Here is a 51,281-nt window from a genome sequence, read left to right on the forward strand (position 1 = left end):
TGCGATGTTCTCCGAGTACGACTCCATGGCGGTCGGTCCTCGGCTGCGCATCGTGGAGCAGAGCCTGCTCGAGATCGCCCGCATGTACGCCCAAGACGAATCGGGCGCGTTGTTCCTGGTGGCGCTTCCCTCGTTTGCGGAGGGCATCGACCGGCGGGTGGTGGACGATTTCAGCCCGTTGGTGGAGTGCGAGCTCATGGTGGCGTGCGCTGCCTCCCACCCCCTCGCCAGCCGGGGGTGCGCGACGCCCGAAGACCTGGGCTCCATGCCGATTGCCTGCTATTGCGAGGAGTTCCTCATGCGCATCCTCACCCACATCATGGCGGGAGGCCACCCCAACATCCAGCTGCTGACGTCTAACCTCGCCATGATCGGGCGAGCCGTTGCTTCCGGCGAGATGATAACGTTCACCGACTCGCTCTCGACGTTCCTCGACCGTCCGGATCCCAACACCGTGGTGCGGCCCATTCGCCCGGAGGTCCTGTTCCGGGTGGGGATGCTGGGAGTTGCCGACGAAAGCGGGCCGGCGGCGCGCTTCGCTCGGTTCATGCGGCAGTATCTGAGCCTGTCCTGCTCAACCTACCTCGAGCGTCACGGGACGGCGTCGGCGCTCGCGGCGGACGCGTCAGGTGGGGAGGAGAATTCGTGAAGGCGTTTCGCTACGTAATCGACCAGGGGATATGCCGCGCGTGCGGGTCGTGCGCGAAGGCGTGCCCCGCCGGCGCGGTCCTTCGGAACGCGGATCGGAGCTTCGAGATAGACCAGGCGCTCTGCGATCGCTGCGGCGCGTGCGTCCAGGCGTGCAAGCTGCGGGCGATCGTGAAGAGGCGCGGCCTCTTCCGCTAGGAATTCCTCTAAGGGCGGCTTTGCCTGGCGCGCAGCGCGCGGTCTCAGGCTCGCCTGCGTCTGCCGAGGCCATCCCATACAACATTTCCTTGTGGGGCCAACCGCTGCTCGTTGTTTGTCGCCGATTCTCGTCCCCTCGATAATGCTCGTCAAGGGCATTTCGACGAGAGGAGGACGGATGGGCTCGGTAATCCCATTGCCCGACGGGGGCAAACTGGTGAAGACCAACTGCTTCGAATGCCATGCCAAATGCGGGGTCCTGTGCGAGGTGAACAAGGACGGGGAGCTTGTGAGCGTGAAGGGCAACCCCGAAGACCCGCGAAGCGAGGGGAGGCTGTGCAGCAAAGGCCTGTCGGCGAAGAAGATTCTCTACGATCCGGAGCGCTTGCGCTGGCCGCTGAGGCGCAAGGGCGAGCGCGGCGCAGGAGACTGGGAGCGGATCACCTGGGACGAGGCGCTTGACTGGCTGGAGGGGCGCATCCGCGCCATCACCGACGAGCACGGCGCCGAGGCGATAGCCTTCGGCCAGGGCACCGGCCGCGGCACGAACCAGTGGACGGCCCGCATGGGCAATGCGGGCGGGCGCGTGCACCACAGCCTGGCCCCGGGCAACATCTGCCTGGTGCCCATGATGGTGCAGTCCATCGTGCAGCTGGGGTGCTTCCCCATCTTCGACGGCTGCGACTTCGACCACGCCGACTGCATCGTGTTCTGGGGAGCCAACTCGGTGTGGACCGAGGCCACCTACAGCTCGGGGCAGATCGGCCGCTCGCGCGACCGCGGCGCCAAGCTCATCGTCATCGACCCGTTCTTCGAGCACCCGCTGGCTGCGAAAGCCGACCACTTCCTTGGCGTGCGCCCGGGGGCGGACACCTATGTCGCCATGGCGTGGCTCAACGTGATCATCAGCGAGGACCTGTACGACCACGAGTTCACCCGGAAGCACACCAACGCCCCCATGCTGCTCATCGACGGGCCGGACGTGCCCCTCAACGGCCAGCTCATCGACCCTGAGGGCAATCCCCAGAGCATGCTCGTGTTCGACAGGGCCAGCGGGCAGCTGGTGGACACCCATGTCAAGGGCGTTGACGAGGACATGGAGTACCGCGGCATGGTGACGCTTGCCGACGGAAGCGAAGTGCCGGTGAAGACCGTCTGGGCGGCTCTCAAGGACCTGGTCGCCGAGTGGACGCCCGAGCGGGCGAGCGAGATGAGCTGGGTGCCGGCTGACGTCATTCGCGAGTCCGCGCGCACCTACGCCAACGCGCCTGCTGCCACCATCAACGTGTTCCAGGGCGTGGAGGAGCAGACCAACTGCCGCGACACCATCCAGCTGATCCTCATGATCATAGCCATCTGCGGCAACTTGGAGAAGAAGGGCGGAAACCTGAGCATGCCCTTCTGGAACCAGATGTTCGCGCTGTCCGGCCCCAGCCCCGAGACGGCGGTCGAGCTCCGCATGGTTGACGAGCGGGCGCCGGGGTACCTGAACGGCTCGGGCAACACCAACATGATCTTCAACGCCATGCTGACCGACGAGCCGTATCCCGTGCGCGGGTACATCATGGTCCAAGGCAACCCGCTCTCCTGGTCGGAGGACACGAAGTTCGTTCGCCGCGCCCTCATGAGCCTGGATCTGCTCGTGTGCATGGACTACTACATGTCGCCTACCTGCGAGCTGGCTGACCTGGTCCTGCCCTCCACGCACTGGACCGAGCGCGACTACCTGGCCGACGAGGTGTGCAGCGAGTGGGTGTTCGCCCAGCAGAAGGCCGTGGAGCCGCTTTACGAGCGCAAAAGCGACGTGTGGTTCTTCCGCACGCTGGGGCATCGGCTGAATCCCGAGTGGTGGCCGTGGGAGACTGACGAGGAGCTGTTCGACTGGCAGCTTGAGCAGACGCACGCGGGCATCACCTGGGATGCGCTCAAGGAGCAGTGGATCCATCATCTGCCCATGATGCCGTCGCGCCATTTCGAGGAGAACGGCTTCGCCACGCCGTCGGGCCGTGCTGAGCTGTACTGCGTGGCTGAGCTGGCCGTGGGGGCGGGCCCCTTCCCGAAGGCAAGCGAGCCGAAGGAGAGCCCGTATGCCACGCCTGAGGTCGCCAAGGAGTACCCGCTGATCGGCGTGACCGGCCGACGCTATCCGGTGTACTACCACTCCGCCTACCGCGGCATTCCGCACCTGCGGGAGATCGTGCCCGAGCCCCAGGTCATGTTCCATACCTCCGTCGCCCGCGAGCTGGGTGTCGAGTACGGCGAATGGGTGTGGATCGAGTCGCCGACCGGCCGCATCACCATGAAGGCGCGGCCGACCGACGGCGTGGACCCGCGCGTGTGCGTGATCCCCCATGGCTGGTGGCAGGGCTGCGCGGCGATCGGGGCGGAGGCGTATCCCGACGACATGTGCAACGTGAACGTCATCACCGGAGCGCGCACCTACAACGACGAGTTCATGACGCCTGGCCTGCGCAGTACGCTGTGCCGTATCGTGAAGAAGGAGGGCGGTGAGTAGCTATGTCCGATAAACGCTATGGAATGGTCATTGACCTTGACAAATGCACGGGATGCCAGGCATGCGCGGTGGCCTGCAAGATGGAGAACGACGTAGACCTGGGCGTGTTCTGGGAGCGCGTCTACCGCATGGGGCCCATCGGCGAGTTCCCTGACAAGCTGGAGATGTTCTACTTCCCGAACCAGTGCATGCACTGCGAGAACCCCAGCTGCATCGACGTGTGTCCCACGAAGGCGACCTATCAGACCGACGAGGGCGTCGTGCTGGTGGATGCGAGCTTGTGCTTCGGCTGCCAGTACTGCATCTGGGCCTGCCCCTACGAGGCTCGCACGCTGAATCCCCATACCAAGATCGTGGAGAAGTGCATCCTGTGCGTCCACCGCTTGGAGAAGGGCGAGCAGCCCCTGTGCGCCTACACCTGCACGACGGGATGCCGCGTGGCGGGGGACTTGGGCGATCCGGAAAGCCAGGTGTCCCAGGTCCTCGCGCAGAACGAGGATCGAGCCTATCGGGTGCACCCTGAGTTCGGCAACAAGCCCTCGGTCGTGTACCTCCTGCCTCGGAAGGGAGCTGAGACGCTATGCAAATCCATTGGCCGCTAATCGTGTCAACTACGTGCCAGCGCGTGGGCTTGGGCCTGTTCATCTGCGCGTTCCTTGGCTTCGTCTGCGTGGGGTCCCCCGTTGGCCTCTCCGTGGTAGCGTGGATCACGCTGGTCTTGCTGGCGGTGGGGGGCGTCGCCTCCGTCTTCCACCTGCAGCGCCCGAAGCGCTTCTTCAACGCCTTCAAGAACCCGAAGTCGCACCTCACCCAGGAGGCGATCGTCACGCCGTTTCTGGGGGCTGCCCTCTTGGCCTGCGGGCTTGACGGCGTGCTGTATGACCTGGGCGAAGCGAGCCTTCTCGCAGGCGCCGTCGCCGCCGCCCTGGCCGCGGCGTTCCTCGTCTGCACCGGCTTGGCCTACCAGATGGGCTCGCGTCCGGCTTGGAACACGCCCTTCGTGCTGGTGCTGTTCCTGCTCACGGCGCTCTCGGCGGGCACCATCGGCGTGGTGGTGCTGTGGCTCGTCTCGGTGGGATTGGTCCCCGTCGTCTTCGTGTGGGCGGCCGTCGCGTCGACCGCCGTCTGCGTTGCGTGCCAGATCGCTTACGTGGCGCGCATGCGCTCGGTCGGCTACGGGGTGAACGTCGAGGCCACGAAGGAGCCCTATCGGCCTTACTTCATCGCATGGGTCGTTATGGGGGCCGCCGTCCCGCTGACCATGCTGCTCTCGCTCTTCATCATCCCCTTGGCCCCCGTGATCTCGTGCGTCATCGCATGGTTGAGCTGCGCGTGCGGCATTGCCGCCTGGACCATGCTGTTCTTCAGGGGCGCTCACAAGGTGAAGATGTTCCCCATGTATCCAGTTGACCTGAATCTCGACATGTAGGAATCGCCGCAACTGCGGGCTCTGCGAGGGGACGGCGCGGCCTTTTCGCCCTTCCCCTCGCCCTTGAAGACAACTCTCCTCGAAAGAAGGAATCTTATGGCAGAGAAGAAGTTCTATGGTTGGAAGGTCGTGGTGGTAACCGCAGTGCTGTACGCCCTGCTGGGAAACTTCGGCCTGGCCGCAGCGCAGATCACCATTCCCGTCATGGCGCTGGACCCCACGGTGGGAATGGATCGCACCATGATAGGCATCGGGTTCACGGTGTTCATCCTCATGCAGGGTCTGCCCGGGCCGCTCATCGGCAAGTTCGTCGAGAAGTACGGGGCTAAGAACGCGTTTCTCGCCAGCTCGGTCCTCATCATAGCCACGGGCATCCTGCTCGGGCTCTTCGCCGGAGCCTCCACCGCCGCGTACATCGTGCTGTTCGGCGTGCTGCTCAGCTTCTCGAGCACGCTTGGCGGCCAGGTGGCGACGCAGACCACCATCGGCAGCTGGTTCGTCATGAAGCGCGGCCTGGCCATGGCGGTGACCATGGGCCTGGGAGGCGTGGTCGCGTTCTCGTTCCCGCTCATCACCAACGCCGCCATAGGCGAGGCGGGGAACTGGCCCATGGGCTTCTTCCTCATCTCCGTCATGGGCGCCGTGTCGCTCGTCGTGGCGTTCTTGCTCATGCGCAACAAGCCTGCTGACATGGGCCAGAACCCCGACGGGATGACCGACGCGCAGCTGCAGGAGGCAACGGCCGCCGCGGGAGACGCCCCGGCTGATGCGGGCGCAGCTGCGAAGAAGGGCGGCGTGTTCAAGAACGCGCAGTCCATGACGCAGGGCCAGGCGTTTCGCACCCCGGCGTTCTGGCTCATCCTGACTGCGGCGCTCTCCATCTTCGTGGCGCTGAACATGGCCGTGTCTTCCGGAGTGCTGCATTTCAGCGGGCTGGGCATCGACGCCACGGTCATCGCCGGCGCCGTGGCCGTGCAGGGGATCGCGGCCGTCGCGGTGAACCTGGTCATCGCGCCTCTGGCCGACCGTATCGAGCCCGCCCGCATCCTGGGCGTCTGCGCCGGCCTCACCGCCGCCGGCGCCCTGTGCGCGGCGTTCGCGCAGCCGGGCGACGTGGTCATGCTGTACCTGTACTACATCCTGTTGGGCCTCGGGTTCGGGGGGAACACCAGCGTCATGCCCACGGCGTTTGCCAACTACTTCGGCATCGCCAACTTCCCGAAGATCATCGGCACGGTGCTGCTTCTGCTCTCGCTGCTCTCGGGGCTCGTGCCCACCATCGCCGGCATCGCGTTTGACGCGACGGGCACGTATGTGACCATGTTCGCGGTCATCGCCGCCATCTGCGCCGTCGGCGCGCTGGCAGGCTTCCTCGTTCGCTTTCCCAAGCGCGTCTAGCCAAGACGCCTGAGGGCACATGAAGGGGAGGGGCGGGCGCCTTGCCGGGCGCCCGCCCTGTCGTCTGCCTTCCGAGCATTGCTTCTCGCGAAAGGCGTCGTATTCGCGCCAAGATGACCTCGGAGGAACGGCGGGCGGCTTTTGGCCGGGCGGGGGCTGCGGAAAACCCTGGACGGCGGGAGCTGCATCGTTGATCTTGGGTGGGCGAGCTGGCGTGCCGTCGAACCGGCGTGCCGTCGGGGTATAATCACCTCACGTTCTGGGGAGGCTGACATGCTCAGAGTTCAAGGGAAATATCTGCTGACCATCGCTTCCGCGGTGTGGTTTCTCGCTGGGCTGAACATCCTTCGCCTGGGAGTCTCGGCTTGCCTGGAGGGGAGCACCCCGACCTGGGTCATGGCGGCGGGCATCCCGCTCATCTTCCTGGTATTTCACCTGATGTTCTCGAAGCTCGTCGGCAAGCACTCCGACCGCATCCGCGGCTACGGTGAGGAGAGGACGCACGTCCTGAGGTTCTTCGACGTGAAGGGATACGTCATCATGGCCGTCATGATGGGCGGCGGAATCTCGATGCGCGCCTTCGGGCTGGTTCCGACGTGGTTCGTCGCCTTCTTCTACACGGGGCTGGGAATCGCCCTCGCGCTTGCCGGCATCGGGTTCATGATTCACTTCGCGAAGCGCGGCGGCTACGTCGTGTGTCCCGTCACGAAGAAGACGCGGCTGGCGTAGGCTGCGAGGCGGGGCGGGGCCTGCTGGATTTCGCCCTGGCTTTCGATTCTGGATTTGAGGAGGATGCGCGATGGTTTTGACGACGGAGCGCCTGGTCCTTCGCCCTTGGGAGGAAGGCGACGCCGAGGATCTCTATCGCTTCGCGAAGGATCCGGCGGTGGGGCCCATTGCCGGATGGCCACCGCATACGAGCGTCGAGAACAGCCGCGAGGTCATTCGCGACGTCCTCTCCGTCGAGGAGACTTACGCCGTGGTGCTGAAGGAGACGGCCAGGCCCGTCGGCAGCATAGGCCTGCTGTTCGGGGAGAGCGGGACCGTTCCGCTGTCGGAAGGGGAGGCCGAGCTCGGCTACTGGATCGGGGTGCCCTATTGGGGGCGCGGCCTCATTCCCGAGGCGGCTCGCGAGCTCCTTCGCCATGCGTTCGAGGACCTGGGGCTTGACGACGTCTGGTGCGGCAGCTACGAGGGGAACGCGAACTCCCAGCGGGTGCAGGAGAAGCTGGGCTTCGTCTTCGACCGCAACGTGCAGGGCGTTCTCTGCAAGCCCATGGGCGAAACCCGCAACGCGCGCATAACCTACCTGAGCAGGGAGCGGTGGGCTGACGGGCAGTCGGCGTGAGGCCTTGAGCTGCATAATCATCGAGTTAGGGGCATTTGCGATCTGGTCACCGACAACGGGCGTTTTCCATCCACCTCCCAGGTGATTCTGGATGAAACGAGGTCGTTATCGGCGATTCTCTGAGAAAAGTGGATGCAAAAGCGCCGTTGTCGGTGACTTTCGGGGTTCTAATCGCCGATAACGGGCATTTTCCAGCCAGGTTTTCAAGGTCGTGGATGAAAAGAGGCCGTTATCGGTGGTTTGAACTTCAGGGGTCTCAAGGACCCCAAAGCAGACGGGGCGGCATTCTCGCTTTTCGGGAAACCTGAAAAGCTCCGGGCTCGCGCCTCCGAATTCATTGTAGAGCTCGACGGTCTCCTTGCACGGTAGATTCTCCACGGCTTCTTCGCTGGCGGTGTGCTGACAGCGGAGGCTTCGGGGTGCTACAATGCGGGTAGCCGGCAAGGCCCGTGTTGGTTAAGCTGCTACGGGCGGCGCGGGTAGTGGATTTGAGGGCGGTAGCGCGAACTACCGCCCCCTTTTCTTACCCTTGTCATTCGATCGTGAACTCCATTCTTTCCACGCATCGAGGATGAACTCCCCGATGGCCGCGATAGCGGCCATTATGAAAAGAGCTTTCTCGATCATAGGCGATCACCTCCTTTCAGAAGCGCCGCCCACGTCGAACCTTGCCGGCTAGCTGATTGTACGATGGTGCGTGCCGGGCAGTCCGCAGAAATCCCTGCCATAAAAACTATCGATGATGAGCCCCCGCTCGGCAGTCCTGTCCAGCAGACTTGTGTCATCTCGTGCTGCCTCGTGTCGCCCAGATGTGCTCGAAGGGCTTCGAGTGTGATCGTTCTATCCGGGTTGGCCTGTCCGCATCTCCCCGGCGCGAGAGGCGCGAATGGGCGGTTGAAAGGCGTGAGGGGGGGGGACGCGGTTTTCACGGCGTGCCAGTCGGCGTTTCCGGGACCCCTTCCGCGTTGCCTTCGGGTTCTCTCGCGCTCCAGTTGGTCTATCATGTGACCCACAAGAACAAGAGCAAAAGGTTTCCGCATGAAAATCTACTGCGAAAAAAACATAGACGCGGCTCACTCAAAACGACGTTGCTAAGCGCAGCTCGAAAGAGGCTTGGGAGTTGCTGCCTATCCAATGAGCAGGCCGAGCGAGCGAGGGAGAGCATTCCTCGTCGCGCTGTCTGCTCATGGTGGGGGCATAAGGGTGCTGAGGTGATGCTGTCATGCTGGATTTCTACACCGTGATCGTTCTGGAGGTCGTGCTCCTCATGGCGCTCCTCGCGTTCATGGCGAACGCGAACGACATGTTCCCCAAAGGCAAGAAGGGGCAGTTTCTGCTGCTCTTCTCCAGCGTCGCCCTCGGCATCGTCGCAGAGTGGTCGGGGAGCGTGGCCGCTCTGTTCGGAGGGGAGTACCGAGAGGTCGTCGTGTGGACGAAGATGGTAGAGCTCTCGATGGCGCCCGTCGTTCCGTTCCTGTGCGCGGAGGTCCTGCGGCAGACCGCGGACGTGCCCCTGAAGGACAGGTGGCCCCTCGGCATCCTGGTCGTCCACGCCGGCTTGGAGATCCTGTCGGCCTTCGGAGGGTTCATCTACTACGTGGACGCTGACGGCGTGTTCCTCCACGGCCCGTTCTACTGGATCTACGTCGTGGTCTACCTGGGCGGCGCCGTCCACGTGCTGCGGGCGGGGTATCGCGTCAGCCGCCAGCGCCAGGGCAAGAACAGGGCGATGCTCCTTTTGATACTGGGCTTCCTGCTGCTCGGCGTGGTTGCGAACCAGCTGGACAGGGACGTCAAGACCGCCTGGCTCACGGTTGCGATCGTCATCACGCTCGTCTACATCTTCTACAACGACATGCTCCAGCGCCTAGACGGCAAGACGATGCTGCTCAACCACGCCAGCTGCGAGAACCTGCTGGCGCGGCTGCGGAAGCCCGCGATCATCCAGCTGCTCAACGTGGACTTCTTCAGGACCGTCAACGACGAGTTCGGGCGCGACTACGGGGATGAGTGCCTTCGGACGATCGGGAGCACCATCCGCAAGGTCTACGGACGGCATGGCAAGTGCTGCCGGATAGAAGGTGACGAGTTCTGCGTGATCCTCGACGTAGACGAGGGCTCCATGGAGGCGCTCAACGAGCAGTTCCACGCCGCCATGGAGGAGCGCCGCGCGGCGGACCCGCGCTTCCCGCGCGTCTCCCTGGGGTACGTCTGCTTTGACCCCTCTCGGGAAAGCGTTCGCGTTGCCGAGCAGGCAGCGACTTCCGCCATGTACCAAAACAAGGAGCGGAGCAAGATCAAGCACGGCCCCATCCCGCGCTCTGCGCTCAAGGAGCATCGGCCGTCTCCCGAGCAAATGCTGGCCAAGGAGCAGAAGCCGGCTTCGGAGGAGCTTGACACAACCGGGTTGGCGAACCGAACGTTCGCGGCCTTCTCCAGCACCTCGGAGCGCAGCTACATCTACCTCTGCAACATGAGCACCGGGGTGTCCCGCTGGTCTTTGGGCGCGGTGCAGTATTTCAACCTGCCGGGCGAGTACATGTTCGACGCGGGGACGATCTGGGAGTCCCTCATCCATCCGCAGGACCGGCAGATGTACCACGACGACATCACGTCGGTCTTCAGCGGGCACAGCCAGGTCCACAACCTGGAGTACCGGGTGAAGAACCGCTTGGGGGAGTACGTCGTCTGCACCTGCAGGGGCATGGTGCTGAAGGGGGAGGGCGCTGAGCCTGACCTGTTCGCGGGCACGATCATCAACCACGGCATCGTCGACGACGTGGACCCCATCACCGGCCTGCACGCCAACGCGGAGTTCGCCAAGAGCATCCACCGCCTGATCGAAGAGCGGCTCTGCGCCTGCGTGGTCAAGGTGGGAGTCGACAACTTCCGCCATGCCAACGCCATGTACGGCCATGAGGGCGGAAACCAGATCCTGCGTCTCTTCGGCATCGAGCTCCAGGGGCTCGTCGCGGGCAGGGGACAGGTGTTCCGCCTGGAGGGGGCGAGGTTCGCCTTCTACCTGAACGACGCCGACCAAGACGAGGCGCGGAAGTTCTTCCAGCAGCTTCGCCACGTGGCGGAAAACGAGATCCAGATCGACAACCTGCGGGTTCCCCTGCGGATATACGGCGGCGCGGTGCAGATCGACCCCCGTCACCCCCTCAACGAGCAGCTCGTGCGCAGCAGCCTGATCTACGCTGCGGAGCAGTCCCTGGAGAACCACAGCACCGAGCTGGTCTTCAGCGAGGACGTCCGCCAGATGCTCAACGTCGAGAACATCCAGCTGCACGCGGAGATCCACCGCAGCGCCATGGAGGGCTGCCGGAACTTCTTCCTGTGCTACCAGCCCATCGTGTCCTTCTCCACGGGGAAGGTGATCGGCGCGGAGGCGCTGCTGCGCTGGAGGCAGGAGCCCTACGGCGTGGTCTCCCCGGACAGCTTCATTCCCTGGCTGGAGAACGACCCCGCCTTCATCCCGGTGGGGAACTGGATCATCCGCCAGGCGATACGGGAGACCGCGCCTTTGCGCCAGGCAGACCCGAGCTTCATCCTGAACGTCAACGTCGCGGACACGCAGCTGAAGCACGGCGGCTTCCGCGAGGACGTCCTGAGCATCCTCGCGGAAGAGGGCTGCCCGTCCGAGAACCTCTGCCTGGAGCTCACGGAGCGGTGCCGCCGCATGGACCCGGAGTTCCTCGAGGACGAGCTGCGGTTCTTCCGCTCACGCGGCATCACCATCGCCCTCGACGACTTCGGGACGGGCATGTCCTCCTTGGCGCTGCTGCTTCAGCTCCCCGTTGACGAGCTGAAGGTGGACCGCGTGTTCCTCCTGGGCGCCCTCGAGAGCAAGCAGGGCCTGACGCTGATGGAGACCATCGTGCAAAGCGCCCGGAAGGCGGGCCTGCGCACCTGCGTGGAGGGCATCGAGACGCAGGAGCAGTGCGAGCTGATCACCTCGCTGGGGGGCGACTGCTACCAGGGCTACTACGCCAGCAAGCCCACCCCGATCGAGGGCCTTGCGGAGATCTGCCGCGCAGGCCGAGGGGATTAGGCGCCCACGCTCGCGCCGATGTCTGCTAGGATGCTTCGGGATGGAATCGCGGCCGTGCTTGCGCGCGGGGCGCGCGGCTGCGCCGAGACGTCGGCGCGCTCGCGTCCGAGGCGCGTGCTCGCTTGTGCGTGACGAACGCGGCTGCGCCCGGGGCGCGGCGAACGCGGCTGCGCCCGGGGCGCGGCCGCACTTGCGTGAAGAGGCTTTCGAAGGAGCTGCCATGAACGTTGTCGTATACTGCGGGTCGAACGGCGGGGCTAACGCCCGCTTTGCCGAATGTGCGCGTGAGCTGGGCGCATGGATTGCACGGCACGGCCATGCGCTGGTGTACGGCGGCAGCTCGGTGGGGCTCATGGGCATCGTGTCGCGCGCCGTGCTGGACGGCGGCGGCGAGGTGTACGGGGTCGAGCCGCGCTTCTTCATCGAGGCGGGCGTCGCGCAGCACGACCTGACGGAGCTCTTCGAAGTGGAGACGATGGGCGAGCGCAAGGCGAAGATGATCGAGCTGGGCGAGGCGTTCGTCGCCATCCCTGGCGGCGTGGGCACGCTCGAGGAGATATCCGAGATCATGTCGCGCATCCGACTGGGGCTCGGGCCTGCCGAGTGCTACCTCCTCAACCTCGACGGCTTCTACGACCCGCTGCGGGCGCTGCTTGAGAACATGCTCGCGCAGGGCTTCATCGAGCAGTCCGACATGGAGCGCTTCCACTTCCCCGCAAGCATGGACGACCTGACGGCGAGCATCGAGCACGGGCAGAGCTGCCCCGCGCAGCGCCTCGTCACGGCAAGCGAGCTCATCTCGCCGCGCTGAGGCGGTCCTCGGGCGCTTCGCAGCGTCTGGGCGGCTCCTGCCGCTTCGCAGCATCCGGCGGCTCCCGCCGCGCGGACACGCGAGCGCTTTTGCGTCCCGCCGCCTTACTCAAGGTAGGCGCCGGTCTGGCGGCTCCAGAGGTGCGCGTAGGCGCCGCCGGCCTCGATGAGGCTTCCGTGCGGGCCGTCCTCGGCCACCTTCCCGTCGGCCAGGACCACGATGCGGTCGAGGCTCGCCACCGTGGACAGGCGATGCGCCACCACGATGCACGTGCGCCCCTTCATGAGCGTGGCGAGCGCGTCCTGCACGAGCCGCTCGCTCTCGGAGTCCAGCGCGCTCGTGGCCTCGTCGAGCACGAGCACGGGGCAGTCAGCCAGCAGCGCGCGGGCGATGGCGACGCGCTGGCGCTGCCCACCCGAGAGCTTCACGCCGCGCTCGCCCGTGACGGTGTCGAAGCCCTGCGGCAGCTTCTCGATGAACTCGAGCGCGTTGGCGAGCCGCGCCGCCTCGCGGATCTCCTCGCGCGTGGCGTCGGGCCGCCCGTAGGCGATGTTCTCGGCGATGGTGCGGTGGAACAGCAGCGCCTCCTGCGGCACGTAGGCGATCTGGCGGCGCAGCGACTGCTGGGTGGTCTCGGCGACGTTCTGCCCGTCGATGAGGATGGCGCCTTCCTGGATGTCGGCCAGCCGCAGCAGGAGCTTGGTGAGCGTGGTCTTCCCCGCGCCCGACATGCCCACGAGCCCCACGCGCTGGCCGGCGGGGATGTGCAGGTTGAAGCCGTCGAACACCGTGGTCTTCGCGTTGCCGTCGGCGTAGTGGAACCCGATGCCCTCGAAGTCGATGGCGCCTTCGCGCACCTCGAGGTCGGGCGCGCCGGGGACGTCGGCCACCAGGCGCGGCTCGTCGAGCACGAGCGTCATGCCGCTCGCGTCGCCGAACGCGCGGTTGAAGCGCTGCAGGCCGTTGTTGATGAAGTTAAACTGGTTCGTGATGGTGTAGGTGTAGGTGAACATCATCACGAGCGTGCCGGGCGTGATGCCGAACCACGCGTTGCCGCCGGCGATGAATACCGCCACCACGCTCATGATGACCACGGTGATGGCGGCCGTGATGATGCCGCGCGTGAGGCTGGCGCGCATGCGCTTGGAGTCGCGCTTCACCACCTCGCGGTTGAACTGGTCGAACAGCCCGCGCTCGTAGTCTTCGCGCCCGTAGGTCTTCACGGCCAGGATGTTCGCCACCGAGTCGGACAGCTCGCCGGAGAGCTGGTTCTGGGCGCTGGCGGCCTTCTCGTTCAGCGTGAGGATGCGCTTGTACATGCGGTACGACACGACGGCGTACACCACGAGCAGCACCATGAGGATGACCACGTAGGCGGGCACGCGCGGCGCCAGGATGCCGCAGGTGAACACGATGGAGCAGAACACGGGCATGAACGGGAAGTTCAGGTTCTCGAGCACCAGGTTGTAGGCGGAGAGGAACTTGGTGGTCTGGCTCACGAGCGTGCCGCCGAAGCGGTTGGAGTGGAACGACATCGACTGGTTGCACAGCGCGTCGAAGCAGAGCGTCGAGAGGTCGTAGCTCGCGGCGATCTCGAGCTTGTAGAGCGTGTAGTCCTGCAGCTTGCTGGCTGTCTGGCCGAGCACGTTGATGGCGACGAGCGCCGCGACGTAGGGCGCGAACACGCTGACGACCTGGTCGGGCGCCACGGGGCTCGCGCTCACGCGGTCGACCACGAGGCTCATGACGAAGGGGTTGCCGTAGGACAGGAGCGCCACGTAGGCGAACGTGGAGAGCTGCAGCGCCACGAAGAGCCCCAGGTGCGAGCGCGTGATCTGCCAGAAGTAGTGCAGCGTGCGCCGCGTGGTCGAGGGCGCGGCGGGCACGCGCGCGGGGGAGGGGGATGCGGTGGTGGCGGCGTTGCTGGCGGGCGCGGCGTTCGCGGGCGCGCCAGACGCAGCGGGGGCGGTGCGTTTGCTCATGCGGAGGTCCTTTCGTGTCTCGGCATGATTATAGAGCGTTTGCCAAGCCGATGCTGCGCTCCGCACGCCGCCCGGGCCACCCCGCCGCGCCCCCGTCGCCTCGCTCCGCTCCTAGCCGAGGGGCGGCCGGCCGCCGCGCGCCCAGGCGCGGGCCATGCGGATGCCTCCCTCGGCGGGGGAGGCGCTGATGTGGCGGATGTCATCTGCGAGCAGGGACGTGCGCGCGAGGATCTCGGCGACAACCAGGCTGCGGAAGCGCTCGTTGCGAAAGAGGCCGTCCGCGAGGGCCACGATCGCCGCGGCGTCGCCGTGCTCGGAGAGGGCGCGCACGAGGGAGGCGGCGTAGCCGGCGAGGTAGCGCGCGGCCTGGCGGCGGATGTCCTCGCAGACAGGCGATGGGGCGCACTCGAGCGCGATGCGCGCGAACGCGGCGATCTCGTCGGAGCGCACGAGGCGCGCGGCCGCCTCGCCCATGCTGCAGGATGAGTCCGCGCCCTCGGGCGCAAGCGCGCGCCTCACCAGCGCGAACGCGGGGTCGTCCTCGCGGCAGCCGTCCTCGCGCAAAAGCGCCTCGCGCAGAAGCGCCGCGCCCGCCCAGCAGCCCGACCCCAGGTCGCTCACCTGGTAGCCCCAGCCGCCGACGCGCCGCGCCACCGCGCCGTCCGCGTCGACGCCGAGCGCCACCGAGCCCGTGCCCGCTACCACCACCACGCCGGCGCCGTCCGCGACCGTGCGCAGCGCGAGCAGCGCGTCGTTGCAGACGTGGTGGCGCGCAAGGTCGAGCCCGCAGGCGGCCAGCGCGCTTCGGTACGCCGCCGCGTCGGCCGCCGAGTCGCACCCCGACAGCCCCCACACGCCGCGCACGTCCCCAAGCGCCGCCCCGCGCACGTCGAGCTCGCGGCGCAGCCGCCTCACGCCCGCGCTGATCTCGGCTCGCGCGGCATCCGGCCCCACCGACTTGAAGCTCGTCGAGCCCACCTGGAAGCGCGCGAGCTCGGCTCCCCCTGCGTCGACCAGCAAGAGCTCCGTCGAGCTGCCGCCCCCGTCGACGGCCAGCAGGAGGCCGCGCGCCGCTCCCAAGCCTAGCCCCGCTCGGGGATCAGGCCGCGCCGGTACGCCTCGAGCAGGCGCTCCAAGTCGGCGATCTGGGCCTTCAGCTTCGCGCCCGTGTCGGTGTCGGCCACGCGCGTGCGCTCCTCCACGCGCTCGACCACGTGGCGCGACGAGTGGATGTCGAGCTCGTTCTCCACGGCGGCGCGCGTCGACTCGAGCGGCTCGTGCGCGGCGAGCACGAAGCCGTAGGAGTTCGAGATCAGCGTGTAGCCCGCGATGCCGGTGGTGGGCTGGTACGCCTTCGAGAACCCGCCGTCGATGGTGAGCACGCGCCCGCCGCACTTCACCGGGTCCTCGCCGTCCTTCACCTTCACCGGCACGTGCCCGCACACGATGCGCGACGTGGCGGGGTCCATCCCGAAGTCCTCGAAGATGCCCGCGATCACGTGCTCGTCGTTGAGCAGCGTGTAGAACGGGTTCTTCACCTCCTTGCGCGCGGCCTTGTCGGCGATCAGGTACAGCTCGAACGTGGCCATCTTGCTCTTCGCGAACAAAGGCGAGCCGGGCGAGAGCCACATCCACCACAGAAGGTCGCGCCCGCGCGTGCGCGCCGCCTCGTCTGAGCTGAAGAACGCCTCGCGCACGTGGTGCTCGAGCGCGTCGTAGAGCGCGCGGCCGGCGAGCTTCTCGCCGAACACGTCGACCTTCATGAGCGAGCCGTCGGGGTTGAGCGGGACGCACGCGTGGAACAGCAGGTTGGAGTTGTAGATCTTGTAGAGGCTGCCTGCCTCCAAGAGGAAGCGCATGTGGCGCTGCAGCTTCTCGCAGCCGACGAACGTCTGCTCGAGCCGCCGCATGACGTTCTCCTCCTCGGGCGTGAGGCGGTAGGGGTCGGCCGGGTCGATGGTGGGGAACACCTTGTCGGTGAGCTCGTACTCCACGCCGTCGAGGAGCACGGTGCCGCGCTCGTAGTCGATCTTGTCCAGGAGCTTGCGGTCCTCAAGCCCGAAGCTCGGGTTCTCGTCGATGAGCTGGCCCTCCACTTTGAACTGGATGACGGCCATGGCCTTCTGGATCTTCACGTTCACCACGTGCTCGCGCTCGGTGAGCTGCGGGTTGCCCTTGAGGCCGAACGCCACGCAGGGGTCGTCGGCGTAGGCGCGCTGCGCGAACCCGGCGAGCGGCAGGATGTTGATGCCGTAGGCGTCCTCGAGGATGGAGAGGTTGCCGTAGCGCGCGCAGTTGCGCACCACGTGCGCGATGCAGCCGCGCTGCCCGAGCGAGGCGCCCATCCACACGATGTCGTGGTTGCCCCACTGGATGTCCACCGAGTGGAAGCCGGCCAGCGTGTCCAGGATGGTGTGCGGGTAGGGCCCGCGGTCGTAGATGTCGCCCACGATGTGCAGATGGTCGATGGCCAGCCGCTGGATGAGCAGGCACAGCGCCTCCACGAGCGCCCGCGCGCGGCCCGTGCGCATCACCGCGTCGATGATGTCGGCGTAGTACGCCTCGCGCTTCACGGCGTAGTTGTTCTCCGTCATGAGCTCTTCGATGATGTAGGCGAACTCGGGGGGCAGCGCGCGGCGCACCTTCGAGCGCGTGTACTTGCCCGACGCCTGCTTGCACACCTCGACGAGCCGCAGGATGGTGGTGGAGAACCAGGCGCGCTCGTCCTGCACCTGCGGCAGGACGAGGTCCATCTTCTCGCGCGGGTAGTAGATGAGCGTGGCGAGCGAGCGCTTCTCGGCGAAGGAGAGCTCGTCGCCGAAGGTGTCGTCGATCTTGAGGCGGATGGAGCCCGAGCCGTTCTTCAGAAGGTGCGAGAACGCCTCGAACTCGCCATGGATGTCGGAGGCGAAGATCTCGGTGCCCTTCGGCAGGCTCAAGACCGCGCTCAAGTTGATGATCTCAGCCGATGCCTTCGCCTCGGAGGGGAACAGGCGGGAGAGCAGTTCCAGGTATCGGGTTTCGCTTGCGTCCATGATGCTCCTTCGGGTTGCGCGCGGGCCGGGCCTGCGCAAGTGCTCGCTTTCCCGCGGCGGCGCGCCCGCCGCGGGCTGGGTTGGCGCTATTGTAGCGAAGCGCGCGCCGCCGCATGGGGCCGCAGGCGGAAACCGGCGGCGCGCGGCACGAACGCGCAGGTGGGGGCGGACGGAGCGCCTAGCTCAGGCGCTTCAGGACCGCTACGAAGAACCCCTCGTAGAGCTCGGTGGGCCTCACGCACGCCGCCCCCTCGAGCGCGCAGGGCAAGAGCGGCACGCCTTCGAGCAGCCCGTCCGGCAGCGGGACCACCTCGGCGTTCACGGGCTTGGCGGGACGCTGCCTCTCGCCGCCGCGGCGCTTGCCGCGCCCGCGCCTGCCGCGCCCGCGCCTGCCGCCGCGCGGCGCGCCTGCCAGCTCGTCCTTCGAGGGGTTGAGCACGCTCTCGATGAGCAGCTCGTTCTCCTCGGGCAGTATCGAGCACGTGGCGTACACCACGATGCCGCCGGGGCGCACCGTCTCGAACGCCTTGCGCAGCAGCGCCCGCTGCGTCTTCACGCTGCGCTCGAGCAGCTCGCCCGAGAACCCGCCGCAGTAGGCGCCGCCTGCCAGCGACACCGTGCCCGAGCCCGAGCAGGGCGCGTCGAGCAGCACCTTGTCGAAGGTGAAGAACTCGTCGAGCTTGCGCGCGTCGCACTCCATCACGTTGCAGCGGGCGACGCCCTGCTTCTCGAGGTTGTGGCGCAGCTTCTGGGCGCGCACGGCGTTCTTCTCGCAGGCGGTGATCAGCGCCTTGCCGCCTGAGAGCGCGGCCGTCTGGCAGGTCTTGCCGCCGGGCGCGGCCGCCATGTCGAGGATGTTCTCGCCCGGACGCGGGTCGAGCGCGAGCGGCGGCAGCATGGCCGAGAGGCTCTGCAGGTAGACCTTCCCCTGCGCGTAGGCGTCAAGCGCGCGCAGGGCGGGCTCGCTGCCCGCGTCCGTGACGAAGGCGTCGGCGTAGAAGGCGGGCGCGCGCCAGGCGATGCCCGCCGCGTCAAGCTCCGCGGCCACCTCCGCAGGCGAGGCCTTCAGCGTGTTGGCGCGCAGCGTGCACGCGCGCGAGGCGGCGTACCCGGCGATGATGTCGTCCGTGACTTCGGGTTCGTAGTGGCTGGCAAGGCGCGCGAGCAGCTCGGGGGGAAGCCCGAGCGCCTCTGCGCGCTCCTGCGCTTCGGTCGTGCCCACGGCGCGCCCTAGCGGATCGTGACGCCCTCGGGGAGCTCGACGCTGCGCCAGTCGAACTCGTCGGCGTCCTCGTCCTCCGCGCTCGCCCGGGCGGCCTGCGCCGCCGCGGCTGCGGCCTCCTCGCGCGCGGACTTCCCGAAAGCCGCGTCGAACGCGTCGAAGGCCGCGCGCGGCACGGCGAACACCACGCGCGCGACGGCGCCGGGGTGCGCCTCGATCCATGCGCTGAACAGCGACGTCACCTGCTCGGCGGGGTAGCCGAGGCGCCCGCAGCCGAACGCGCCCACGATGAGCGTCTCGCACCCGTTCGCGGCGGCGATGCGCATGATCGTCTCGACGCGGTCGGCCAGCGCGCGGTCGCACTCGCGCTCGGAGCGGTGGTTCTCGAGGGCGCGGGCGCGCAGCGGCTCGGGGATGACGATCACGTCCGCCTTGCGGATGCTGCCGTCGCGCGAGAACGCCACGTCGGGCAGGTACGCCGCGCGGTCGGTGAACAGCCCGCCGCGGCGGTAGTCGCGGTTCTTGTCGTGGTAGAGGCCCTTGACCTCGCAGAGCACCTGGTAGAGGTTGCTCGCGGCGCACAGGATCTGCTCGGGGCCGAACGCGCCGTCCTCGTAGGCGCCGCCGGGGCGCGTGAAGGCCGCCGGGTCGACCACGGCCGTCTTGCCCGCGCCCTGGCGGTAGAGGGCCTCGGGCGCGAACGCGGTGGTGACGCGCGTCTCGGTGGCGTCGAAGGGCGCCTCGCCCAGCTCGAGCGTGCGGCCCGCGCCCTCCTCGTAGATCGTCGCCGCCGCGGCGCACGCCGCCGTCTCGCTCGCGAACGCGCCCTTCATGAGCGCGTTGTGCTTGGCCGCCTGCTCGCGACGCTCGTCCCTGTCTGCCATGATGCCTCCTTGAGAGTGGACCTCGGATGTGGACGGCCCCATCATATCCCACTTGGGCGCCCGCCGTGTTCGACGCGCGGTGCTCCCTAGCGCAAAAACAGGCGGACGAGGCTCAGCTTGGCCGCGGAGTAGGGCTGGTAGCGCAGGGGCAGGTCGCACCAGGTGCCCTTCTTGAGCACGCTCTTCAGGTGGCTGAACGTCTCGAAGCTGCGGCGGCCGTGGTAGGCGCCCATGCCGGAGGCACCCACGCCGCCGAAGCCCATGCGGCTCGTGGCCAGATGGACGATGGTGTCGTTCACGCAGCCGCCGCCGAAGGGCACGTGGCCCAGGAAGCGCCTTTCGAGCTGCTTGTCGCGCGTGAACAGGTAGAGCGCGAGGGGCTTCTCGCGGCCCTTGACGAACGCCTCGGCCTCGTCCATGGACCTCACGCTGATGATGGGCAGCACCGGTCCGAAGATCTCCTGCTGCATGGCGGGGTCGTCGCCTGAGCACCCCATCATGATGGTGGGCTCGACCTGCAGCGTCTCAGGGCTCACGCGCCCGCCGTACACCACCTTGGCGGGGTCGATGAGGCTGCTCACGCGCTTGAAGTGCTTCTCGTTCACCAGGTGCCCGTAGTCGGGGTTGCCCAAGGCGTCGGCGCCGTACATGCGCGCCGCGGCCGCGGCCAGCTTCTCGGCGAACTCCATCTCCACGGCCTCGTCGACGAGCACGTAGTCAGGCGCCACGCAGGTCTGCCCGACGTTGAGCCACTTGCCGAACGCCACGCGCGTCGCGGCCACGTCGAGGTCGGCGTCGCGCGCGATCACGCACGGGCTCTTCCCGCCGAGCTCGAGCGTCACGGGCGTGAGGTGACGCGCGGCCTTCTGCTGCACGAGCTTGCCGACCTCGACCGAGCCGGTGAAGAAGATGTAGTCGAAGCGCTGCTCCAAGAGCTCGGCGTTCTCGGCGCGTCCGCCGAGCACCACGTCGACGTGCCCCGGCTCGAACGTCTCGCGCAGGATGCGGGCGATCAGCGCGGAGGTGGCGGGCGAGTAGGCGCTCGGCTTCACCACGCAGCAGTTGCCCGCCGCGACGGCGCCGATGAGCGGCTCGAGCGCGAGCATGAACGGGTAGTTCCACGGCGACATCACGAGCGTCACGCCGTAGGGCTCGGGCACGACGCGGTAGCTCGAGGGGAAGTTCGCCAGGTCGGGCAGCACGTGGCGCGGGCGCGCCCACCGCCTCAGGTGGGAGGTCTGGTAGCCGAGCTCGGAGAGGGTGAGGCCGATCTCGCACAGGTACCCCTCGAAGGACGACTTCCCCAGATCCTGCCGCAGGGCGGACTTGATCTCGGCCTCGTGCGAGCGGATGGCCTCGTCGAGGCGCTTGAGCGCGCGCAGGCGGAAGTCGACGTCGATGGTCGCTCCGGTGGCGAAGAAGGCGCGCTGGCGCTCCATGACGCTTCCGATGTCGCCGGGCGCCTGCGCGGTGCGCTTGCGGCAGGGAGGGACGGGCGCGGCCAAGCAGGTCCTCGCCTGGCGGGTGCGGCGCAAGGCGGATGCGAGCGGGTTCATGGGCGGCCTCCCTCGTGGTGAGCGCGGAAGGCCGCCGGACGCCTTGGGAAGCGTCCGGCGGCGCTAGGGGCTGTATCGTCTGAATGACAATATCGGGCGCGCGAGGGAGCCTGTCAAGTGCTCGGCCGAGCGCCGCTGCGCGCTACCCCTGCGTCTTGGTGGAGAGGAAGATCTGCAGCGACATCTGCTCGATCTGGTCCTGCAGCTCCTCGATCTCGTCGACGTGGCGGTCCTCGTCGGAAAGGATCTCGGTGAGCATGTCGCGCGTGGCGTAGTCGAGCACCTCGCCGGCGAGCACGATGGCCTCGTTGTAGCGGCGCACCGTCTCCAGCTCGAGCTCGTGGTCGTTGTCCACCTGCTCGGGCACGGTGGCGCCGATGGTCATCTTGTTGAGCTTCGACACGACGGGCGTGCCCTCCAGGAACAGGATGCGCGCCATGAGCTTCTCGGCGTGGCGCATCTCGGTGATGGCGCGGCGCTCGTACTCCTCGTGGAGCTGGGCGTATCCCCAGTCCTCGCACATCTCGGCGTGCAGCATGTACTGGTTGATGGCGGTGAGCTCGTCGGCGAGCAGGTCGTTCAGCGTGTCGATGAGCTTCTGGTTTCCCTTCATGGCAAGGCTCCTTCAATCGGGTGCGGGTGCGGCTCGGCCGCGGGCTGCCGACAGGGGCCGGCCGTCCGCGCGCCGTGGGGCTTGCCTGCCATCTTAGGGGCGCCCGCGCAGCTCGCGCGGCCCGCGGGGGCTGCCGTTGCCGTCTTGCCACCCTCCCGACGCCATGCGGTATCATGGGACGCGTAACGTTTCCGGCCAGAAGGAGAATGCGGTGATCAAGGAGATCGTGAAGGACGAGGCGATTCTGTCGCAGGCGTGCGAGAAGGCGACGGCGGATGACGCGTCCGTAGCCCAGGACCTGGTGGAGACGCTCGTCTCGCTCGAGGACGCGGCGGGTCTGGCCGCCAACCAGATCGGCGAGACGAAGGCGGTCGTCGCGTACCTGGACGACGACGACAACCCGCACGTGATGTACAACCCCGTCCTCAAGCAGGGGCTGGCGCCGTTCAAGGCCATCGAGGCGTGCCTGTCGCGCGAGGAGGAGAAGAAGGTGACGCGCTTCGCGCGCATCCAGGTGGCTTACCAGGAGCTCGTCGACGGCGAGCTCGTTGAGCGCAAGAGGAGGTTCGAGGGCTGGACGGCGCAGGTCATCCAGCATCTGATCGACCACTGCAAGGGCAAGCTGATCTAGGGGAGCCCGAAGGGATTTCTACTTCTCGAGCAGGTCCTCGATGAACCCGGCGCGGTAGCTCTTGAACACCACCTCGCCCTGCTCCTGCGTGGCGTCGAGGTCGACGTCGGCCATGATGCCGAAGTCGCGGTCGCCCGCCTCGTCGCTGAACGTCTGGTGCACGTGCCACACGCACAGGGACTTCTCGTCTGACTCGTCGACGGCCAGAAACGCCGCCGATCGCGCGTCGGCGTCGGTGAGCACCTCGTCATGCGTTTCGTAGTAGGCGTCGAGCGCGTCTGACCAGCGGCGCTCGCCGAAACCCCACTCGGCGTCGAGGCGGCCCAGCTCGGCGGCCTTGTCGGCGGCGGCTAGGCGCACGCGCGCGAACAGGGCGTTGCGCACGAGCACCGTGAGGCCGCGCCGGTCGCGCACCACCTCGTCCGCGGGCGCGGGCGCGGCGGCGTCCACGACGCTGCCGGCGCTCTCCCACTCGTCCACCAGGCTCGAGTCGGTCGAGCGCACGATGAGCCCGAGCCACGAGACGACGTCGCGCAGCGTGTCGTCGCGCGCGGACTGCGGCAGCGTGCGGTCGAGCACGCGGTAGGCGTCGGAGAGGTAGCGCAGGAGCGTCCCCTCCGAGCGCGCGATGCCGTAGCGGTTCACGTAGGTCTTGAAGTCCGAGGCCGTCTCGATCATGTCGCGCAGCACCGACTTCGGCGCCAGCTCGAAGTCGCGCGCCCACGGCACGGCGCGGCAGTAGTGCCCGAAGGCCGCGCTCAGCACGTCCTCGAGCGGGCGCGGGTAGGTGACCTCGGCCAGGCGCTCGAGGCGCTCCTCGTACTCCACGCCGTCAGCCTTCATCTCGGCCATCGCGCGGTCGCGCTCGACGCGCTCCTGGGCGCGCAGCACCTGGCGCGGGTCCTCGAGCGTCGCCTCCACGAGCGAGATCACGTCGAGCGCGTACGTGTCGCTCTCGGGGTCGAACAGGTCGAGCGCCGCGAGCATGAAGGGCGAGAGCGGCTGGTCGAGCGCGAAGTCCTCGGGCATCTCCACCGTGGTGACGTAGCTCTCGCTGCCGTCGTCGCCCACCGTGCGCTCCACCACGCCCGCCTCGATGAGCGTGGCGAAGATCTCGTCGGCGCGCACGTGCAGCTTCGCCTTCTGCTCGTCGGTCTGGGCCGACGCGGCGATGAGCTCGCGCACGCGCGCACGGGCGTCGCCGCCGCGCGAGATCACGGCGAGCACCATGGAGTGCGTGATGCGCATGCGCGGCGTGAGCGTCTCGGGCACGGCTTCGATGAGGCGCGTGAAGGTGGCCTCGTTCCACGCCACGAACCCCTCGGGCGGCTTCTTCTTCTTGATCTTGCGCAGCTTCTTGGGGTCGTCGCCCGCCTTCGCCACCAGCTTGGCGTTCTCGATCTCGTGCTCGGGCGCCTCGGCGATCACCATGCCCTCGGTGTCGAAGCCGGCGCGCCCCGCGCGCCCGGCGATCTGGTGGAACTCGCGGGCGCGCAGCCGGCGCATCTTGTGGCCGTCGAACTTGGTGAGCTGCGTCAGGACCACCGTGTGGATGGGCACGTTGATGCCCACGCCGAGCGTGTCGGTGCCGCAGATCACGGGCAGCAGGCCCTGCTGGGCGAGCTTCTCCACGAGCAGGCGGTAGCGCGGCAGCATGCCGGCGTGGTGCACGCCCACGCCGCACTCGAGCAGGCGCTTGAGTATCTTGCCGAAGGCGGTGGTGAACGCGGTGCCCTTGACGGCGGCCTTCACGGCCTCGCGCTGCTCCTTGGTGGCCACGCCGTAGCTGGCGAGCGACTGGGCGGTGGCGATGGCGGCGTCCTGCGAGAAGTGGACGAGGTACAGCGGCGCCTCGCCCTTGCGCAGGGCGAGCTCGACGGTGCCCTCGAGCGGCGTGAGCGAGTACTCGAAGGCGAGCGGCACGGGGCGCGGCGCGTCGGACACGGTGTCGACGGGCTTGCCGGTGCGCTCCTCGAGCGCGGCCGCGATGGCGGAGGTGTCGCCGAGCGTGGCGCTCATCAGCAGGAACTGCGCGCGCGGCAGCGTGAGCAGCGGCACCTGCCACGCCCAGCCGCGGTCGACGTCGCCGTAGTAGTGGAACTCGTCCATGACCACGCAGCCCACGTCGGCGCCCTCGCCCTCGCGCAGCGCCTGGTTGGCGAGGATCTCGGCGGTGCAGCAGATCACGGGCGCCTCGGTGTTGATGGTGCTGTCGCCGGTGATCATGCCCACGTTGTCGCGGCCGAGCACGTCGACCATGTCGAAGAACTTCTCGCTCACGAGCGCCTTGATGGGCGCGGTGTAGTAGGCGCGCCGCCCGGTGGCCATCGCCATGAAGCAGAGGCCCTGCGCCACGAGCGACTTGCCCGACCCGGTCGGCGTGCCGAGGATCACGTGGTCGCCCACGGCCAGGTTCATGAGCGCGTCCTCCTGGTGCGGCCACGGCTCGATGCCGCGGGCGTCCACCCAGTCCAGGAAGCGCTCGAGGGCCTCGTCGGGAGTGAGCCACGGGTCGGTCTCGTCGAGGTCGGGCGCGGCGGACGCAGCCGCGGGCGAGCTGGCGGCGCTGTCGGCGGGGTCGCTGGCGCCTGCGGGGCCGCTGGGATCGCTGGCGCCTGCGGGGTCGCCGGAGGCGATGTCCCCTTCGGCGGCGTCCTCGGGCAGCCACCAGCTCGGCGCGAGGGCGCCGAGCGAGCCGGGGGCGAACGGGTCGGTTATCTCAGGGTAGGTCATGGCGGCATCCTCGCTTCGTCGAACGTGTTCGCCTCATTGTAACGGTTGAGCGGGCGCGGCATGCGCGGCGCGCGGGCCGCTCGGGCGCTTGCGCGCAAGGCGCTCGGGCGGTCCGTCAGAGCAGGCCGCAGAGGGCGTAGGCGGCGGCGCTCAGGACGAGGGCGCCTGCGGCGCCGGCGACCACGTCGCGGGGGTAGTGCACGCCGCCGAGCACGCGCACGCCGCCCATGAACACGCCCGCCGCCATGAGCGCGGCGCCGGCGGCGGGCAGGAACGTCATCCACGCGGCGGCGATGGCGAACATCGAGAACGTATGGCGGCTCGGGAACGACTTCCCGCGCGTGTCTTTCTTGATGAGCGGGTCGATGGGAAGCGCCTCGTAGGGCCGCGGCGCGTTCACCGCGCGGCGGAGCAGGCTGCACGCGGCGAACAGCGCCGCCGGCACCGCGACGCAGCACGCCAGCGCCCACCATGCCGCGCTCCCGCCCGCGCCCGCAGCGCCGCCGGCCGCTCCTGCCGCCAGCCCGCCCGCAGCCTCCGCACCCGCGCCGCCCGCGAGCGCGGAGGCCGCCAGCAGCGCGAGCAGCAGCGGGTAGGCCACGTACCCCACGCACGTGAGCAGCTTGTTCGCCGCCAGCAGCGCGCGGGCGGCGCGCGGGTGCGCGCGCAGGGGCGCGGTCCAGCGCGCGTACTGCTCTTCGGTCAACGTGCCGCCTCCTTCTGCGCTCTCCAATTTTGTTCAAACATTATGAGCGAAGAGCGCCCCGCCGTGCAAAGTGATTGCTACAATGTGCGGACTATTCGAACGCTCGAGAGGATTGAGATGACGGAAGAGAAGAGTGTGACGGCCGGCGCGCCCGCGGCGAGCGGCCAAGAGGGGCCCGCGAAGAAGGGCAACGTCGGCGCGCTCGCGCCCATCGGCGTGTTCCTCGTGCTTTACCTGGGGCTGGGCATCTTGTTCGAGTACGTGCTCGGCATCCCCATGGGCTTCTACAACATTCCCATCGTGGTGGTGTTCCTGGTGGCGCTGCTGGTGGCGTGCGTGCAGAACCGCAGGCTGCCCTTCGACGACAAGCTCGTCATCATGGGCCGCGGCATCGGCGACAAGACCATCGTCACCATGATCCTCATCTTCATGGCGGCGGGCGTCTTCGTGGGCACGGTGGGGCGCGACTCCGCGGAGAGCGTGGCGTACCTCATGCTGTCGGTGTTCCCCGTGCAGTTCGCCGTGGCGGTGCTGTTCGTGGTGAGCTGCTTCGTGTCCGTGTCGATGGGCACGTCGGTGGGCACCATCACGCTGATCACGCCCATCGCCGTGGCGGTGTCGGCGGCGTCGGGGTTCAGCCTGCCGCTGTGCGTGGCGAGCGTGATGGGCGGCGCGATGTTCGGCGACAACCTGTCGTTCATCTCGGACACCACCATCGCGGCATGCCAGGGGCAGGGCTGTCAGATGAAGGACAAGTTCCGCGAGAACTTCAAGATCGCCCTGCCGGCGGCCCTCGTGACGCTCGTGATCATCCTCGTCATGTCGTTCAACGCCGACCTCGCGGGAGGCGTGAGCCATGACTACGAGCTCATCCAGCTCATCCCGTACCTCATCGTGCTCGTGGGCGGCATCGTCGGCGTGAACGTGTTCGTGGTGCTGCTCCTGGGCATCGCCTCGGGCTCGCTCATCATGGTGCTCTCGGGCGTCACGGCTCCCACCGACCTGCTCGCCAACATGGGCTCGGGCGCCGCGGGCATGTTCGAGACGACCATGGTGGCCGTGCTCGTGAGCGCCATCTGCGCGCTCATCCGCGAGCACGGCGGCTTCGTGGCGCTTCTGAACGGCATCCGCAGCCTGTTCAAGAGCCGCAAGGGCGGCCAGCTCGGCATGGGCCTGCTGGTGGTCGCGATGGACGTGGCCACGGCCAACAACACGGTGGCCATCGTGATGGCGAACCCCATCGCCGCCGAGATGGCGAAGAGCTACGGCATCTCCAAGCGCAAGACGGCGTCGCTGCTCGACACGTTCTCGTGCGTCTCGCAGGGGGTCATCCCCTACGGCGCGCAGATGCTCGTGGCCATATCGGCGGCCACCGAGCTGGGCTACGCCGTGTCGGCCTTCGACATCATCCCGTTTCTGTTCTACCCGTTCCTCCTGCTGCTGAGCTCGCTCGCGTTCATCTTCCTCGTGCCTGAGAGGGCGCAGAGGCAGAAGTCGCAGAAGTAAAGGAAGGGCTGCCGCCTCGGGACGGCATGGGGCTGCGGCCTCAGGATGGCGCGGGGAGGGCGTGCTCTCGGGGCGCCGTCAGCTGGCTCGCGCCACCTCGCGTGCGGAGGAGGCGGCTGCGGCGCGGTCGATCTCCTCGAGGGAGTGCTGCGGGCGGTAGCGCGGGTCGGACGCGTCGCCTAAGATGAACGTGTCGTGCAGGTCGATGAGCGGCTTGTCGTCGTCGACCACGATGTCGGGGTTGCGGCGCAGGATCTCCAGGCGCGGCACGCGGCAGTTGTACAGGCGGCAGATCTGCGGGCGCGCCTCCCATATCCGGCAGATCCCGCCCTCCTCGGAGAAGCAGCAGCGCTCCTTGCGATAGTTGCGCGGCGCGACGTCGTGCTCGGCCATGTAGGCGCGCATGCGCGCCACCTCGTCGGGCGAGGCGCTGATCACGTTGAGGCCGCAGCAGCGTCCGCACTGCTCGCAGTCGGGGTAGCTGTTGTCGCCGTCGAAGCGAAGGGGCGCCGACGCGTCGTCTGCGCCCCCTGGTATGTCGTCTCTTGGGTCCATGGACCCAACTCTAACACGTTTCGACGCTTGTCAGGCGCTCAGCAGGCTCTTGATGCGCCGGACGGCCTCCTTCGTCGCCTCGGCGTCGCCGAAGGCGGTGAGGCGGACGTACCCCTCGCCGGCGGGGCCGAACCCGGCGCCGGGGGTGGTGATCACGTTCGCCTGCTCCAGAAGCAGGTTGAAGAAGTCCCACGACTCCATGCCCTCGGGCGTGCGGCACCACACGTACGGGCTGTTCACGGCGCCGTACACCTCGAGCCCGGCCGCGGAGAGGCCGTCTTTGATCACGCGGGCGTTCTCGCGATAGTACGCGAGCGTCTCCTCGACCTGGCGCGCGCCGGCCTCGGTGTACACGGCGGCCGCGCCGCGCTGGATCACGTACGACGCGCCGTTGAACTTGGTGGTCTGGCGGCGGTTCCACAGGGCGTTGAGGCTCTGCCCGTCGCGCACGAGTTCCTTGGGCACCACGGTGTAGCCGCAGCGCGCGCCCGTGAAGCCGGCGGTCTTCGAGAACGAGCGGAACTCGATGGCGCAGGTCCGGGCGCCCTCCACCTCGTAGATGGAGTGCGGGACGCCCTCCTCGGTGATGAAGCGCTCGTAGGCCGCGTCGAACATGATGAGGGCGTCGTGCTCGTTGGCGTAGTCGACCCAGGTCTTCAGCTGGCCGGCGTCGAGCACGGTGCCCGTGGGGTTGTTCGGCGAGCACAGGTAGATGACGTCGACGGGCTCGTCGGGGATGGCGGGGCAGAAGCCGTTCTCGGCGGTGGTGGGCATGTACACGATGCCCGTCCAGCCCTGCGCCCCCTCGTCGTAGTCGCCCGCGCGGCCGGCCATGGCGTTGGTGTCCACGTAGACGGGGTACACCGGGTCGCACACGGCGATGCGGTTGCCGACCGCCAGGATGTCGCCGATGTTGCCGCAGTCGCTCTTCGCGCCGTCGGACACGAAGATCTCGTCGTCGTCGATCCTGATGCCGCGGGCGCGGAAGTCGTGCTCGGCGATGGCCTCGCGCAGAAAGCCGTAGCCCTGCTCGGGGCCGTAGCCGTGGAAGGTCTCGGGCGCGGCCAGGTCATCGACGGCGGCGTGCATGGCCTCGATGACGGCGGGCGCGAGCGGGCGGGTGACGTCGCCGATGCCCATCTTGATGAGGTCGGCTTCGGGATGCGCCTTCTGATAGGCGGCGGTGCGGCGGGCTATCTCGGAGAAGAGGTAGCTTCCGGGAAGCTTGGCGTAGTTTTCGTTGACGTGGGCCACGTGTGCTCCTTTCGCGTGGGGCGCAGCCTTTTGGGGCCGCGGGGCCGGGCTTTCGGGCGCAGGACGCCCCCAGCTTGTGTCTCCACGTCATTCTAGGGGCGAATTGTTTCGAGAATGATTCGGGGCGTTTCCGGGTACGCGTCGCAGCATCGCGAAGCGGCGTGCGCGCGCCGCCGCCGTCCCGCCTCGCCGTCCCGCGCGCCTGGTGGCCAATTTCGCTTCGACGATTATAATAGGAGGCTGCGGCCGCACGGGCCCGAGCCAACTACGAAGGATGCTGAGACATGAGTGAAGTGCACGTTCTTTCCCACCCGCTGATCGTCGACAAGCTGACGCGCATGCGCCGCGAGGACACCTCCTCCCAGGACTTCCGCCAGCTCCTCAAGGAGATCTCGCTGCTCATGGGCTACGAGGTCACCCGCGACTTCGCCACCAAGCAGGTCACGGTGAAGACGCCCGTCTGCGAGGGGGCGTTTCCCGCGCTCGCGCATCGCTTCATCACCATCGCCCCCATCCTGCGCGCCGGCATCGGCATGGTGGACGGCCTGCTCGAGCTCATGCCGTTCGCCCACGTGGGACACATCGGCATGTACCGCGACGAGGAGACGCACCAGCCGGTGGAGTACTACTACAAGATGCCCGAGAACGTGGAGGACTCCGTCGTCATCGTGGTCGACCCCATGCTGGCCACGGGCGGCAGCGCCAACGACGCCATCGACAGCCTGAAGAGCCGCGGCTGCTCCAGCATCCGCCTGATGAACCTGGTGGCGGCGCCCGAGGGCATCCGCGCCGTGCAGCAGGCGCACCCCGACGTGGACATCTACGTGGCGGCGGTGGACGAGGGCCTGAACGAGCACGCCTACATCGTCCCCGGCCTGGGGGATGCGGGCGACCGCATCTTCGGCACGAAGTAGGCGCCATGGGAAACGCTGCTTTGGACAAGGCGCTCGCGGAATACGCCGCCGTGGGCGCGCGCTACGTGAAGGCGCTCGAGGAGAAGGGGCTCGTGTTCGCGGAGGCGGGCGCGGGCCAGGCGCGCTGCGCCGAGCTGCGCGCCGAGCTGGCCGCGCGCGGCGTGAAGGTGCGCAACGCCGGCGCCTCGCTGTCGGTGGGGCACCTGTCGCCCGCGTGCGTGGAGTGCACGGGCAACCGCGGGTCGGAGACGTTCTCCACCACGTTCAGGTGCCATCGCGACTGCTACTTCTGCTTCAACCGCAACCAGCCCGACTACGAGAGGTTCTTCCACGAGGGCTGCCCGTGGGAGGAGGGCCTGAGGCGCTCGGCCGCCGAGAACGACGCGCTCGCCTGCGTGGGCCTCACGGGCGGCGAGCCCCTGCTCGACCTGGACAACGCGCTTGCGCTCCTGCGCCGCGCCGGCGAGCTGTGGCCCGGCGCACACAAGCGCATGTACACCTCGGGCGACCTGCTGACCGAGAAGAGCGCGGCGCTCCTGCGCGACGCGGGGCTCGACGAGATCCGCTTCAGCGTGAAGGACGACGACGCGCCCGAGCAGCAGGAGCGCGTGCTGGCCGCCATGGCGCTCGCCAAGCGCCACATCCCCTCGGTCATGGTGGAGATGCCCGTGATCCCCGGCGCGAAGGCCCACATGCAGGATCTGCTGCGCCGCTTCGAGGAGGTGGGCGTCGACGGCATCAACCTGCTCGAGTTCTGCTTCCCGTTCGCCAACTGGGACGAGTTCGCACGTCGCGGGTTCACGCTGAAGAACCCGCCGTTCGACGTGATGTACGACTACGGCTACTCGGGCGGGCTCGCCGTGGCGGGCTCCGAGGAGCTCATCCTCGAGCTCATGGTGTGGGCGCTCGACGAGGGGCTTGCCCTCGGCATGCACTACTGCTCGCTCGACAACAAGCACCGCAGCGAGATGCGCCAGAAGAACGAGCGCGCCGCACGCGTCCACCCCTGCGTCGAGTTCGACGAGGGCGACTTCTTCCTCAAGACGGCGAAGGTGTTCGGGCCTGACGTGGACGTGGCGCGCCGCCTGCTCGAGGACGCGGGCTGCCGCGACTTCATGGAGGACACTGAGGAGCGCTCGCTCGCGTTCCCGCCGCGCTTCGCGGGCGTGCTCGCGGGCGCCGTGCGCGCGGACGGCGAGCCCGTGCGCGTGATGACGTGCTCGTTCGTGTACGAGTGCGAAGAGGGCGGCGGCTATCTGATCGACGTGGCGCTCAGCGACGCGCAGTAGCGCGGTTGGGGGAGCGCTCGGGAAGAGACGGGAAGCGCCGGCGTGCGGGCGGCGGGTGTGTGCCGGTGCGTGACAGCCTCGCATGCAGAGCCGTGCGCGCGGGGCCGTGCGCACGACGCTGGCGGGCGGGCCTGCTCGCTCGCGGGCCGAAGTCGACCGAACTCCCCATGCGTCGCGCGGACGAGGCGGGCGAGCAGCTAAGGTTACACGCATTTCAAGCAGTTCATGCACTTCATCCTTGCAGGAAGCGAGATGAGATCGGGGGATCCCATGAGCGTCCTTTCTATTGAACCGCGCGCGGTTGACGATGCGCGCGTCGTTGCGCAGCTCGACCGGTTCGCGCGGCGCATCGCGGCAACGCCTCCCGGCACCTGCGCCGTGGCAACGCAGGTGGCATTGCTCGAGGCCGCTGTCGCCCAGACCTGCGGCAAGTGCGTTCCCTGCTGCGACGGCCTGCCGAAGCTCGCCGACCTTCTGCGCCATGTGCGCGACGGCGAGGCTGGCCCCGCCGACCTCGACCAGGTGCGCGCCCTGGCGACGCTCGCGCGTGACGCGTCCGACTGCGCCATCGGCTACGAGGCGGGGCAGGCGGTGCTCGACGGGCTCGACGCCTTCGCGGACGAGTACGCCAGCCACGTGGGCCAGGGCCGCTGCCAGGCCGGCGTGGGCCAGACGCTTCCCTGCGAGACCGACTGCCCGGCGCACGTGAACGTCCCCGCCTACATCGCCCTGGTGGGCGAGGGGGACTACGAGGGCGCCGTGAACATGGTGCGCAAGGACAACCCGTTCCCGACGGCCTGCGCGTTCGTGTGCGAGCACCCCTGCGAGAGCCGCTGCCGCCGCGCCCTCGTCGACGCGCCGCTCAACATCCGCGGCATCAAGAAGTTCGCCTGCGACCAGGCGCCTGCCGACCGCTGCGCCACGCCGCCGGCGCTGCCGCCGACGGGGCGGCGCATCGCGGTGGTGGGCGGCGGGCCCTCCGGGCTCACGTGCGCGTACTTCGCGGCGCTCATGGGGCACGCGGTCGACGTGTTCGAGATGCACGCCCAGCTCGGCGGCATGATGCGCTACGGCATCCCCGCCTACCGCTTCCCGCGCGAGCGCCTCGACGAGGACATCCGCGCCATCCTGGGCGCGGGCGACGTAACCGTGCACGCGAATGCCCGCGTCGACGCCCGCGAGCTGCGCCGCCTGTCCGTCGAGTACGACGCGGTGTACGTTTCGGTCGGGGCGCACGCGGCCAAGCAGCTGCGCCTGGAGAACGTCGAGGCCGAGGGCGTCATGTCGGCCGTCGAGCTGCTCGGCGCCATCGGGGACGGCGAGATCCCCGACCTCGCGGGCAAGAAGGTGGTCGTCGTCGGCGGCGGGAACGTGGCCATGGACTGCGCCCGCACCGTCGTGCGCGCCGGCGCCGAGGAGGTGTCGATCGCGTACCGCCGGCGGCTGGAGGACATGACCGCCCTGCGCGCGGAGGTCGAGAGCGCCATCGCCGAGGGCGTGGAGATGATCACGCTCGAGTCGCCCGTGCGCGTCGAGGTGGACGACCGGGGCCGCGTGAGCGCGCTCGTCACGCAGCCGCAGATGATCGGGCCCGTGCGCGGCGGCCGGCCGGCGCCGCTCGACGCGCGCAAGCCCGAGCGGCGCATCGAGGCCGACGTCATCCTGCTCGCCGTGGGGCAGGACGTCGTGAGCGCGCCCTTCGAGGAGGCGGGCATGCAGGTCGCGCGCGGCCGCCTCGTCGCCGACGCCGCGCTGGCGGCGCCCGGCTTCGACAACGTGTTCGTCGGCGGCGACTGCCAGAGCGGCCCCGCCACCGTCATCCGCGCCATCGCCGCCGGCAAGGTGGCCGCGCGCAACATCGACGAGCACCTGGGGTACCACCACACGCTCGACTGCGGCGTGAGCGCGCCCGCGGCGCGTGCGAACGACCGCACGCCCACCGGCCGCGTCAACGTCGCCGAGCGCCCCGCGCGCGAGCGGAGGCGCGACTTTGAGGCCGTCGAGGTCGAGATGACGCTCGAGGAGGCCCGGCAGGAGTGCGCGCGCTGCCTGCGCTGCGACCACTTCGGCTGCGGCTCGCTGGATGAGGGGAGGACCCAATATGTCTAAGGTCGCCTTCGGCTCCACAGCCCCTGCCCCCGCCGCTCCCGTCACCGCTTCCCGAAACGAGGTCGCCATGATCACGCTCACCGTAGACGGCTCGCCTGTCAGCGTGCCGGCAGGCACCACCATCCTGGGCGCCGCGCGCAGGGCGGGCGTGCGCATCCCCACGCTGTGCTTTCTGAAGGGCGTGAGCGACATCGGCTCGTGCCGCGTGTGCTCGGTCGAGGTGGCGGGCCGCCCCGGGCTCGTCACGGCCTGCAACACGCCCGTTGAGCAGGGCATGCAGGTCAGCACCGGCACGCAGCGCGTCGTCGACGCGCGCAGGGCCGCGCTCGGGCTCACCTTGTCCGCCCACGGGCTGAACTCCACGAACTTCTGCTTCTCGTGCGCGCGCAACGGCTCGTGCGAGCTGCAGGACGTGTGCCGCGAGGTGGGCGTCACCGAGCCGCTGTTCCCCGCCGAGCCGCGGCGCAAGCCCGTGCTCGACAGCAACCCCTTCCTCGCCTACGACCCGAACCTGTGCATCCTCTGCCAGCGCTGCGTGGGCGCGTGCAACAGCTTCGCGCGCAACCACACGCTCAAGGCGGCGAAGCGGGGGCTGCGCACCACCATCGAGGCGCCGTTCGGCCCTGACTGGAAGGCGACGAGCTGCGAGAGCTGCGGGTGCTGCGCGGCGGCGTGCCCCACCGGCGCGCTCACGCTGAAGCGCCGCCGGGAGTACCGCAGCTGGGAGGTGCGAAAGACGCTCACCACCTGCCCGCACTGCGCGGTGGGCTGCCAGTTCAACCTGGTCGTGCGCGACGGGCGCATCGTCGACACCGAGCCGGCCTTCGGCCCCGCCAACCGCGGGCGCCTGTGCGTGAAGGGCCGCTCGGGCAGCTTCGACTTCGTGCAGTCGCCCGAGCGCCTGACCACGCCGCTCGTCAGGAGCAGCGCGACCGGCCAGCTCGAGCCCGCCACGTGGGACGAGGCGCTTGACCTGGTGGCGCGCCGCTTCAGCGAGATCAAGCGGGACTTCGGCCCGGACGCCCTGGCGGCCTTCGCCTGCAGCCGCTCCACCAACGAGGACGTGTACCTGCTGCAGAAGATGGCGCGCTGCGCCTTCGGCACGAACAACGTGGACAACTGCGCCCGCGTGTGCCACGGGCCTTCCGTGGCGGGCCTGGCCGCCACGCTCGGGTCGGGCGCGATGACCAATCCCATCGCCGACATCACCTCGCCCGACGTGGACGTCATCATGCTGGTGGGGTCGAACCCCGAGGAAGCGCACCCCGTGGCGGGCATGCAGATCCGCGCCGCCGTGGAGCGCGGCGCCAAGCTCATCGTGGTGGACCCGCGCGACATCGGGCTGGCGGCGCAGGCTGACCTGCACCTGAAGCTGCGCCCCGGCACCAACGTGGCGTTCTCGAACGGCATGTGCCGCGTGATGATCGAGGAGGGCCTGCTCGACCGGGAGTTCATCGACAGCCGCACCGAGGGCTTCGAGGAGTTCGCGGCCATGGTGGCCGACTACACGCCCGAGCGCGTGGCCGAGATCTGCCGCATCAGCGCCGACGACCTGCGCGCCGCCGCGCGCCTCTATGCCACCGCGCGCCAGGCGCCCATCATCTACTGCTTGGGCGTCACCGAGCACTCCACCGGCACCGAGGGTGTCATGTCCATGAGCAACATGGCTCTGACCTGCGGGAAGCTGGGTCGGCCCGGCTGCGGCGTCAACCCGCTGCGCGGCCAGAACAACGTGCAGGGCGCGTGCGACATGGGCGCCACGCCAGCTGACCTCCCGGGCTACCAGAAGGTGGCCGACCCCGAGGTGCGCGCGAAGTTCGAGGCCGCCTGGGGCGTGAAGATCAAGCCCGAGCCGGGCCTGTTCGCCACGCAGGTGTTCCACGCGGCCGTCGAGGGCACGGTGCGCGGGCTGTTCATCTTCGGCGAGGACCAGGTGCGCACCGACCCCGACATCAGCCACGTCATCCGCGGGATCGAGGCGCTCGACTTCCTGGTGGTGGACGACTTGTTCCTCACCGAGACGGCCGCCTACGCCGACGTGGTGCTGCCGGGCATCAGCTACGCGGAGAAGGAGGGCACGTTCACCAACACCGAGCGGCGCGTGCAGCGCGTGCGCCGCGCCGTGGCCTCGCCGGGGGACGCGCGGCCCGACACGTGGATCTTCGCGGAGATCATGCGGCGCATGGGATACGCGCAGCCCGACCTCACGCCAGCCGAGATCATGGACGAGATCGCCTCGCTCACCCCGAGCTTCGCCGGCATCAGCCACGCGCGCCTCGACAGCCCCGAGGTGGCGGGGCGCGGCCTGCAGTGGCCCTGCACCGGGCCCGACCACCCCGGCACGCCCATCATGCACGTGGGGAAGTTCACGCGCGGGCGGGGGGCGTTCTCCACGGCGACCTACAAGCCCGCGGCCGAGCTGCCGGACGCGGAGTACCCGCTCATGCTCACCACCGGGCGCATCCTGTACCACTACAACGCCTGCGCCATGACGAGCCGTACCGACGGGCTCAACGAGATCGTCAGCTCGTCGTTCGTCGAGGTGAACGCCGCCGACGCCGCCTCTCTGGGCATCGACGACGGCGGCCGTGTGCGCATGGAGAGCCGCCGCGGGTCGATCGTGACCACTGCCCGCGTGTCGGGCAAGACGAACCCGGGCGAGGTGTGGATGCCCTTCCACTTCCAGGACGGCAACGCCAACTGGCTCACCATCGACAGCCTCGACTCCATCTGCGCATGCCCCGAGTACAAGGTGTGCGCCGTGCGGCTCTCGAAGGCGTAGGGAAGGGGCCGAATCACCGGCCGCTTTCCGCGAGCACGATGTCGACGGGCCTGTCGTGGGCGTCGAGGGCGCCTTGCGCGCGCAGGCTGGGTAGCAGGGACGCCTCGCGGCACAGCCCGACCGACGTGCCGGGGAAGGCGGCGAGGAAGGCGTCGTAGAAGCCGCCGCCGTAGCCGATGCGGAAGCCCTGCGCGTCGAAGGCGAGCCCGGGCACGATCGCGAGGGCGCGCGGGGCGTGGGCGCCTGCGGACGTGGCGGCGGCGGTGATGGCAGTGACGCTTGCGGCATCCGCGGCGCCGTCGGCGCTGGTCGCGGGCGCGCCCGCGGGCGCCAGCGCGGATGGGTCGACGAGCGTGGCGGGGTCGTCGGGCGGCTCCTCCACGCCGAACGCGCTGCGCTCGAGCGCGTCGAGGCTGGTCACGCGATGCCAGCGCATGAGGCGCGTGCCGGGCACGCAGCGCGGCAGCGCCACCGCCTTGCCCTCCGCCCACGCGCGCTCGATGATCCCGCGCGTGTCGATCTCGGATCCGAACGACCGGTACGCAAGCACCACGTCCGCGCACCGCCATGCGCCCAGCTCGAACAGCTGCGCGGCGATGCGCGCGTCAGCCACCGCGCGCTCGTCGGGCGAAAGGGCCGCCCGCGCGCCCTTGAGCTGCGCGCGCAGCGCGCGCTTGGCCTCCTCGACGCTTCCGCGGCCGACGCTCTCGCAACCGGCGCCCTCGCAGCTTGCGCTCCCGCAGCTGGCACCCTCGCAACTGGCGCCCTCGCAGCCCGCCCTCTCGCGGCTGTCGCTCTCGCCTCGCATGGACCCCCTTCCGGACGTGCTCTTTCCGCAAACGCTGCGGCAAACGCCGCATCGTGATTGGAATGTGCGTTGAGGCAAATTATAATTTCTGAAATCGTCTCTTATCGCAAAGGAGTTTCGGCGTGGCTGAATTCGTTTACCAGATGTACAAGGCGCGCAAGGCGCATGGCGACAAGGTCATCCTCGACGACGTGTCGCTGTCGTTCTTCCCGGGCGCGAAGATCGGCGTGGTGGGCCCCAACGGCATGGGCAAGTCCACGCTGCTCAAGGTGATGGCGGGCCTCGAGGAGGTCACGGCCGGCGAGGCGCGCCTCACGCCGGGCTACACCGTGGGCATCCTGCAGCAGGAGCCGCCGCTCGAGGAGGACAAGACGGTCATCGAGAACGTGCGGATGGCGTTCGCCGACGTGCTGGCGAAGGTGGAGCGCTTCAACCAGGTGAGCGCCGAGATGGGCGACCCCGACGCCGACTTCGACGCGCTCATGGACGAGATGGGGCGCCTCCAGGACGAGATCGACGCCGCCAACGGATGGGACCTGGACAGCCAGCTCTCCCAGGCCATGGACGCGCTGCAATGCCCCGACTCCGACATGCCCGTGAGCGTGCTCTCGGGCGGCGAGCGGCGCCGCGTGGCGCTGTGCCGCCTTCTGCTCGAGGCGCCTGACCTGCTGCTCCTCGACGAGCCGACGAACCACCTCGACGCCGAGAGCGTGCTGTGGCTCGAGCAGTTCCTGAAGAGCTATCCCGGCGCGGTGCTCGCCGTCACGCACGACCGCTACTTTTTGGACAACGTGGCCGAGTGGATCTGCGAGGTGGACCGCGGCCAGCTGTTCCCGTACAAGGGCAACTACTCCACCTACCTGGAGACGAAGGCCGCGCGCATCGCCGCGCAGGGCCAGCAGCAGGCCAAGCTCGCCCGCCGCATGGAGCGCGAGCTCGAGTGGGTGCGCTCGTCCCCGAAGGCGCGGCAGGCGAAGAGCAAGGCGCGCCTGGAGCGCTACGAGCAGATGGTGGCCGAGGCCGCGGCGGCGAAGAAGCTCGACTTCACCGACATCCGCATCCCGGTGGGCCCGCGCCTGGGCTCGAAGGTGCTCGTGGCCGAGCACCTGCACAAGGAGTTCGACGGGCGCGTGCTCATCGAGGATCTGTCCTTCGAGCTGCCGCGAAACGGCATCGTGGGCGTGATCGGCCCGAACGGCGTGGGCAAGACCACGCTGTTCAAGGCCATCGTGGGGCTCGAGCCGCTTGACGGCGGCACGCTCACGCTCGGCGAGACGGTGAAGATCTCCTACGTCGACCAGGGCCGCGCGGGCATCGACCCCGACACCCGGCTCTGGGAGGTGGTGAGCGGCGGCACCGACTACATGGTGGTGGGCGACACCGAGATCCCGAGCCGCGCCTACGTGGCGGCGTTCGGCTTCAAGGGCTCCGACCAGCAGAAGCCCGCGGGCGTGCTGTCGGGCGGCGAGCGCAACCGCCTGAACCTGGCGCTCACGCTGAAGGAGGGCGGCAACCTGCTGCTGCTCGACGAGCCCACCAACGACCTCGACGTGGAGACGCTCTCCTCGCTCGAGGCGGCGCTTCTGGACTTCCCGGGCTGCTCGGTGGTGGTGAGCCACGACCGCATGTTCCTCGACCGCATCGCCACGCACATCCTGGCGTGGGAGGGCACTGACGAGAACCCCGGCAACTGGCACTGGTTCGAGGGCAACTTCGAGGCGTACCAGGCCGACCGCGAGGCGCGCCTCGGCAAGGAGGCCGCCAAGCCCCATCGCCTGCACCGCAAGCTGACGCGCGACTAGCAGAAGCGCGCGGGAAGCGCGCGACGTGCGGGGCGCTCGAGGAAACCGAAGGCGAGGTCGCGCGGAAGGCGCCCAGGGAAGCAAAGGCCGGGGGCTATGCCCCAAGCTCCTTCAGGCGGCGGTAGAACGTCGATCGACTTATGCCGAGCTGCTCTGCCGCCGCCTCGGCGGTCATGCGCCCTTCGAGATGGGCGCGGCGCACGGCGTTGAGTTCCGCAAGGCTCGTGTCTGCGCGCTTGCGGCCGCGCGTCTTGCCAGCGCACGCGGCTTTCGCCCATCCTTCCTCGCGTCGATTCGCAAGGAACGTCTTCTCCTTGCGAAGAAGCGCTGAGAGCAGCTGGTAGCAGGTCTCGCGGTTACCGTCGTCGATGGAGAACGCGCTGGTGGCAACGTCGTTTCCCTGGCATATCTCCGAAAGGAGCGCGCTCGCCGCCTGTGCGGCGCGCACGCCGCACTCCGCGAGGTCTCCCAAGTCGATGACGCGCTTCTCGTCCTCAGGACGCCAGCGATCAACGTAGAGAAGGTCCCCGCTGTAGCGCAGGTCGGTCCGAATGAGCCACTCGAGGCGATTGAGGTAGGTCATTCCACATGCCTCGAGCAGCTCCTGCACGTTCTCCCGGCGCTCGCTGGGCGTGCGCTCGTCGATGAAGGTGGGCACTCTGTTCCGACGCAGATAGCGCTTCTTGCGCATGTCGAGGTCAAGCCCTGGTATTCCCTGGAAGACGGCAGTCGAGAGCATGTCGATCACGGGATAGCGCGGCGTGAACGCGTATTCGAACGTTCCGTTTTCGCGCTCAGCGTAGTCGATGCGCGCTATGTGGCAGGCGAAGCCCAGCTCGTCGCGTACGCGAATGACGCCGCTGGTGGTGGTCTTCCTCACGAGCGTCCTCCCATCAGCTTCTCGTACGCAGATCGGAGGATGAGCTCGTAGCGTGCGTCGAGCATGTGGGTGTAGAACAGCCGGCGCGTCTCGCTGGCGTCTGCGAGGTCTGCCACGCAGGCGCGTACGGCGTCCATGTCAAGTCGCGCCACCACGTTGGCGAGGGCTTTGTTGCACTCGGGGAACGCCAAGCTGCTGATCACCTCGTAGTAGGAGCTCTTCCTTCCATCGAGCTTGACCTGGGAGGTGGGGAAGTCGAACACGCGCTTGCGCGTTTCCTCGTCCGAGGCGATGATGCGGGCCATTTGATCGTCGAGGAGGCTGGGAAACAGGCACGACCCGTTGTCGAATACAGGTGCGAGCCGATAGCGCCCCGCATGCTTCACGAATCCCCAGTTGCCGCCATGGCGGTCGAAGTTGCCGATGAGCGCATCAATGATGAATATCTCCCAGAATGCCGCGACGGTGCCTTCGACATCGGTGAGCTTTGAGTTATCTCGAAGCATTCGCATGATGTCGGCGTATTCGTACTGATACGTCTCCTTGTCCTGATCGAGCGTGCTTTCCCCTACGTCGTTGAACGAGACGAACTGCTCGTTTTCGGAAAGGAAGTCGCGACAGGCCACCACGGGCTCGCCCTTGTAGGTGCCGAGGACCGTGTATTGGGAGGGGATTCCCGCGCACGCGAACACGCGTGATCCGAGATGCTCTGACAGGTGATTGAGCTGAACTCCGAAGGCGGTGCGCTTCTGGAACTTGAGCATGAACGGCTCGTCGCCGACGATGACGCCGATCTTGCGCTCGGTGCCGCCGTAGTACCGGTTGCTCAGCTCGCATGAGGTGAAGTCCATGGCTCTCCTTATGTATCAAAAATACTTGATGTAAATTTTGACATAGTATATCGAGTATTTTGCTCGTATCGTGTCAAAATTAATTATTGATATTTATGACACATAAATGGAAGAGGTTTGCACTCAAATAGCCAAAGGAAGCTAAAAGAACTAAAAGGAGCTAAAGAAACTAAAGGAAGCTAAAGATTTTAAAAACTGCTAAAACTTGTAAAAGACGCTAAAAGCTGTAAAAATGGCTAAAGCACGTAAAGGGCACGGCGCGGTTGCGAAAAGCGCGTGAGGAAGGCGATGACAATGTCTCAAGCTCAAAGGGGGAAGCTCAACCCGTCTGTCAATCCCTTCACGCCTGTCTTCGGCAAGGTGCCTTCCTATCTGGCGGGGCGTGAGCGCATTATCAGCGACATGATCTGCGCCTTTGAGGTGGGTGAGGGAGATCCGAACCTCTCGTCGGTATTCGTCGGGGCGCGCGGAACGGGAAAAACCGCGCTGCTTTCCCGTCTCGCCACCGAGGCTTCGTCAAGGGGCTGGGTGGCGGTAAGCGTGACGGCCGTTCCGGGAATGCTCGATGACGTCGTGCAGCGAGCGGCCGAGCAGGCTGCTCATCTGCTTGAGGCGGCTCCGAAGAGAAAGGCCACCGGCATAGGCGTGGGCAGGCTCGTGAGCGTCAGCTGGGAGAACGTTGCCGATCCGTCGCTGAACTGGCGATCGAAGATGAACCTGCTGCTCGATCAGCTCGCCCAGACGGAAACGGGGCTTCTGATAACCGTCGACGAGGTCAACCCCCATCTTGACGAGATGGTCCAGCTTGCGACCACGTACCAGCACTTCGTGCGCGAGGGTAGGAAGGTGGCGCTTCTCATGGCCGGGCTGCCCTACAACGTGTCGGTGCTCCTCTCGGGTGAGTCCACCTCGTTTCTCAGGCGCGCGTTCCGACATGACCTCGGGTCCATTCCCGCCCATGACATCGAGGAAGCGTTTGTGGTGACGATCGAGGGCGCGGGGAAGGCCATTGAGCAGGCGGCTCTTTCCCGGGCCGTCGAGGCGACGGGCGGATTCCCGTTCATGTACCAGCTGGTGGGGTATCGCATGTGGAACGCGTCGCGCGGCGAGGGCGTCATCACCGAGAAGAGCGTCGAGGCTGGTGTGAGGCTCGCCCAAGGCGAGCTGCGGCGGCAGGTTTTCGATGCGACGTTCAACGAGCTGTCCGATGGCGACGTGGACTTTCTGCGTGCCATGCTCGCCGACGAGGGAGAGACCGACTCGTCCGCTTTGGCCAGCCGCCTCGGCAAGTCAAGCGGACACGTCTCAACGTACAAGAAGCGCCTCTTGGAGGGCGGCATCATAGAAGAGGGCCTCAGGGGCAAGCTGCGCTTCAGCCTCCCCGGTTTCAGGGAGTACCTTGAGGAAGTCATCGAGTAGAGTGAGAGGTGATTGCCAGATGATGGCTTCAAGGTGTTAAAAGGCACGCAACGACGGAAGGAAGGCCATGCGCACGGTTGGGAACATCATTTGGATCATCTTCGGCGGGCTGCTCACGGCTTTGGGGTGGGTGCTTGCCGGAATCATCTTCTACGTGACCATCGTGGGCATTCCGCTGGGGCGGCAGTGCTTCAAGTTCGCGAGCCTCACCTTGGCGCCGTTCGGCAAGGAGATCAGCTACGGCGGGGGAGCGCCGTCGCTTCTGGCCAACATCGTCTGGCTGCTGGTCATCGGCCTGTGGGAGGCGATCTCGTACGCCGTCCTCGGTGTGCTGTGGTGCATCACCATCGTGGGGATCCCGTTCGGCTTGCAGCTGTTCAAGCTGGCGAAGCTGAGTTTGTTCCCCTTCGGCGCTGAGATCAAGTAGCGAGCTTTTGAACGAGCGCAAGCGCTTTTCGTACTCTCTACGCTCACGCCTTTCGGCGCTACGGCTATGCTCGGGCTGCATTCGCAGCCAACTGTGACGGCTGTCGCCATATCGCTTCCGGACATTCCTTCCAGCAGTGATTCAAATGCTACGCGCTCAGCCAACCCCGTCCTTTTCGGGACCGTCGCCTTTAGGCAATTGGGGAGAAAGGCAAGCCAATCCTTCTTGGCATCGGTTTCGGGCGGACAAGGATCGCTCCCGTGGGAGTCTGAATTCGAGGTCTTGCCTCCTTTCTTGCGGATTGCAAGCTCAGTCTGCTGGTTGTGATTGATTGAGCCCGACCTGCGAGAATGCGATCCGCCTACAGCAGGTCGCCATCCTCTTTGAGGAACTCCATTAGGTTAAGGTGCCTCACACCGTCGCGCTGGTTGCGTAGCGGATCGAGCGTGAGCAGGTAGCGTGGCCATGCGTCCCTCACCTTGTCGAACGGGGCGTACTCGCGCTGCTCCACCTCGGGGTCGGCGACGGTCATGGACACTTGGACGTAGGCGTATTCGTCACCCTTGCGTACGATGAAGTCGCATTCCAGCTTGCCGATGCGCCCGACGCTCACCTTGTACCCCTTCGAGAGGAGGTGCGTGTATAGCGCGTTCTCAAGCGCGGGGCCGTAGTTGACGCGCGCGTCGGCGTTGCGCGCGCGGTAGATCGCCGGGTCGGCGAGGTAGTACTTCTCCTCGCCGCGGAGCGGCCTCTTCGACTTCATGTCGAAGCGTGGGCACTTGTATAGAAGCTTCGCGTTGGCGAGTAGCTCGAGATAGCCGGAAAGGGTCTGCTTCTTCACGGCGATGCGCTCCACGTTGCTGAGGTAGTCGACGATGTTGGTCAGGTTGGTGGTGGCTCCGAAGTTGTTGATGGCGTAGGCCATGGATCGCTCGAAGGCGATGCGGTTGCGGATCTTCTTCCTTCTGCGTATGTCCCATCCTCTGTTAACGGGCACTTTTTGCGATTATAGCAACATTGTGCCCCTTAAATGGCTGTTTTCATGGAGTTAGGCTATATGTCTCGCAAGTGTCGCATCCATTCCGGCACCGCCTTCGCGAGCCGTTTGGCGAAGCTGAGCCTGTTCCCCTTCGGCGCCGAGATCAGGTAGCGAGCTCTTCGGTACATGAAGCGGCTTTCGCGCACCGTCTGCATTGCCCCCAAGCACCATATGCCCGGCAGTAATAGAATATTTCTCAATGCAGGCATTGTACATACCGCATCAGCTGGCTTAGTCTTGTTACTAAGGAAAGCTATCCCCATGATGGCGAAAGAGGGGAAGCAAGGTGCCGCTTCAAGATGTCGGCATCACTTGCATGGATCGCTCGCCTGGCACGATGCAGATGGCAGGGCATCCTCGGGGTGGCGGTTCTGGAGCTGCTTCTCCTGCGATGTCGGAGCATCTGAGAGGGTCTGGGGGAGCTTGCAAATGGGCAGAACTACGAGTTGGTAGAGGTGTGGGCAGATGGAATATCGCAAGCTCCCTCATGGTGCGGAGGAGATCAGCGTCATCGGCCTCGGCATGGGCGGCATCCACAATGCAAGCGAGGGCGAAATCGTCAAGACGCTGCATGCTGCCGTGGACGCGGGCGTAAACTTCTTGGACTTCGTGCCGAGCAAGGCATGCGCCTTCGGCGGCTATGCGAAGGCGTTGCGCGGCAGGCGAGACAAGGTCATGCTGCAAGTCCACATCGGCGCCGACTATTCCAGCGGAGAGTACGGCTGGACGACCAACGCGCGGAAGTCGATCAAGGAGTTCGAGGCTCGCCTTGCGTCGCTCGGCACCGACTACGCAGACTTCGCATTCATACACTGCATAGACGAAGACGCTGACTTCGACAAGGTGATGAACGGGGCGGCTTGGGACTACGCCCTGAAGTGCAAGCAGGCGGGCACGATCCGCCATCTGGGGTTCAGCACCCACAATGCGGGGATTGCCCGCAGGTTCCTCGCCACGGGAATGATGGATCTGGGCATGTTCAGCCTGAACCCGATGTACGACTACACCGACGAGTCGGCGTACGGCAAGGGCAGCGCCGACGATCGCGCCGCCCTCTACAAGGAATTCGAGGCGCAAGGCGTGGGCATCTCCGTTATGAAGGCCTTCGCCGGAGGCCAGCTTCTGGACGCGAAGGCTTCCCCGTTCAGGCATGCCCTGACCTCGTACCAGTGCATCCAATACGCCCTCGACAGGCCGGGTGTCCTCACCGTCTTGCCTGGGATCCGAGGGCTGGCGGACTTAAACGAGCTGCTCGGGTTCTTCGACGCCAGCCCGCAGGAGAGGGACTACTCGGTGGTCGGGCGGTTCGCTCCGCCCGAGACGACGGGCGTCTGCGTCTACTGCAACCATTGCCAGCCCTGCCCGGCGGGCATATCGATCGGCCTCGCCAACAAGTACTACGACCTGTCGCATATGGGCGACGAGATGGCGAAGAGCCACTACCTCAACCTGGAGCACCACGCCTCCGACTGCACCGAGTGCGGACACTGCAACAAGCGGTGCCCGTTCAACGTCGACCAGATGTCCCGAATGCGAGAGATGGGCGGGTACTTCGGCATCTAGCCTTGCCTCTGCGTCCGCGTCTGGCGCATGGAGATTTCGCCGCTGACCTGTCGGGTTGCGGATTCGCGCGGCGATCATGCCCTCGGGGCGTTATGCTCAACGTGTTCGCATGTGCTGTGAGGAAGGGGACGCTATGGGATGCGCCATGGAGTGCAAGGCTGTCGAGGACTGCCGGGTGGCGGTCATGCTGGGCGAGGGGTTCGAGACGATCGAGGCTCTGACTTCGGTTGACGTGCTGCGACGCGCGGGCGTGGAAGTAGTTGTGGCATCGGTCATGCCGACGCGCGAGGTGACCTCGGCGCAGGGGGTGCCTGTCACGGCCGACGCGGCGGTGGCTGACGGCGACGTTGACCTGGGCGGCTTCGACGCGATCATCCTGCCGGGCGGCATGGGGGGCTACGAGAACCTCTCCGCCTGCGAGCCCTTGCGCGCGGCGCTCTCGTCCCAGCTTGAGGAAGGACGCCTGGTCGCGGCCATCTGCGCCGCCCCCATGCTCCTGGCGCACCTGGGCCTGCTCGACGGCCGCCGCGCCACGTGCTATCCGAGCTGCGAGGACGTGTTCCCCGCGGGCGCGTACCAGCCTGATGACGTGGTGCGCGACGGGAACCTCATCACGGGAAGCGGGCCGGCGAAGTCGCTGCCGTTCGCGCTTGCGGTGCTTGAGGCCCTGGCGGGGAAGGACGTGGCCGCGCAGGTGGCGTCCGGCATGCTCGCCTGCTAGAAGCTGCGGGCTGGGCGGCATGGCGGTGGCGCGTTGCGGCGGCTGACGCGCTGCGGCGTGTTGTGGCGGCAGCGGTTGATGCGCTGTGGGCTGGGCGATGGCGCCTGGTCGTGACGTCGTGGCGACGGCCTCGTAACGCCGGGCATCGCGGCGATGGCCGCCTTCGCGTGAACGCGATGGTGCAACGTCGCGCTTCGCGAGGGATTCAGCAGGTATCATGGGATGAGCTGAAAGACGACGCGCCCTTGCGGGCGCGCTTCGGGAAGGGGGCGTGCTATGGCGAAGACGGGCGCGGGCAAGGTTGCCGGCCTGGCGGGGCGCGCGAAGGGCGCGGCGCTCGTGGCGGCGGGCGTCGGCGTGACGGCGGCGAACGCGCTGGCGGTGCGCAAGCTGCTCCAGCTCGACCCGCACGTGCGGCGCACGGACGCGGGGCTGGCGCGGGTGTACACCGTGTGCGGCGAGGACGGCGAGCGCGTGCGCGTGCTCAACGTGGGCGGCGCGTATCAGTCTGCCACCTACCTGGGGGAGCGCTGGCATGAGCCGGTGTTCGAGTACTACCGCGCCTTTGACCGCATGTTCGAGGCGGAGGGCGCGGGCGCGGGCTCGGGTGCGGACGCCGGCGTGGCCGCCGACGCCGCCCAGCCCGCTGGCGCCACCTGTTCTGCCGACGCCGCCCAGCCCGCCGACGCCTCCCAGCCTGCTGGCGTCGCTCGCCCCGTCGGCGTCCCCTTCGCCATCCGCGACGTGCTCATGATCGGGGGCGGCGGGTGCGCGTGGCCCAAGCACGCGCTCATGACGCGGCCCGGCCTGCGCGTCGACGTGGTGGAGTCGGACCCCGCCGTCGCCGAGATCGCGCGCCGCTTCTTCTTCGTCGACAAGCTCGAGCGCGAGCTGAGCTCGCGCGAGGGTTCGGCGCAGCGCTTCAACCTCATCGTCGACGACGGCCTGGGATACCTCGCCGGCTGCGAGAAGCGCTACGACGCCATCTGCAACGACGCGTTCGCGGGCGCTGCCGCAGCCGCCGACCTGGCGGGCGCTGCCGGCGTGCGCGCGGTGAAGGATCGCCTGAACCCGGGCGGCCTCTACCTGGCGAACGTGGTGAGCGGGCCCGAGTGGCGGGAGTTCCGCCACCTCATCCGCCTGATCAACGAGCTGGACCGCCTCTTCGCGCACGTGACGGTGATCTTCGCGTCCGACGAGCGGTTCAGCGACAAGGACAACTACCTGGTGATCGCCTCTGACGCGGAGTACGCGTTTTCCGACGTGATCCCGACGCCTGAGAGGAAAGATGCCGCATGCTAGTGCTCGTGGTGAACGCGGGGAGCTCCTCGCTCAAGTCGCAGCTCATCGAGACCGAGGGCAAGGACGCGCGCATGAAGTGCCTGGCCGAGAAGGTGGGCACGGAGCGCGCGTTCATGAACGTGTCGTTCGCGCCCGACTTCCAGAAGGTCACGTACAACGTGGCGGGGCTCACGGTGGAGCAGTGCCTGCGCAAGCTGCTCGACATCATGGTGGACGACCCGGAGAGCCCCATCAGCGGCCTCGAGCAGATCGACGCCATCGGAAACCGCATCGTGGCGGGCGGCGAGTTCTTCACCCGGGCCGCGCTCATCGACGACGAGGCGCGCGCCAACCTGGCCAAGTGCGAGGAGCTCGCGCCCCTGCACAACCCGCCGGCCGACGCGTGCATCGACATGACGCGGAGCCTTTTGCCGAGCACGCCGCAGGTGGCCGTCTTCGACACGGCGTTCCATCAGACCATGCCGCCGAAGGCGTACATGTACCCGCTGCCCATGCGCTACTACGACGAGTACTCCATCCGCCGCTACGGCGCGCACGGCACGAGCCACCGCTACGCGGCGCAGCAGGCGGCGAACCTGCTCGGGCGACCCCTGCGCGACCTGGGCCTCATCACGTGCCATCTGGGCAACGGCGGCTCCATCACGGCGGTCAACCACGGGAAGTCCATCGACACCACCATGGGCTTCACGCCGCTCGAGGGCCTCATGATGGGCACGCGCTCGGGCTCGATCGACCCGGCCATCATCACCTACATCATGCGCCGCGAGGGCATCACGTTCGACGAGATGGACGAGATCCTGAATCGCAAGAGCGGCATCCTGGGGATCGCGGGCTCGAGCGGCGACATGCGCGACGTGCTCGACGCGGCCGCGCGCGGCGACGAGCACGCGGAGCTCGCCATCGACATGTACGTGTACCGTGTTCAGAAGTCCATCGGCAGCTACTACGCCGCCATGACGCGCACCGACGCCGTGGTGATGACGGCGGGCATCGGCGAGAACTCGGCTGACCTGCGCGAGCGCATCTTCCGCGGGCTGGCGCACATGGGCATGATCCTGGACAAGGAGCGCAACAACGTGGAGGGCGCCATCGGCATGAACCGCGTGATCTCCATCGACGACAGCCCCATCAAGATCTGCGTGGTGACCACCGACGAGGAGATGCGCATCGCCCGCGAGACCGACAACCTGGTGAGCCAGCTGAGGTAGGGCGCGCAAGCGGGACGCGCGCGAGGCGCGCATCGGTGGGCGTCGGCGTCACGGGCGCGCGCGAGGCGCGCACGGAGACGGGGTGCCAGCGCCACGGGCCCGCGCACGGGCGTCAGCGCCGCGCGAAACTAGCCGCCGGGGTCGTTTTGGCCATGGCGGCTGGTCGCGCGCGGCTTCTATAGTTAAGCCATGATCTGCGGCGAGGGAAAGGGGGATTCTTTCGGTCTGCACCGACGGCGACCGCGGTCGGTATCCTATCAAAAGGAGAGAGTCATGGCTGAGAACGAGAACGTGGAAGTCCCTGGATGCGCGGATGAGAACGCGGAGGTCCTGAGGGCCGGCTGCTTCTTCTGCCACGTGCGCTGCGGCGTGCTGGTCACGAAGAAGGACGGGCGCATCGTCGACATCGAGGGCGATCCCGACTGCCCGCACAACAAGGGGTACGTGTGCTCGCGCCTGGAGAAGGGCCGCTTCCTCGACGGCTTCGTGTACAACGAGAACCGCCTGCGCCGCCCGCTCAAGCGCGTCGGCGAGCGCGGCGGCGGCCAGTGGGAGGAGATCACGTGGGACCAGGCGTTCGACGAGATCGCCGCGAAGCTCGCCGCCCTGCGTGACGAGTACGGCCCCGAGATGCTGGCCTTCACCGAGGGCACGGCGCGCACGTGGAGCTGGCTGCACTACAAGTTCACCAACCTGTTCGGCAGCCCGAACACCGGCGGCAACGGCACCATCTGCTACAGCTCGGACATGTGGCTCGAGCCCTGCACCTACGGCGGCTTCTGCTCGGACAAGTCCGACTGGGTGAACGCCGACCTGGTGGTCCTGTGGGGCCGCAACACCATAGCCTCCGAGCCGCTCCTGTGGCACTGGGTTGACACGAACCGCAAGGAGCGCGGCGCGAAGCTGCTGGTCATCGACCCGCGCTGCTCGGAGGTGGCCCAGCAGGCCGACCTGTGGCTGCAGATCCGCCCCGGCACCGACGCGGCGCTGGCGCTCGGCTTCATCAACGTCATCATCGCCGAGGACCTCTACGACCACGAGTTCGTGGACGAGTGGTGCATCGGCTTCGACGAGCTCGCCGCGCGCGCGGCCGAGTACCCGCCCGAGAAGGTCGCCGAGATCACGTGGATTCCCGCTGACAAGATCATCCAGGCCGCGCGCATGTACGCCACCATCAAGCCGGCGTGCCTGCCGTGGGGCCAGAAGGGCGGCGACGCGAGCGGCATCAACGCCTCGAGCGCCATCCAGGCCAAGGCCATCCTGCGCGCCATCACGGGCAACCTCGACAAGAAGGGCGGCGATCAGCTGGCCCCGCCGTCGCGCTTCCCACCGGCGTTCTACGAGCACTACGCGCTCTCCCAGGAGCAGCGCGACAAGATGATCGGGAACGACCGCTTCCCGGGCCTCACGTTCAAGGGCTGGGACGTCATCTCGCAGGCGTACCCGTCGTTCTACCCGTACTCCAACGCGCCGCTTCTGTTCCGCGCCATGCGCGACGGCGACCCGTATCCGGTGCGCGCGCTCATCGTGCAGGCTGACAACCCGGTCATGGCGTTCTCCAACACGAAGCTCGTGGTCGAGGCGCTCATGAACCTCGACCTCCTGGTGGTGCACGACTACTTCATGACGCCCACCGGCGCCTTGGCTGACTACGTGCTGCCGGCGGCCACGTGGCTCGAGCGCCCCGACAACTGCTACGCGGTCATGAACCACCGCCCCATGTACTTCGGCGCGCAGGCGCGCGTGATCGACCGCTTCGAGGGCGGCGCCGACGTTGACTTCCGCGACGACTACGAGTTCTTCTACGGCCTGGCCATCCGCCTGGGGCAAGAGGACAAGTGGTGGGGCCCGAAGGCCGAGGACATGCTCGACTTCCAGCTGGCGCCCATGGGGCTCACGCATGAGAAGTTCTACAACGACGTGAAGTACATGGCCGGCCAGAAGAAGTTCGAGAAGTACAAGGAGCCCGGGTTCAAGTTCCTCACGCCGTCGGGCAAGGTGGAGCTCAAGTCGTCGGTGGTGGAGAAGCTCGCCGCGGAGACGGGCCTGCCGTTCGACCCGCTGCCGCACTTCGAGTACCCGGCGGCCAGCGTGGAGAAGCACCCCGAGTGGGCGGACGAGTACCCGCTCGTCATGATCACGGGCGCGCGCTTCATGCCGTTCTACCACTCCGAGCACCGCCAGCCGGGGCCGTACCGCGACCTGCACCCCGACCCCATCTTCGACATCCACCCGTCGACGGCGGTTGACCTGGACATCCGCGACGGCGACTGGTGCTGGATCGAGACGCACATGGGCCGCATCAAGCAGCGCGCGCGCAAGACCTCCAGCGTGGACCCGCGCGTCATCAGCGTGCAGCATGACTGGTGGTTCCCCGAGAAGGAGGAGGCGTACCCGTCGCTGTTCGGCGCCTTCGAGTCGAACGCCAACGTGCTCCTGGACGACGACCCCAACTCGCTCGACCAGCTCATCGGCGCGTGGCAGCAGACGGGCGTCGCCGTGAAGGTGTACCGCTGCGAGGACTAGGATCGCTTGCGCTTCGGTTGACGAGCGAGAACGAGGCGAGCGCGTCCGCGTCCGCATCCGGGCTTTCGGGTGCTCCGGGCGCGCTCGCAGAGCCGATTCGAGGAAAGGAAGGCCGCCATGGCTGCCGAACTGGACAAGCTGTTTGGGATCACTCCCGAGGGCGTCGAGAAGCTGAACGAGCAGGGCATTGCCACCATCGAGGAGTTCTACGAGGTTGCCAAGCACGTCGACTCGCGCGGGGAGCTGGCGGAGAGGACGGGCCTCGACCCGTTCAAGCTCGAGGAGTGGTCCTCGACGGCGGGGAACTTCATTCTGATGATGAACTGCGAGTGGTAGGAGCTTCTCATGTGTTTCAGACCTCCTGAGGCCGCGGCGGGCGAGAGCGTGTGCCCCGGCTGCTATGTTGTCGTCATGCCCAACCCCGACGGCACGTGCCCCGAGTGCGGGGCCGTCATGCGCGCGCCGGCAGGCGTCGCGAGCCCGAGCGCGCCGGCGGCTCCGGGCGCGCCAAGTGCCCCGGCTGCGCCAGGTGTGCCGGGAGCCCCGAGTGCGCCGGGTGCCCC

The 51,281-nt window shown here is 67.5% G+C and carries 41 protein-coding genes (1 of these 41 running past the window's edge); 26 read left to right on the plus strand and 15 right to left on the minus strand.

Translation table 11 applies throughout. The annotated features are described in order from the left end of the window. The 10 genes from HRL41_RS00820 to HRL41_RS00865 form a co-directional block, all read left to right on the plus strand. A protein-coding gene (locus tag HRL41_RS00820) for a LysR family transcriptional regulator (protein ID WP_172135082.1) crosses the window boundary here: on the plus strand, nt 1-649 show its 3' portion. 320 nt of this gene lie to the left of the window's left edge; the window shows 649 of its 969 coding nt (coding positions 321-969); its start codon lies off the left edge, out of view; its stop codon occupies nt 647-649. Next, nucleotides 646-846, plus strand: a complete 201-nt coding sequence (locus HRL41_RS00825; RefSeq protein ID WP_172135083.1) for a 4Fe-4S binding protein — start codon at nt 646-648, stop codon at nt 844-846. Before HRL41_RS00820 ends, HRL41_RS00825 begins: the two co-directional genes overlap by 4 nt. A gap of 178 nt (nt 847-1,024) precedes the next feature. Further along, entirely contained in the window at nt 1,025-3,361 is a 2,337-nt protein-coding gene (locus tag HRL41_RS00830) for a molybdopterin-dependent oxidoreductase (protein WP_172135084.1), read from the plus strand. 2 nt (nt 3,362-3,363) lie between these two features. Continuing rightward, the gene (locus HRL41_RS00835; protein WP_172135085.1) at nt 3,364-3,963 is read left to right on the plus strand and encodes a 4Fe-4S dicluster domain-containing protein; all 600 of its coding nucleotides are present in this window, start codon (nt 3,364-3,366) and stop codon (nt 3,961-3,963) included. After that, on the plus strand, nt 3,942-4,790 hold the full coding sequence (locus tag HRL41_RS00840) for a DmsC/YnfH family molybdoenzyme membrane anchor subunit (protein WP_172135086.1): 849 nt from the start codon (nt 3,942-3,944) through the stop codon (nt 4,788-4,790). Before HRL41_RS00835 ends, HRL41_RS00840 begins: the two co-directional genes overlap by 22 nt. A gap of 96 nt (nt 4,791-4,886) precedes the next feature. Beyond that, nucleotides 4,887-6,188: an MFS transporter gene (locus tag HRL41_RS00845; protein WP_172135087.1), complete on the plus strand. Its 1,302-nt coding sequence runs from the start codon at nt 4,887-4,889 to the stop codon at nt 6,186-6,188. Between the two features lie 273 nt (nt 6,189-6,461). Beyond that, entirely contained in the window at nt 6,462-6,917 is a 456-nt protein-coding gene (locus tag HRL41_RS00850) for a hypothetical protein (protein ID WP_172135088.1), read from the plus strand. Nucleotides 6,918-6,987: 70 nt separating this feature from the next. Continuing rightward, nucleotides 6,988-7,536 carry a GNAT family N-acetyltransferase gene (locus HRL41_RS00855; protein WP_172135089.1) on the plus strand — a complete coding sequence of 183 codons (549 nt, stop codon included), beginning with the start codon at nt 6,988-6,990 and terminating at the stop codon, nt 7,534-7,536. A 1,222-nt stretch (nt 7,537-8,758) separates the two neighbouring features. After that, nucleotides 8,759-11,590 (plus strand): EAL domain-containing protein, encoded by a 2,832-nt coding sequence (locus tag HRL41_RS00860; RefSeq protein WP_172135090.1) that lies wholly within the window; start codon nt 8,759-8,761, stop codon nt 11,588-11,590. Nucleotides 11,591-11,810: 220 nt separating this feature from the next. After that, nucleotides 11,811-12,401: a TIGR00730 family Rossman fold protein gene (locus HRL41_RS00865; RefSeq protein WP_165170134.1), complete on the plus strand. Its 591-nt coding sequence runs from the start codon at nt 11,811-11,813 to the stop codon at nt 12,399-12,401. Nucleotides 12,402-12,505: 104 nt separating this feature from the next. Here the strand turns inward: HRL41_RS00865 and HRL41_RS00870 are convergent, their stop codons facing one another. The 7 genes from HRL41_RS00870 to bfr all read right to left on the minus strand — a co-directional run bounded on the left by HRL41_RS00870 (nt 12,506) and on the right by bfr (nt 21,693). Further along, nucleotides 12,506-14,383, minus strand: coding sequence for an ABC transporter ATP-binding protein (locus tag HRL41_RS00870; RefSeq protein ID WP_172135091.1), 1,878 nt, complete (start codon nt 14,381-14,383; stop codon nt 12,506-12,508). 111 nt (nt 14,384-14,494) lie between these two features. Beyond that, nucleotides 14,495-15,463 carry a BadF/BadG/BcrA/BcrD ATPase family protein gene (locus HRL41_RS00875; protein WP_172135092.1) on the minus strand — a complete coding sequence of 323 codons (969 nt, stop codon included), beginning with the start codon at nt 15,461-15,463 and terminating at the stop codon, nt 14,495-14,497. A 2-nt stretch (nt 15,464-15,465) separates the two neighbouring features. Beyond that, nucleotides 15,466-17,418: a fructose-1,6-bisphosphatase gene (locus HRL41_RS00880; protein WP_172135093.1), complete on the minus strand. Its 1,953-nt coding sequence runs from the start codon at nt 17,416-17,418 to the stop codon at nt 15,466-15,468. A gap of 178 nt (nt 17,419-17,596) precedes the next feature. Further along, complete coding sequence (locus HRL41_RS00885; protein ID WP_172135094.1) at nt 17,597-18,640, minus strand: RsmB/NOP family class I SAM-dependent RNA methyltransferase; 1,044 nt, start codon at nt 18,638-18,640, stop codon at nt 17,597-17,599. 8 nt (nt 18,641-18,648) lie between these two features. Continuing rightward, nucleotides 18,649-19,524 (minus strand): TIGR02452 family protein, encoded by an 876-nt coding sequence (locus tag HRL41_RS00890; protein ID WP_172135095.1) that lies wholly within the window; start codon nt 19,522-19,524, stop codon nt 18,649-18,651. Between the two features lie 86 nt (nt 19,525-19,610). After that, nucleotides 19,611-21,080, minus strand: a complete 1,470-nt coding sequence (locus HRL41_RS00895) for an aldehyde dehydrogenase (RefSeq protein WP_253904617.1) — start codon at nt 21,078-21,080, stop codon at nt 19,611-19,613. A 142-nt stretch (nt 21,081-21,222) separates the two neighbouring features. Continuing rightward, on the minus strand, nt 21,223-21,693 hold the full coding sequence (gene bfr, locus HRL41_RS00900) for a bacterioferritin (RefSeq protein ID WP_165170146.1): 471 nt from the start codon (nt 21,691-21,693) through the stop codon (nt 21,223-21,225). 211 nt (nt 21,694-21,904) lie between these two features. On the opposite strand from bfr, the gene HRL41_RS00905 reads away from it, so the two are divergent. Continuing rightward, nucleotides 21,905-22,324 carry a peptide deformylase gene (locus tag HRL41_RS00905; RefSeq protein WP_172135096.1) on the plus strand — a complete coding sequence of 140 codons (420 nt, stop codon included), beginning with the start codon at nt 21,905-21,907 and terminating at the stop codon, nt 22,322-22,324. 18 nt (nt 22,325-22,342) lie between these two features. Here HRL41_RS00905 and HRL41_RS00910 read toward each other — a convergent pair whose 3' ends face one another. Both HRL41_RS00910 and HRL41_RS00915 read right to left on the minus strand, forming a co-directional pair. Next, on the minus strand, nt 22,343-25,057 hold the full coding sequence (locus HRL41_RS00910) for an RNA helicase (RefSeq protein ID WP_172135097.1): 2,715 nt from the start codon (nt 25,055-25,057) through the stop codon (nt 22,343-22,345). A gap of 115 nt (nt 25,058-25,172) precedes the next feature. After that, entirely contained in the window at nt 25,173-25,763 is a 591-nt protein-coding gene (locus HRL41_RS00915; protein WP_172135098.1) for a phosphatase PAP2 family protein, read from the minus strand. 117 nt (nt 25,764-25,880) lie between these two features. Here HRL41_RS00915 and HRL41_RS00920 point away from each other — a divergent pair, with 117 nt between their 5' ends. Further along, the gene (locus HRL41_RS00920) at nt 25,881-27,269 is read left to right on the plus strand and encodes a Na+/H+ antiporter NhaC family protein (protein ID WP_172135099.1); all 1,389 of its coding nucleotides are present in this window, start codon (nt 25,881-25,883) and stop codon (nt 27,267-27,269) included. Between the two features lie 78 nt (nt 27,270-27,347). Here HRL41_RS00920 and HRL41_RS00925 read toward each other — a convergent pair whose 3' ends face one another. Both HRL41_RS00925 and HRL41_RS00930 read right to left on the minus strand, forming a co-directional pair. Beyond that, a complete protein-coding gene (locus HRL41_RS00925; protein WP_172135100.1) occupies nt 27,348-27,824 on the minus strand; it encodes a YkgJ family cysteine cluster protein in 477 nt (158 codons plus the stop codon). 30 nt (nt 27,825-27,854) lie between these two features. Beyond that, nucleotides 27,855-29,078 carry an LL-diaminopimelate aminotransferase gene (locus HRL41_RS00930; RefSeq protein ID WP_172135101.1) on the minus strand — a complete coding sequence of 408 codons (1,224 nt, stop codon included), beginning with the start codon at nt 29,076-29,078 and terminating at the stop codon, nt 27,855-27,857. 284 nt (nt 29,079-29,362) lie between these two features. Here HRL41_RS00930 and upp point away from each other — a divergent pair, with 284 nt between their 5' ends. The 4 genes from upp (at nt 29,363) to fdhF (ending at nt 36,172) form a co-directional block, all read left to right on the plus strand. After that, the gene (gene upp, locus HRL41_RS00935; protein WP_172135102.1) at nt 29,363-29,992 is read left to right on the plus strand and encodes a uracil phosphoribosyltransferase; all 630 of its coding nucleotides are present in this window, start codon (nt 29,363-29,365) and stop codon (nt 29,990-29,992) included. Between the two features lie 5 nt (nt 29,993-29,997). Continuing rightward, entirely contained in the window at nt 29,998-31,281 is a 1,284-nt protein-coding gene (locus tag HRL41_RS00940) for a radical SAM protein (protein WP_172135103.1), read from the plus strand. 270 nt (nt 31,282-31,551) lie between these two features. After that, on the plus strand, nt 31,552-33,390 hold the full coding sequence (locus HRL41_RS00945; RefSeq protein ID WP_172135104.1) for an NAD(P)-binding protein: 1,839 nt from the start codon (nt 31,552-31,554) through the stop codon (nt 33,388-33,390). Between the two features lie 67 nt (nt 33,391-33,457). Continuing rightward, nucleotides 33,458-36,172, plus strand: coding sequence for a formate dehydrogenase subunit alpha (gene fdhF / locus HRL41_RS00950; RefSeq protein WP_172135119.1), 2,715 nt, complete (start codon nt 33,458-33,460; stop codon nt 36,170-36,172). 13 nt (nt 36,173-36,185) lie between these two features. Here fdhF and HRL41_RS00955 read toward each other — a convergent pair whose 3' ends face one another. Beyond that, nucleotides 36,186-36,980, minus strand: coding sequence for a 5-formyltetrahydrofolate cyclo-ligase (locus tag HRL41_RS00955; protein ID WP_172135105.1), 795 nt, complete (start codon nt 36,978-36,980; stop codon nt 36,186-36,188). A 122-nt stretch (nt 36,981-37,102) separates the two neighbouring features. On the opposite strand from HRL41_RS00955, the gene ettA reads away from it, so the two are divergent. Further along, on the plus strand, nt 37,103-38,782 hold the full coding sequence (gene ettA, locus HRL41_RS00960; RefSeq protein ID WP_172135106.1) for an energy-dependent translational throttle protein EttA: 1,680 nt from the start codon (nt 37,103-37,105) through the stop codon (nt 38,780-38,782). A 94-nt stretch (nt 38,783-38,876) separates the two neighbouring features. Here the strand turns inward: ettA and HRL41_RS12370 are convergent, their stop codons facing one another. Next, nucleotides 38,877-39,662: a helix-turn-helix domain-containing protein gene (locus HRL41_RS12370; protein ID WP_172135107.1), complete on the minus strand. Its 786-nt coding sequence runs from the start codon at nt 39,660-39,662 to the stop codon at nt 38,877-38,879. Further along, entirely contained in the window at nt 39,659-40,513 is an 855-nt protein-coding gene (locus HRL41_RS00970; RefSeq protein WP_172135108.1) for a HipA domain-containing protein, read from the minus strand. The genes HRL41_RS12370 and HRL41_RS00970 overlap by 4 nt, the downstream gene beginning before the upstream one ends. 294 nt (nt 40,514-40,807) lie before the next feature. On the opposite strand from HRL41_RS00970, the gene HRL41_RS00975 reads away from it, so the two are divergent. Further along, a complete protein-coding gene (locus HRL41_RS00975; RefSeq protein WP_172135109.1) occupies nt 40,808-41,932 on the plus strand; it encodes an AAA family ATPase in 1,125 nt (374 codons plus the stop codon). A gap of 67 nt (nt 41,933-41,999) precedes the next feature. Then, on the plus strand, nt 42,000-42,359 hold the full coding sequence (locus HRL41_RS00980) for a YccF domain-containing protein (protein ID WP_172135110.1): 360 nt from the start codon (nt 42,000-42,002) through the stop codon (nt 42,357-42,359). Nucleotides 42,360-42,720: 361 nt separating this feature from the next. Here HRL41_RS00980 and HRL41_RS00985 read toward each other — a convergent pair whose 3' ends face one another. Beyond that, nucleotides 42,721-43,356: a DUF4143 domain-containing protein gene (locus HRL41_RS00985; protein ID WP_172135111.1), complete on the minus strand. Its 636-nt coding sequence runs from the start codon at nt 43,354-43,356 to the stop codon at nt 42,721-42,723. Nucleotides 43,357-43,863: 507 nt separating this feature from the next. Here HRL41_RS00985 and HRL41_RS00990 point away from each other — a divergent pair. The 7 genes from HRL41_RS00990 to HRL41_RS01020 all read left to right on the plus strand — a co-directional run. After that, the gene (locus HRL41_RS00990) at nt 43,864-44,961 is read left to right on the plus strand and encodes an aldo/keto reductase (RefSeq protein ID WP_172135112.1); all 1,098 of its coding nucleotides are present in this window, start codon (nt 43,864-43,866) and stop codon (nt 44,959-44,961) included. A gap of 145 nt (nt 44,962-45,106) precedes the next feature. Then, on the plus strand, nt 45,107-45,682 hold the full coding sequence (locus HRL41_RS00995) for a DJ-1 family glyoxalase III (RefSeq protein ID WP_172135113.1): 576 nt from the start codon (nt 45,107-45,109) through the stop codon (nt 45,680-45,682). A 276-nt stretch (nt 45,683-45,958) separates the two neighbouring features. After that, nucleotides 45,959-46,984 carry a spermidine synthase gene (locus tag HRL41_RS01000; protein WP_172135114.1) on the plus strand — a complete coding sequence of 342 codons (1,026 nt, stop codon included), beginning with the start codon at nt 45,959-45,961 and terminating at the stop codon, nt 46,982-46,984. Next, nucleotides 46,978-48,192 carry an acetate/propionate family kinase gene (locus HRL41_RS01005; RefSeq protein ID WP_172135115.1) on the plus strand — a complete coding sequence of 405 codons (1,215 nt, stop codon included), beginning with the start codon at nt 46,978-46,980 and terminating at the stop codon, nt 48,190-48,192. Before HRL41_RS01000 ends, HRL41_RS01005 begins: the two co-directional genes overlap by 7 nt. A gap of 273 nt (nt 48,193-48,465) precedes the next feature. Continuing rightward, on the plus strand, nt 48,466-50,718 hold the full coding sequence (locus tag HRL41_RS01010) for a molybdopterin-dependent oxidoreductase (protein ID WP_172135116.1): 2,253 nt from the start codon (nt 48,466-48,468) through the stop codon (nt 50,716-50,718). Nucleotides 50,719-50,835: 117 nt separating this feature from the next. Beyond that, nucleotides 50,836-51,054, plus strand: coding sequence for a DUF4332 domain-containing protein (locus tag HRL41_RS01015; protein WP_172135117.1), 219 nt, complete (start codon nt 50,836-50,838; stop codon nt 51,052-51,054). Between the two features lie 9 nt (nt 51,055-51,063). Next, a partial coding sequence (locus tag HRL41_RS01020; protein ID WP_216662438.1) for a hypothetical protein occupies nt 51,064-51,281 on the plus strand: 218 nt, incomplete at its 3' end.

The organism is Adlercreutzia sp. ZJ473 (genome assembly GCF_013185065.1).
Taxonomy (GTDB): Bacteria; Actinomycetota; Coriobacteriia; order Coriobacteriales; family Eggerthellaceae; genus CAAEEV01.

Coding starts and splice junctions, on each gene's coding strand:
- HRL41_RS00830 (WP_172135084.1), top strand. CDS start 1,025: ATGGGCTCGGTAATCCCATTGCCCGACGGGGGCAAACTGGTGAAGACC.
- HRL41_RS00835 (WP_172135085.1), top strand. CDS start 3,364: ATGTCCGATAAACGCTATGGAATGGTCATTGACCTTGACAAATGCACG.
- HRL41_RS00840 (WP_172135086.1), top strand. CDS start 3,942: ATGCAAATCCATTGGCCGCTAATCGTGTCAACTACGTGCCAGCGCGTG.
- HRL41_RS00845 (WP_172135087.1), top strand. CDS start 4,887: ATGGCAGAGAAGAAGTTCTATGGTTGGAAGGTCGTGGTGGTAACCGCA.
- HRL41_RS00850 (WP_172135088.1), top strand. CDS start 6,462: ATGCTCAGAGTTCAAGGGAAATATCTGCTGACCATCGCTTCCGCGGTG.
- HRL41_RS00855 (WP_172135089.1), top strand. CDS start 6,988: ATGGTTTTGACGACGGAGCGCCTGGTCCTTCGCCCTTGGGAGGAAGGC.
- HRL41_RS00860 (WP_172135090.1), top strand. CDS start 8,759: ATGCTGGATTTCTACACCGTGATCGTTCTGGAGGTCGTGCTCCTCATG.
- HRL41_RS00865 (WP_165170134.1), top strand. CDS start 11,811: ATGAACGTTGTCGTATACTGCGGGTCGAACGGCGGGGCTAACGCCCGC.
- HRL41_RS00870 (WP_172135091.1), bottom strand. CDS start 14,383: ATGAGCAAACGCACCGCCCCCGCTGCGTCTGGCGCGCCCGCGAACGCC.
- HRL41_RS00880 (WP_172135093.1), bottom strand. CDS start 17,418: ATGGACGCAAGCGAAACCCGATACCTGGAACTGCTCTCCCGCCTGTTC.
- HRL41_RS00890 (WP_172135095.1), bottom strand. CDS start 19,524: ATGGCAGACAGGGACGAGCGTCGCGAGCAGGCGGCCAAGCACAACGCG.
- HRL41_RS00895 (WP_253904617.1), bottom strand. CDS start 21,080: ATGAACCCGCTCGCATCCGCCTTGCGCCGCACCCGCCAGGCGAGGACC.
- bfr (WP_165170146.1), bottom strand. CDS start 21,693: ATGAAGGGAAACCAGAAGCTCATCGACACGCTGAACGACCTGCTCGCC.
- HRL41_RS00910 (WP_172135097.1), bottom strand. CDS start 25,057: ATGACCTACCCTGAGATAACCGACCCGTTCGCCCCCGGCTCGCTCGGC.
- HRL41_RS00920 (WP_172135099.1), top strand. CDS start 25,881: ATGACGGAAGAGAAGAGTGTGACGGCCGGCGCGCCCGCGGCGAGCGGC.
- HRL41_RS00925 (WP_172135100.1), bottom strand. CDS start 27,824: ATGGACCCAAGAGACGACATACCAGGGGGCGCAGACGACGCGTCGGCG.
- upp (WP_172135102.1), top strand. CDS start 29,363: ATGAGTGAAGTGCACGTTCTTTCCCACCCGCTGATCGTCGACAAGCTG.
- HRL41_RS00940 (WP_172135103.1), top strand. CDS start 29,998: ATGGGAAACGCTGCTTTGGACAAGGCGCTCGCGGAATACGCCGCCGTG.
- HRL41_RS00945 (WP_172135104.1), top strand. CDS start 31,552: ATGAGCGTCCTTTCTATTGAACCGCGCGCGGTTGACGATGCGCGCGTC.
- fdhF (WP_172135119.1), top strand. CDS start 33,458: ATGATCACGCTCACCGTAGACGGCTCGCCTGTCAGCGTGCCGGCAGGC.
- HRL41_RS00955 (WP_172135105.1), bottom strand. CDS start 36,980: ATGCGAGGCGAGAGCGACAGCCGCGAGAGGGCGGGCTGCGAGGGCGCC.
- HRL41_RS00970 (WP_172135108.1), bottom strand. CDS start 40,513: ATGGACTTCACCTCATGCGAGCTGAGCAACCGGTACTACGGCGGCACC.
- HRL41_RS00975 (WP_172135109.1), top strand. CDS start 40,808: ATGTCTCAAGCTCAAAGGGGGAAGCTCAACCCGTCTGTCAATCCCTTC.
- HRL41_RS00980 (WP_172135110.1), top strand. CDS start 42,000: ATGCGCACGGTTGGGAACATCATTTGGATCATCTTCGGCGGGCTGCTC.
- HRL41_RS00990 (WP_172135112.1), top strand. CDS start 43,864: ATGGAATATCGCAAGCTCCCTCATGGTGCGGAGGAGATCAGCGTCATC.
- HRL41_RS00995 (WP_172135113.1), top strand. CDS start 45,107: ATGGAGTGCAAGGCTGTCGAGGACTGCCGGGTGGCGGTCATGCTGGGC.
- HRL41_RS01000 (WP_172135114.1), top strand. CDS start 45,959: ATGGCGAAGACGGGCGCGGGCAAGGTTGCCGGCCTGGCGGGGCGCGCG.
- HRL41_RS01005 (WP_172135115.1), top strand. CDS start 46,978: ATGCTAGTGCTCGTGGTGAACGCGGGGAGCTCCTCGCTCAAGTCGCAG.
- HRL41_RS01010 (WP_172135116.1), top strand. CDS start 48,466: ATGGCTGAGAACGAGAACGTGGAAGTCCCTGGATGCGCGGATGAGAAC.
- HRL41_RS01015 (WP_172135117.1), top strand. CDS start 50,836: ATGGCTGCCGAACTGGACAAGCTGTTTGGGATCACTCCCGAGGGCGTC.